A 48,314-nucleotide genomic window follows, 5' to 3' on the forward strand; every position below is an offset into this window, starting at 1 on the left:
ACTTTTAGTGCCCTAGTTTCGCAATTTTTCAGCAGAAAACTCGCGGTTTTGAGAACTACAAGACCGCGAGTTTTGTTCTTCAGAACTTAGGCTTTTGCCTGCTCCGTCACCTCTTCCTTCGCTTCTTCAGAAGGTTTGTCTGCCTGAACAGCTTCGGCGGGAGCACCGGTTTCTGGCTGACCTTCTTCTTTTTGTTCAATTGCCGGAACGTCGGAAGCTTTGTCTTCTTCGGCCTTCGGAGCCTTGCGTTTGGATTCGGGTTTTACTTTTTCGAGCACAGCACCGAAGAATCCGTCGGTACCGTTGAGCTGAGGCAGCATCGCGAAGAAGTCACCGAATCTCTGAGCTTGATAGGGAGAGATTTCGATTCCCTGCTTGCCTAAGATTTCGTAAGAATTCAACAGGCGGAAATCGGGATTTTCAGCCAGGAAATCATTGATAACGTCCTGGTTTTCTCTCTGCAGAATCGAGCATGTCGCGTAGACCAAACGGCCACCGGCTTTCAGCATCTTGGCCGCAGAGCGAATCACGGATTTCTGAATCTCATTAATTCGATCAAGCTCTTCTTCTCCGAATCTCCACTTCAGATCCGGATTGCGGCGATACGTTCCGGTGCCGGAACACGGAGCGTCGACCAAGACTCTGTCCATCTTGCCGTAGAGTCTCTTCACACGCAGGTCGTGTTCATTGCGAATCACGGCAGGATGAATATTGGACAAACCGGCACGACGCATACGCGGTGTCAGACCGGCCAGACGCTTTTCGTTGACGTCGAAAGCATAGATGCGGCCCGTGGATTTCATCAGAGCGCCTAAAGCCAAAGTCTTTCCGCCGGCGCCCGCGCAGAAGTCGCAAACCATTTCGCCGCGTTTGGGCTGAACCAGACGAGCAATCAGCTGGGAGCCTTCATCCTGAACGTCAACCTTGCCTTCTTTATAAATCGGCCACTGAGTCAGTGCCGGCTTAATGTTCAAACGAACGCATTCCGGAGAGTACTGACCCTTTTCTGCCTGAACACCGTGCTGAGTCAGCTCTTCGATGACTTCATCAGGCGTCGCTTTGAGCGTGTTGACTCTCAGATCCAGAGGCGCACTCTGCTGCATGGCTTCAAACAAAGCTTTGTGGTCGGTGTACTGAACCACGGCTTTGTCGTAGAGCCATTTCGGCACTTCGGCCTGAATTTCTTTCGGAGCCTCGGAATTCTTCGGTCGAAGCATATTCTTCAGAGGTTCCTTTTCGCGTCCGAGGGTGGAATCCGGAATGCTGTCGATGCCGTACTGCAGCGCGAGCGTGAGCAGCCCGGTGAGCTTCGGTGCTTTAGCCGGGCAAACGGGCGCCATACGCCAAGTGATCATCGAGAGATGACGCATCGTGTAGTAAATGGCTTCGGCAATAATGGTTCTTTCGCGCGGACCGAGATGACGAGCGTTTTTGAAATAAAGACTCATCAGGACGTCTGCCGGTCCGTCGAGCTTCAAAATTTTGCGAAGAGCCTTTGCGAGTTCGTCCACAATCAGCGAAGTAATACGAACTTCGCCGTTGTGCGTGCTCTTCATTCGAGGATTAGGCGCCTTCTTCGGATCATGCGTTCTTCTTTCTTCCGGCGACATACGAGCCAAACGTTCTTTGGCTGCACGCTGACGATCCGTCAAATGACGCTTGGGCGCTTCCCGGCGTCTGCCCGGGCGAGCGGCCCCGCTTCTATTCGTTTTAGATTCCAATTTATTACTCCGTGTGGCAGAGCGGTTCAGCCGAGAATCGCAAGTTCCTGACTTGCTCCTCTATCCATGATCGTTCTGCCGTTTTCTAATCTGACTCTTCCTTCGGCAACAAGGCGCACGGCGCGAGGATAGAGGATATGTTCCTGCTTCAAAACCCTCGCCGCCAATTCATCGGGTGTATCACCTGCGAGAACGGGCACTGCCGCCTGTCCTACGATTGCGCCTCCGTCTAATACTGCCGACACAAAGTGAACAGTAACACCATGAATTCGAATTCCGGCTTCTAACGCCCTTTCATGGGTATGAAGTCCGGGGAACATGGGAAGCAGTGCAGGATGAATGTTGAGAATTCTTCCTTCAAATGCATTAACGAACAACGATGTCAAAACTCTCATGAAGCCGGCCAGAACAATAAGGTCGGCATCAAAATCCTCGCAGGCCTTGATCAGCTCTTCTTCAAAAGCTTCACGAGTCGGATATTCCTTGTGATCGATCACTTTAAAAGGAATGTTGTTTTCCTTTGCAAAAGTGAGTCCGCCGGCTTCCGGGCGGTTAGAGATCACGCCGGAAATTCGGACGCCGTACTTCTCCGGCCAATTTTCCTGAACGGAACGCTCGTAAACCGCTTTGAAATTACTGCCTCTTCCTGAGATTAAGACAACGATATTTTTAGACATGATGGGATGTGTTCGTAACGAATACCGAGATTTTGCCACTGTTCTCCGTTGGTTTTGAAAGAAAGGGCTTTTCTAACAAGAATTTTCATATTCGTCCGTCCGAGCCTTCGCCGAGTGTCTTTTATAATCAGTGGTTCGGACCATTTTTACTCGTGTCCGAATTCTGTTTTTGAAACTGATTATTTTGTTCACGGAACATTAAGGATGAAAAAGGTTTTTAGAGGACTGCCGAGCCCTGAAGAACGACTTGACTGTGCGGTTGCCATCGGTAACTTCGACGGAGTTCACCGCGGCCACCAAGCTCTTCTTCATGAAGTTGTTGAAGCAGCGCACGCCAGACTGCTCTGCCCGGCTGTTTTAACTTTTGAACCTCATCCGCGCGAATTTTTTAATCCCGAAGACGCACCGCGCCGCATCTCGAGTCTGCACGATAAAGTGGAAGCCATCGAAGCCTGCGGTATCCAGCGTGTTTACATTCTTCGCTTTAACGAACATTTAGCTTCGCTCTCTCCCTGCGACTTTGTGAAGGAAATCCTTGTGGACGGACTTCATGCGCGCTGGGTGACGGTCGGAGAAAATTTCCGTTTCGGAGACAAACGCGCCGGCGACATCAAGCTTTTGGAACAGCTGGGAAAAGAGTTTCACTTCGAAGTTCATCCTATGCCGATGCTTTTCCACACGCATGCGCCGATCTCGAGCTCCCGCATCCGTCATGCTCTTGCCGAGGGAGATATTCCGACAGCCAACTACATGTTAGGGCGTCCCTACATGATCAGCGGTCGGGTTCTTCACGGCAAACAGCTCGGACGCACTCTCGGATTCCCGACGATCAATCAGCGTATTCTGCCGCCGCATTCCAAAGCCAAACCTGCCATTGAAGGCGTTTATGCCGTCAAAGCGCACGGTATCGGCCCTCGGCCGATTGAAGGCGTGGCCTGTGTCGGAAGAAGACCGACGGTTGACGATCACGGCGAGTACCTCCTGGAAACTCATCTCTTCAATTTCCACGGGGATCTTTACGACCAAGATGTTAAGGTCGAATTCTTCTCTAAGATTCGAGATGAGAAAAAATTCTGTTCTCTTGAAGAACTGCGTGCAGCAATTGCCGACGATCAGCTCAAAGCCAAACAGATCTTAGGACTTCGTATCTAATTTTCGATTAACCCTTGAAGAGCCCGAGGGGGCCAAGGACTAAAATGACTGATTCTTCTCAGAAAAAGCAGCCTCAGACTGAAGAAAAAAAATATCCTCTGAATTTACCCGACACACCCTTCCCGATGCGCGGCAACTTGCCGAAGCGCGAACCGGCCTGGATTAAAGAATGGCTAGAAAAGGACGTGTACGGCAAAGTTCGTGCCGCACGCAAAGGTGCAAAGCGCTTCCTTCTGCATGACGGCCCTCCCTATGCCAACGGAAACATTCACGTCGGCCACGCAGTCAACAAGATTTTGAAGGACATCATTCTTAAATCCAGAACATTGGAAGGCTTTGATGCTCCGTACGTACCGGGCTGGGACTGCCACGGTATGCCGATTGAAATTCAGATCGAAAAGAAATACGGTAAGAATCTTCCGAAGGAAGAAGTCATGGCCAAGTGCCGTGCCTACGCCAAAGAGCAGGTGAAGTCTCAGATGGCCGGCTTCCAGAGACTCGGCGTGTTGGGTGACTGGAATGATCCCTACCTCACCATGCGTCCGGAAACCGAAGCAGAAGAAATTCGCGCTTTAGGCGAAATTCTCGGTAAAGGATTTATCTACCGCGGCCTGAAACCCGTGAACTGGTGCTTTGACTGCCAAAGCGCTCTGGCCGAAGCGGAAGTTGAATATAAGGATCGTCAGTCTCCGACATTAGACGTTGCTTTCCCGATTTCCGATGAAGACAGGGGCAAGCTCGAAGACATCTTCGGCGTCAAGCTGGAAAAACCGACCGCCGTCGTTATTTGGACAACGACACCGTGGACCATTCCTGCCAACCAGGCTTTGAACATGCATCCGGATCTGGAGTACGTTCTCGTTGAAACTCCGAACCGCAGCTTCATTCTTGCCGAAGGCCTCTATGAAGAAGCCCTCAAGCGCTACGGCATGGAAGGAAAAGTTATCGCCAAAGCCAAAGGCGAAGCCTTCAAGGGCATCCGTTTCAAGCACCCGCTGGCAACCCTCGATCCTTTCTACGACCGTTTCTCTCCGGTTCTGCTGGCCGACTACGTCGAATCCACTTCCGGTACCGGCATCGTTCACTCCGCACCCGCCTACGGTGTGGATGACTACATCTCCTGCAAGAGCGCCGGCTTCACCAACGACGAGATCCTGAATCCGGTCCAGGGCAACGGCGAATACGCCGCCTCCCTGCCGCTCTTCGGCGGCCTAAACGTCTGGAAAGCCAAAAACAAGATTCTCGACACGATCGCCGTCACAGGCAATCTGCTGTCCCGCGGCGAAGTCATGCACAGCTACATGCACTGCTGGCGCCATAAGACACCTTTGATTTATCGCGCCACCAATCAGTGGTTTATCCGTATGGACGAGGCTAACGCTGATACCCAGGGCGTCATCAACAAAAACGACCCGAAGGATCCGCTACGCAAGACCGCTTTGGAAGCCGTTGAAGCAACTCAGTTCGTTCCTGAATGGGGCGAAGTCCGCCTGCACAACATGATCGCCAACCGTCCTGACTGGTGTATTTCCCGTCAGAGAAACTGGGGCGTTCCTCTGCCCTTCCTCATCCATAAGAAAACCGGCAAACTGCATCCGGAAACGATGAAGATTCTCAACAAAGTCGCTGACGTCGTCGAGAAAGAAGGCATTGAAGCCTGGACACGTCTGACACCGACTGAACTCACGGATCTGGAACCGGAAATGTACGAGAAGTCCAAAGACACGCTCGACGTGTGGTTTGACTCCGGTACAACCCACATGACCGTGATGAGAGGCTCTCACGCCGATAAGCTGACCTACCCTGCCGATCTGTATCTTGAAGGCAGCGACCAGCACCGAGGCTGGTTTCACTCTTCTCTGCTCACGGGCTGCGCCATCGACGGCCGTGCTCCCTATAAAGGACTTCTGACACACGGCTTCACCGTTGACGAACAAGGCCGCAAGATGAGCAAATCGCTCGGCAACGTGATTGCTCCGTCTGAAATCAACGATAAGTACGGCGCCGAAATTCTTCGTCTGTGGGTTGCCTCTTCTGACTACACCGGAGAAATTTCTCTGGGCGAAAAGATCCTTAAGGGAACTGTTGACGCTTATCGCCGCTTCAGAAACACGATCCGCTTCCTGCTTGCCAACACCAGCGACTTCGACATCAAGAAAGATGCCGTCCCTGTTGAAGAAATGGTTGAATTGGATCGCTGGGCCATTGCCCGCATGAAATCGCTTCAGGAAGAAATTCTGGACAAGTACGACCATTACCAGTTCCACACTGCTTATGCAGCTCTGCAGCTCTTTGCGAGCGGCGACTTGGGCGGCTTCTACTTGGATATCCTCAAGGATCGTCTCTATACCACTGCACCTGACAGCGCGGCTCGTCGCTCTGCTCAGACCGCTTTGTGGTACATCACGGATGCGCTCTTGAAACTGCTTGCTCCAGCGCTTTCGTTTACCGCTGAAGAGGCTTACGCCGTCTTCAATCCGGAAAACAAAGGCACGATCTTCGTTGAACGCTATGCCGAGCTGCCGAATGTTAAGGAAGGCGTTGAACTGCTCAACAAGTGGTCCATCATCCGAGATCTTCGTTCGAACGTTCAGATGGAAATCGAACGTCAGCGTGAAAAAGGTCTGATCGGTTCTTCTCTGCAGGCTGAAGTTTCTCTGAAGCTGCCGCAGGAAGAATACGACCTGATCAAGGGTTTGGGAGACGAAGCTGCTTTCGTTATGATTACCAGCAAAGTCACACTTGACGGCGTCAGCCCTGAGCGCGTCATTACGGTAAAACCCAGCGAAGCCAAGAAGTGCGAACGCTGCTGGCAGTACAAGGAAAGCGTCGGTGAGGATAAAAACTATCCGACACTGTGCTGCCGCTGCGTCGGCAACCTCTTCGGCACGCCTGAAACCAGACGCTTTGCCTAATGAGAAAAACTGTCTCTTCCGTTAGACAGTGGAACTGGCCGGCCCTCTTGGGCTGGCTGGTTTTTGCACTGGCATTAACCGGTTTCGATCAGTGGACCAAAAACTGGATTCAGCATCGCCTCATTACCGGTGATGTCGATCGAATCACGGATTTCTTCAATTTAGTCGTCGCGTACAACAGCGGGGCAGCTTTTTCCTTCTTAGCCGATGCCGGCGGCTGGCAGCGTCCGCTTTTTGCCGGACTTGCCATCGTTGTGAGCTTGGTGATCTGCGTGATCATTGCCCGCAACAGCTCCCGCAAATTTCTTTGTCTGGGTCTTGCTCTGGTTCTTTCCGGCGCGCTCGGCAACGCCTGGGACCGATTCACTATCGGTGTAGTCGTAGACTTTTTAGACTTCCATGTAGGCTCCTACCATTGGCCGGCTTTCAATGTCGCCGATATCTGCATTTGCTGCGGCGCCGGCATTGTCGTCCTGGCTGAGTTCTTCGGAAAGAAGAATTAATCGGAGATTGAAAATGTCTCTTCAGGGAAAACATATCCTTTTAGGCGTCACAGGCGGTATCGCCGCATACAAAGCCTGTGAACTTCTCCGTCTGCTCGTGAAAGCCGGCGCCGATGTTGAGGTCATGATGACCAAAGCGGCTGCGCAGTTTGTTGGGCCGCTGACGTTTGAGACACTCAGCGGGAAGCCGGTCGCCGAGGATATGTGGGATCCTAAAATGCGGCTTCCGCATATTTCTCTTCGCAAGAATAAGGATCTTATCGTCGTCGCTCCGGCAACGGCCAATATCATCGCGAAAGCAGCTAACGGTATTGCCGACGACTTGGTTTCCAGCACCTTGCTTGCACGGGAGTGTCCGCTGATGCTTTGCCCGGCTATGAACGTGCAGATGTGGAGAAATCCGGCGACGGTTCGAAACGTTCGAACCCTAAAAGGGGATGGCGTTCTGTTTTCCGGTCCGGAAGCCGGCAACCAGGCCTGCGGAGATGTCGGTGAGGGACGTCTGCGGGAACCGGCACAAATTCTGGAAGATGTTGAAGCCTTTTTTACACCTTCGATCCTTTCCGGAAAGAAAGTCCTAATGACTGCGGGCCCGACATTTGAGCCTTTTGATCCGGTTCGAGGGATCACCAACGGATCTTCCGGGCGACAGGCAGCTGCTATTGCTGCCGCTGCAATTCGCGCCGGCGCCGAGGTCACGATTGTCAGCGGTCCGGTTTGCGTGTCCTACCCGGACAAAGCAGCGGTTATCCCCGTTCGGCAGGCTCAAGAGATGTTTGAGGCAGTCAAAAAAGAACTGGCTGAACACACGCCCGATACCTTTATCGGCGTCGCTGCGGTAGGCGACTGGCGTCCGGTCGAATACTCGGAAAGCAAACTCAAGAAGGAAAAAGGTCAGGATACATTAACGATCAAGCTTATTAAAAATCCCGACATTCTTTCCTATGTCGGCCATTCCGGCCTGTGCTCGGCGGTTATCGGTTTTGCTGCCGAGACAGACAATCTTGCTGAAAACGCACGCAAGAAGCTCGACTCTAAAGCGGCGGATATGATTGTCGTCAATCCGGCGTCTGCGATCGGAAGTACCCAAAATCAGGCTTCTTTTGTCACCAAAAACGGAATCGAGGCCAAAGAGCTCAGTTCTAAAGCCGAACTTGCCGAAGAGATTATTGAAGCCCTTGCCGACCTTCTTAAAAAGAGAGTGATTTAATCCTATGAAACTTCAAATTAAGATTTTGGATCCGAAGATCCGCGAAAAAATGCCAAGCTACGCTTCGCTCGGCTCTGCCGGATTAGATCTTCGTGCCGTGATGGATGAACCGCTGGTCCTCCAGCCCGGTGAAACCAAGCTCATCAAAACCGGTCTTGCGATCTACATCGGCGATCCCGGTTATGCAGCTTTAATCCTCCCTCGTTCGGGTCTCGGTCATAAACACGGCATAGTGCTCGGCAACTTAGTCGGACTTATTGACTCGGACTACCAGGGCGAATTAATGGTCTCCTGCTGGAACCGTTCTCAGACACCCTTCACCATCGAGCCAATGGAACGAATTGCCCAGCTAGTTATTGTCCCAGTCGTTCAGCCGACTTTTGAAGTGGTCGACGAATTTGTCGCCACGGAACGCGGAACCGACGGTTTCGGTTCTTCAGGTCGTCATTAAGACCAAAAACAAACTTATCCAGCCGGCTGAAATGTCGGCTTTTTTGTCTCCTTAGCGAGCATCGTCAACGTGTCAATTTCAGTTAATGCACGGGTAAAATTTTTACAACTCTTACAGATTCGGCTATTACTTGTGGTGTAACTGCAACGTTTTTTACGAAAGAGGAAAAATTTCAATCTTGATAATATAAGCACTCTGCCCCGAGAAAACCGCCTTTATAAGAGAAAATACAATAAGTTACCCTCCTTTGCTGTAATTTGTATTTCTTTTATATGCGAAATTTACTAATTGACATTTATTTACAATCCCATAAGAATGTAACAGTCACTCGTCTTGCTCACAGAGTTCGACAATCGTTTTTAGTATTAGGCGCGTGAGAGTAATGGACATCGCCGTCAGTTTTTGGGAGAAGTTTAAATATGGCAACAGGAACCGTGAAATGGTTTAACGACGCTAAGGGATATGGATTTATCACTCCCGATGACGGCGGCGAAGATCTTTTCGCCCATTTCTCTGCAATTAAAATGGATGGTTTCAAGACGTTGAAACAAGGCCAGCGTGTCACATTCGACCTGAAAGAAGGCGAAAAAGGCAAACAGGCTGACAACATCAAACCCGCCTAATAAGATTCGTTTTTGATTAAACGAAGGGAGCTCTCGGAGCTCCTTTATTTTTCCGCTTTTATCATGACACCGAATATCAGAATTGCCCTCTTCTCCGCTGCTTTTGTACTTCTCTCGAGCGTGCAATATGCTTGCGCAGCCGATACGCTCAAACTCATGGTGAAAGGCATCACGGTTCCTGTCGAAGTTGCCGCCGACAACGCCAGCCGGGAAAAAGGTCTGATGTTCCGCAAACATCTGCCGGAAAATTCCGGAATGCTCTTCGTCATGGACCGCAGCGACGCTGTCTGCATGTGGATGAAAAACACCCTCATCCCGCTTTCCGTTGCCTTCATCGATAAAGACGGCTTCATTATTAATATTGAGGAAATGAAGCCGCTGACACTTGATATCCACTGCAGCAAAGCGAAAGCGTTTTACGCACTGGAAATGAACGAATCTTGGTTTGAGAAAAATCATGTCAAACCCGGAGACAAGATCTCTCGCCTTCCCCAGCTGCGCCAAACAAATTAAAAAGCCGGAACAAACCTATTGTCTGCTCCGGCCGTGGTTCGGCTTATTCACCGAACCTCCCTCCTGAGAAATTACTGCATCTTGGCGAAGTTTTCGCCGGCAATCATACCGAATGTCAAAGCATCGATAACTGCCACGGTTCCCAAACGAGATGCGCCGTGCACACCGCCTGCTACTTCACCGCCGGCATAGAGGCCAGGGATCGGTTTGTGGGTGTTGGCAGAAATGACTTCTGCGTTTTCATTGATCATCACGCCGCCCATGGTGTGGTGAATCTTCGGGCTGACTTCAATGCCGTAGAACGGAGCCTTGGAAACATCGAGCCCCTTGTTGAACGTAAGGATGCGGTGGAAGTCTTTGTCATCGTTGGCTTTAACGTAGCCGTTGAATTTAGCGACTTCGTCCAGAAGGGCCTGTTTGGGGATACCGAAGGCATCAGCCAGCTGTTCGAGTGTGTCAAACTTCTTAACCGTACCCATTTCCAAAGGAAGCTTAACGAAGGACGGGTTGATCGCTTTAACAATGGCGTCGTCGCAGATCGCAATCGGATAGTTTTCGTCGGTGCCGATGACTTTGAACAGAGCGTCGGATTTGATCTTACGGCCGGCGTGTTCGTCCATGAAGCGTTTGCCAGTCTTTCTGTCAACGACCAGGCCTAAGTCCATGCAGGCGTGGTTGGTGAAGTTAACAGAGACACCGAAACCTTTTTCACGCGGGTTGCAGTACGGAAGGAACTGCAGCCAACAAAGCTGAACAGGCTGAGCGCCGATGCCCAAAGCTTTGATCAGCACGCCGGCAGTAGCACCCGGCTGGTTCGTGGAGTCTGTGGTCGGAACAACGCGGGGATCCTGAGCCTGACGGAAGAAGATGTCGCGGGAGAAACCGCCGGCAGCCAGCATCACGCCGTTCTTTGCTTTAACAGTAGCGGGACGGCCGCTCTTGTTTTCAATATCGTCGCTCTGCAGTTTAGAGTCGAAGCGATAGCCTTTACGATAGGTCACACCGACGACTCGGCCGTTTTCGTCCAGGATGAAATCATCGAACTTGGCACGCGTCATGATCTTGACGTTGGGGAGCTTCTTGAGTTCATTATGCATCGGAATGATGTATCCGGATCCGGTGCCGGCCTTGATTTCATAAGAACGAGGAACGGAGTGACCGGCTTCGAAGAGCATCTTGTTGGGGACGAATTCGCAGCCGCAGTCCACAACCATCTTGATGGTGTCATTGCAGCGGTCGGCGATCGTGCCGAGCAGGTTCGGGTAGTTAATACCCAGACCGTCTTTCAAGCAGTCGGCAATGAAGAGTTCCTTGCTGTCTTTGATGCCTTGGGCAGCCTGGACGGGGTTGACCGGGCAAGCGACGTTGCCGCCGCAGATTGCGGAGTTGCCGCCGACAGTCGGCATTTTTTCGAGGATCAGAACTTTCTTGCCTGCCTGGCCGGCTTTCAGTGCGCAGGCCATGCCGGCAAAACCGGAACCGATAATGACGACGTCATATTCGTCATCAAATTTAGCAACGGAAGAAGCAGGGACTCCGGCGTGTGCGGCAGCGGTGGAAGTAATGGCAGCAGCGGCTGCACCTGCAAGTTTAAGGAAGTCACGGCGATTGGTACTCATCTTATTTTCTCCGAAAGGATTTAAAGGAATTTTGTTTTGAAACCGTGGATCATTTGATCCGATGAGCACAGTCTAGGAAAGTTCAAAAAAGTCGAATATGTACTTTGGTACATGTACCTTGGTACAGATTGAAAAGCGAAGAGCGACCTTCAATAATAGAAAAAACGAAATCGCAAAACATCGGAAATTTAAAAATCCCTATCGGAGAAGATTATGAAAAAAACAGCATCTCTACTGGTTGTTCTTGCTGCCCTCTTCACGATGTCCTCGACCTTTTCTGCCGAGGCTCCGAAGTTCGGCGCCGATCGCCACGTTGCTCACGGCATGGCCTGCGCTTCCTGTCACGGTCCGGACGGAAAAAGTCCTGAATATCCTGATCAGGAAACCTGTCTGAAGTGCCATCAAAAAGACGCTCTGATCGAAAAGACCAAAGCTATCGGCCCGGTAAATCCGCATAAAGCTCCGCATAACGGCGAATGCACCTTATGCCATCTGCAGCATGAAGCACCCGTGAACTACTGCGCCGAATGTCATCCGCAGTTCAAGTTCAATCCTAATTAACGGAACCTATTTGATTTCTCCTTGGTTTGTAGAAGCGAAGGCCGGACATTAAGTCCGGCCCCGCTTTCTTTTTTTGTCTTCATCCCGTGTGTTTACGGGACGAAATCGTCAAACGATTATTTGTAGTTCTTTGCAGCGAAATCCCAGTTCACAAGATGCTGCAGGAACGTCTGAACAAAGGTGACGCGCATATTGTAGTAATCAAGATAATATGCATGTTCCCAAACGTCGCAGGTGATCAGAGGAGAGTCTGTTCCGGTGATCGGTGTGCCGGCGTTGCTTGTATTGACGATATCAAGTGTGCCGTCTTCTTTTTCAACCAGCCAGGTCCAGCCGGAACCGAAGTTACCGACGGCGCTCTTTGTGAAGGCATCTGCAAAGGCGTCGTAGCTGCCCCATTTGGCGTTAATCTGCGATGCGATCACGTCTGTGGGCTGACCGCCGCCGTTCGGCTTTAAGCTATTCCAGAAGAATGTGTGGTTGTAGCACTGAGCCGCATTGTTAAAAATCGGGCCGCTCTGTGTCGTACGAATAATTTCTTCCAAAGGCATCGTTTCATAGTCCGTGCCTTTGATGAGGTTATTCAGTGTGTCGTTGTAAGCTGTGTTGTGCTTGCCGTAGTGATAGGAAAGTGTCTTGGAGCTCATATACGGTTCAAGAGCGTCCATTGCAAAAGGAAGCGGGGGTACTGTAAATGCCATAGCTTTAATCTCCTTAATTCTTGTGCAGACCATTATGGTATGCAGACACCCTTAGTCCTTCTTTATCTCCCCAACTCGAGCAACAAAAGCTCCGTCCTTCATCATAACCTCAATATCCGTACCTTCCTTCAGCTCACTGACGGACATCACAGGCTTGCCGCCGCGATAGATAAAGGCGCTGTTGCCGCGGATTTGCTTCGAAGGATCCAGCAGCTCCCAGACCTGCTCCAGACTGCGCAGACGAATTGTGTCCCTTTCAAACTTTTGGATCAGGCTGCTGCGCACGGTATTGCATGCCGCATTCAAAGGCCTACGGTCCAATTTCGGACGAGATCTCTTCAACCAGGAAGACTCTTTCAGAAGTACCTTTCGGTTGGCAGCGATCGTTGACTGTACAACCCCGGAGATCATTGCAAAGAGTTCATTGCACCTTGAACCCTGAGATGCAAAGGCATATGTCATCTGAGGTGCTGCTAACCGGAGTGCGTCACCTGCCGAACGGATTTTTACGTCCATCTCAGCCTGGAGATTTTCTTCTGCGACTCCTAGTTCTGCCCTATTCATTCTCAGACATGCACTTTGCGCCGTGTTTATGGAGCTGAAAATCAAATCGATTCGGCTTCTCATCGCAGCAGTATCCAGCCTTAGGATCGGAGAGGCCGCTTGGAGTCTTTTTTCATAAGGTTCGATGAATCGGCTCGGAGAAATAAAGTAGCGAGCGGCAAATTTTTCTCTTTCAAGCGAGGAAGAGAGAAAGTTCTGCATATCCAGCTGAAGTCTGGATTTCAAAGAGTTCAGATTTTGGCGATAGTAGCTGAGCACAGGACGCTGAAGATGAGAGACTGCAGAGAGGCGATGGCGGAACGTTTCTAAAAAAGCTTGAGGATTTTCAAAAGGACGCGATTCATTTTCCACATCTTGAAGCGCCCGATTGAATTGGTTCTCGAATGAGCGATGCAGAAGAACCCAGGCCGAATCTATTTCCCAAAACAAAACAGATTGTTTTTCCGCGGCTGCCTCGGCCGCTCCGGTCGGAGTCGGCGCACGAAAATCCGCGGCAAAATCCGCAATAGTTGTATCGGTCTCATGACCGATGCCGGAAATAATCGGAATATGACTATTGACGATCGCCTCAGCGACGATCTTCTCATTAAAACACCATAAGTCCTCGAGAGATCCGCCCCCCCGCACCAGAAGCAAAACATCTGCTTTGTTGTCCTGGTTCGCTTTATTGATTCTCTGAGCGATCTCGGCTTCGGCACCCTTTCCCTGGACGGCCGTGTGATAAAGGAGGACTCTAACGTAAGGTGCACGCGCCCTCAGACGATTCATAACGTCCTGCAGTGCGGCGCCCGTTCTGCTGGTGATAATTCCGATCGTACGAGGCACCCGAGGGATCGCTTTCTTTCGGCTTTGATCGAACCAGCCTAAGGCTGTCAACTCATTTTTTAAACGAAGGAAAAGTTCATAGAGTTTTCCCTCCCCGGCAGCTTCAATCTTCGAACAAATAAATGTTAATTTCCCGCTTCCGGGATAAAGATTCGGTTTTCCTGTGACTCGAACTTTGTCGCCAACCTTGAAGACACCGCGCACGGAGTAAAGTTTCCCCCGAAACATCGCGCAGGAAAGAACCGCTTCTTCGTCTTTAATTGAAAAATACCAGTGTCCGCTCGAGGCTTTTGTTGAAGTTGAGATCTCCCCTTCAACAGCCACTGATTCAAACTGCTCAAATGACAAATTAACGATGTCAACAAACTGCGTGACAGAGAAGGCTTTATCGGTCATTTTATTGTTCACGTGCTAAATACAAGGAGCGAGTGAGATTGCAAAATTTCCTTTTGCTTCACAAGTTACTCACAATTTTATTCACATTTTCAACAATCCGAATTTGAAGAACAAAAATTTTTCTTTTTAATGAGAGAAATTATTAATTTATTGATTTAAAAGAAATTTATTTTGTTAAATTACCTCCCTGGCAATTCTTTTTTGCTTTTTCGTCATGAAATTAAGTCACTTCTCACCGAGTTATTCACAAAGTTATTAACAATGAAAGGACCTCTAAATTTCATAACTTCTTGAGTACTCGGCAAATAATTATTTTGTGTTTTGCCCAAAATACTATTGACTTTTGAAGTAAAGGTTTTACCTAGGTTTTGTAACTTTCAGATGCAGATCGACACGTTAGGAAGCCTACGCTGAATTAATGAGTTATCGGCAGTTTTTACCGCTATCACGTTAAAATAATCTTTTATTTTTTGCTTCACGGCAATGCAAGTACAACTAGAAACGTTTCTGCATAAACAGTGGGATCGCAAAGGACTGATATCCTGGCTGCTTCTGCCCGCTTCTGCGGTTTTTCTCTCCATGGCAGCCTCGCGGCGTCGCAAAACCGTGCCTGTTAAAGTCGGAGTGCCTGTCGTAGTCGTCGGCAATATTTATGTCGGAGGAACCGGAAAAACTCCGGTCACCATCGCTTTAGTCAAAGATCTGAAAGAACGCGGCTGGAATCCCGGTGTTATCTCCCGCGGCTACCGCGGCAAAGCAGAGTCTCCGGTTGAAGTTCGCCTCGACAGCAATCCTGATATCGTCGGCGATGAACCTTTGCTGATTAAAAAGGCTACGGATGCCCCGACGTTTGTTTGTCCGAAACGTGTTGAAGCCGCTGAAGCTTTACTGAAAGCCTACCCGACTGTCAATGTCATCATCAGCGACGACGGACTTCAGCATTATTCACTCCATCGAGATGTCGAATTAGCCGTCGTCGGAGCCCGCGGTTTAGGAAACGGCTGGGTTCTTCCGGCCGGTCCACTGCGTGAACCGCCGTCCCGTCTCGATGAAGTCGACGCGATTGTATTGAACGCCACAGAAGATATCGTGACGTCTTCTACTCCGCGCTACGTTGCGACAAGCGGATTCACAAACGCAGTCAATTACGCCACCGGCGAAATCGTTTCTTTGGATACGCTTTCGAGAATGCAGTTTAAAAAGGGTTTGAAGGCCGTCGCGATGGCGGGTATTGCCGTCCCGGAAAGATTCTTCTCCATGCTGAAGGCTCATGGATTGGAAGTGCGCCCGATTGCTCTTCCGGACCATTACGACTATTCCAAGAATCCTTTTAAAGACTGCGAAGCCGACCTCATCTTTATCACGGAAAAAGATGCCGTCAAATGTCGTAAACACGCCGATTTGAAAAACGACGAGCGCATTTTTGTGGTTCCGCTGGAAACCAAGCTCGATAAATTCTTGGTTGATTTTGTCGAGAAGAAAATCACCGCTGCAGCTAAAAAGAGCAAAGAAGCTGCTCAGCAACTCTAAACGGAATGCTTATGGACGCAAAAATCACTGAAATCTTAGTTTGCCCTCTCTGTAAGGGTCCGCTACTTTGGAACGAAAAGAAAAAAGAATTTTACTGCCGTTCCGACATGAAGGCCTTCCCCGTCATTGACGGCATCCCCTGCATGGTCCCGACTGAAGCTCGAGAAATGAAGGAAGAAGAAATCGAGGAACTGGACAAAAAATGAGCTTTACCGTCATTATTCCTGCTCGCTTAGCCAGCACCCGTCTGCCCAATAAACCCATTGCCGACATCTGCGGAAAGCCGATGATCGTGCGCGTTGCCGAACAGGCTTTAAAAAGCGGCGCCTCCCGTGTGATCTGCGCGGTTGACGATGAACTGATTCTCAAAGCCTGTGAAGCCAACGGCATCGAAGCCTGTTTAACGCGTAAAGATCATGCCTGCGGCACCGACCGCCTCTGCGAAGCGGCCGAAGTCTGCAAAATCCCCGATGATGAAATCATCGTGAACGTCCAAGGGGACGAACCCCTAATTCCTCCGAAAGTCATCAAGAATGTTGCAGAACTTCTGATGAACCGCTCGGACTGCAGCATGGGAACGGCTGCCATTCGTATTCATTCGGCGGAAGAATTCTTTAATCCCAACGTTGTGAAAGTCGTTGCCGACAAAAACGGCTCGGCGCTGTATTTCAGCCGCGCACCGATTCCCTGGGATCGCGACGGCTTCGCAAAAGACCGCAACGCGCTCCCGAGGGATCTCGGCCTGCGCCATGTCGGTATTTATAGTTACCGCTGCGCCTTCCTGAAAGCTTATCCTCAGCTTCCGAAATCGGATCTGGAAAGCTGGGAAAGTCTGGAGCAGCTTCGCGCACTTTACAACGGCTACAAGATCGCTGTAGACATTTTCGAGGAAGAAATTCCTCCCGGCGTGGACACGCTCGCAGATCTGGAAGCCGTACGCGCTTACTTACAGAAAAAATAACTCGAGTTTTATTTTCGAAGATCAAGCGGTTGCTGGGTTTTCATCCATTCGGACAGCTTGAAATTACGGGCAATAAGGCACAAAATTTAAATTTACATTCTTAATTATTAAAGGAGCCATTCATGCGCTTAATTCTTCTCGGAGCTCCCGGTGCCGGTAAAGGTACGCAAGCAGCCCGTATTTGTGAACATTACGGGATCCCTCAGATTTCTACGGGTGACATGCTCAGAGCTGCAGTGAAGGCCGGGACTCCCCTCGGTTTAGCTGCCAAGAAGATTATGGATGCAGGTGAACTGGTCAGCGATGACATCATCATCGGCCTGGTCAAAGAAAGATTGGAAAAACCGGACTGCAAGAACGGTTTCCTCTTTGACGGCTTCCCTCGCACAATTCCTCAAGCCGAAGCTTTGGTTAAAGCCGGTATTCCCATCGATGACGTTGTTGAAATCGCCGTTCCCGACGAGGTCATTCTTGAACGTATGAGCGGCCGCAGAGTGCACGTTGCTTCGGGCCGTACTTACCATGTTAAATTCAATCCTCCTAAGGTTGAAGGTGTTGACGACGTGACCGGCGAACCTCTGATTCAGCGTCCGGACGACAAGGAAGAGACCGTTAAGAAGCGTCTTGAGGTCTATCACACTCAGACTGAAGCACTGGTCGGTTTCTACCAGAGCCTGGTTGCTAAGGGCGACAGCAAGACAAAATACATCAAGATCGACGGCGTCGGCGACGTCAATGAAGTCAGCCGCCGTATTTTCGATGCGCTTGATAGATAATTTTTAGCTCTATTTAATGATTATTTGGCATCCGCCTTCGGGCGGAGCGCCAATTTTTGTTTCTTGCGGACGATGAAAAAACACATTCTTGTTACCGGCGGCACCGGCTACATCGGCTCCCACATGGTTGTGCGCCTGATCGAAGCCGGCATGGAGCCGATCATTTTCGATAACTTCAGCAATTCCAAGCCTGCCGTCGTAGACCGCATTGAGATGATCACCGGAAAACGTCCGACACTGGTACGCGGTGACATCCGTGACGAAAAGGCTTTAGAGAAGCTGTTCGCGGATTTCCCGATCGATGCCGTCATTAACTTTGCCGGCCGTAAGGCCGTCGGCGAGTCAGAAACCGATCCTTTGCTTTACTTTTCTTATAACGTCGAAGGAACTATTGTTCTGCTTCGCGTCATGAAGAAGTTCGGTGTTAAAGAGTTTGTTTTTTCCTCTTCCGCCACCGTTTACGGCGATCCTGGCTACGATGAATTTGATGAGAACACTCCGCTTGCTCCGATCAACAACTACGGTCTGAGCAAATGGATGATTGAAGAAGTTCTTCGCAAGACTTTCAAAGCCGAGCCTGATTGGTCAATCGCCATCCTTCGTTATTTCAATCCGGTCGGCGCACACGAATCCGGCTTAATCGGTGAAGATCCGAACGGCATTCCGAACAATCTGATGCCTTTCATTTCCCAAGTTGCCGTCGGCAGACGCGCTTCTTTGAAAGTTTTCGGAAATGACTACCCGACTCGCGACGGCACCGGCGCCCGCGACTATATCCACGTACAGGATCTTGTTGAAGGACATTTAGACGCTCTGAGAGTTTTAGACGGCAAACCGCAGCTGCTGACTGTTAACCTCGGCACCGGCGGCAACACAACTGTGCTCGAGCTCGTTAAAGCGTTTGAGAAAGCCAGCGGAAAACATATTCCTTACGAGATCTGCCCTCGTCGTGCCGGCGACAAGGCTGCCTATTGGACCAACCCCGAGCTTGCCAAGAAGCTTCTCGGCTGGACGGCTAAGCGCGGCATCGAGAAGATGTGTGAAGATACCTGGCGCTGGCAGCAGATGAATCCGGAAGGGTATCCGGACTAATCCGGTTAAGACTTGATGAGGCTCGCATTTGCGGGCCTTTTCTTTTCACTCCTAAAAAGAAACCTCCGGACTTTCATCCGGAGGTTTCGCAACGGTTTAGTTCCGTTCAGAAAAGCTGATTAGGCAAGCTTTTCTGTGATGAACGTTCTGGTCTTACCGAGCAGAGCGTTCATGTCGGCAGGCGCTGCGCCGCCGCCCTGAGCAAAGTCAGGACGTCCGCCGCCTTTACCGCCGAGCTGCTCGGCAACAAACTTCATCACATCGCCGGCTTTGATCTTGCCGACGAGATCTTTCGTCACACCGACCGCAGCACTGGCTTTACCGTCTTCAGACTTGATCAGAACGATCACGCCGCTCTTGAGCTGATCTTTAAGACCGTCAACGGAATTGCGAAGTTCCTTGGTTTCGATGCCTTTCATCTCGGTTACAAGAACCGCGACGCCATTGACATCCTGAGCCTGAGAAGCCATGTGAGCGGCGCCGGCCTGGGCAAACTTGACCTTCAAAGCGTTCAAGTCTTTTTCCGTGCGTTTCAGATGTTCGACGGTGTCCACAACCTTGGAGACAACTTCGAGAGCCGGAGCTTTGAGTTCTTCAGCCACTTCTCGGATGATCTCTTCCTGGTTCTGAGCGTAGTGAAGAGCGGCCATACCCGTCACGGCCTCAACACGACGCACGCCGGCGGAAATACCGGATTCGGAAATGATTTTGAACATACCGATGTCACCGGTTCTCTGGACGTGTGTACCGCCGCAGAGTTCGCAGCTGGAGCCGATGTTCAGAACGCGAACGTTTTCACCGTATTTTTCTCCGAAGAGCATGACCGCGTTGGTCTTCTTAGCTTCGTCGATCGGCATGACTCTGGTCTGAGTCGGTGCATTACGGAGAATTTCTTTGTTCACGATGTCTTCGACTTCGTTGATCTGTTCACGAGTCATCGGAGAGGTGTGGACAAAGTCGAAGCGGGTTCTGTCGCCGTTAACCATGGAGCCGCGCTGCTGAACATGAGCACCGAGCACTTCTCTCAGTGCTTTGTGCATCAAGTGCGTCACGGAGTGGTTGCGGGCAGTTGCTTCGCGGTTTTCTTCGTCGACCTGAGCGCTGAAGAGGTCGCCCACCTTGACTTCGCCTTCGGCGACATAGCACATATGACCGAAGACATTCGCCTTGATCTTGAATGTATCGTCAACCTTAAGGATCGTTGTCTTGTTCTTGAACGTACCTTTGTCGCCCATCTGACCGCCGCTTTCGGCATAGAACGGAGTGCGGTCAAAAACGACAACGACTTCGTCGCCGGCTTCGGCGTCTTTCACGGGTTCGCCGTCTTTATAGATGGCTTCGACGCGGCAGGCCTGAACCGTCAGCGTGTCGTAACCTAAGAATTCAGTCGGTTTGCCTTCGTATTCGAGGCCCTGAGCCATCTTGAATTTGCCCTTGGCGCGAGCCTGTTCACGCTGCTTTTCCATCAAGGCATCAAAGCCTTCAAAGTCAACGGAAACATTCTTTTCGCGGCAGACGTCGGCAGTCAGGTCAACCGGGAAGCCGTAGGTGTCATGCAGTTTGAATGCAACGTCACCGCCCAGGATCTTGGTTCCGGAAGCCAGAGCTTCATTAAGGATATCCAAGCCTTTGGACAGGGTCTGAGAAAAGCGAACTTCTTCCTGACGCAAAACTTCCTGAATATGCGGATTACGAATTTCAGGGTACTGATCGCCCATTTCTTTGGCAACGGCTTTAACCAAGTTGCTGAAGAAAAGCTTGCGGGCGCCGAGCTTAAAGCCGTGACGCATACCGCGGCGAGCAATACGACGCAGAACGTAGCTGCGGCCTTCATTGCCCGGAACAACACCGTCGGCAATGATGAACGTGCAGGCACGAATGTGGTCGGCAATGACCTTAACGGAAGGACTGTTCGGATCAACGTCCTCTGCGCCGGCAGCCTTAACTTCATCAATGACGGCCTTCATGAGGTTCTGGAACAGGTCGATTTCGTAGTTCGAATGAACACCCTGAAGAACGGCGGAAATACGTTCCAAGCCCATGCCGGTATCCACGCTGGGACGGGGCAGCTTGTGCATCACGCCTTTTTCATCACGGTTGAACTGCATGAACACGAGATTCCAAATTTCCATGTAGCGGTCGCCGTCTTCGTCAGGGCTTCCGGGAGGGCCTCCGGCAACGGAGGGACCATGGTCATAGAAAATTTCAGAGCAAGGACCGCAGGGGCCAGTGTCGCCCATCATCCAGAAGTTGTCGGAAGCGAAACGAGCGCCCTTGTTGTCGCCGATACGAACGATTCTATCGGCAGGGATACCGACTTCCTTATTCCAGATGTTGTAAGCCTCGTCGTCCTCGGCGTACACGGTCACCCAGAGTTTTTCAGGAGGGAGTTTGAAGTGTTCGGTAAGTAGCTCCCAGGCATTCTTGATGGCATCACGCTTGAAGTAATCTCCGAAGCTGAAGTTGCCAAGCATTTCAAAGAATGTGTGATGGCGAGCGGTATAGCCTACGTTTTCCAAGTCATTGTGCTTGCCGCCGGCACGAACACATTTCTGACTGGTCGTCGCACGTGTGTAGGGACGCTTGTCAAAGCCAAGGTAAACATCCTTGAACTGGTTCATACCTGCGTTGGTAAACAGCAATGTGGGGTCGTCACCGGGGACTACCGGGCTGGAAGCGACGATAGTGTGTCCTTTAGACTCCATGAACTTCAGAAACGTAGATCGTATTTCTGATGCAGTGAACATTTATATTTTCTCAAAGTAAGCTGTCGAAACAGCAATGTGTAACCGCGGTATTTTAGCAGATGGCTCTCTGCATCCGCCTTTTTAGACCGCGGATTTCCACGGTAAAACAAGAAAGCCTGAGCACCTTTTTATCAGTGTCCAGGCTCGCTTTTTGTCTTCAATTTCTAAAAGAAACTGTGTCGTAATTCGACATTAAACGATACGGGAGTAACGGCGAACTCTTTCGTCCTCACGCAGATAACGGTCGAAGTTCATCGCTACGGCTCTCACCAGCAGTTTGCCCTTCGGAGTGACTTCGATAAAGTCAGGCTCCAGACGAACCAGACCTTCGGCCTCGAAGTGCTTGAGATTGTTCAGTTCAAAGTCAAAGTATTCATTGAAGTTAACGCCGAATTTCTTCTCGATGTCGGCCTTAACGACTTTGAACTGGCACATCAGTTCCATGATGACTTTGGCACGCAGGCGGTCGTCGTCATTTAAGAGATAACCGCGGTTGGTGGCCAAGTTGCCGCTGCGGATCGCTGCATAGTAGCTTTCCAGATCACGCGGGTTGGCGGCATAACAGCCGTTGACCTTACTGATGGAAGAAACGCCGAGCGCAACCATGTCGCATTCCGGCTTAGTGGAATAGCCCTGGAAGTTTCTCTGCAGGGTACCGTTTTCCTGAGCCTTGGCAAGTTCGTCGGTAACCTTGGCGAAGTGATCCATACCGATGAAGTGATAGCCGTTGGCGCTCAAACGTTTGATAGCGTCCATCATGATGCCGACTTTTTCCGGTGTGCTCGGAAGGTCTTCGGCATTGATACGCCTCTGCGGTTTGAAGTGCTCGGGCAGATGAGCAAAGTGATAGAGCGCGATACGATCCGGAGAAAGTTCGATCACTTTGTCCAGAGTCATTTCAAAGGTCTTGCGGGACTGGAACGGAAGACCGTAGATCAAGTCCATGTTGATGGACTTAAAGCCGTTGGCACGAGCGGCGTCAAGGACGGCTTTGGTCATTTCGAAAGGCTGAACACGGTTGACTGCAATCTGAACTCGGTTATCGAAGTCCTGAACGCCGATACTCATACGGTTGAAACCGGCTTTGGCCAAAACTTCAACCTTGTCGACAGGGGTCGAACGAGGATCGACTTCAATGGAAATTTCTGCATCCGGCGCCAGCGTGAAGTGAGAACGAATAATGTCCATCACCTGGAAAATTTCTTCATTGTTCAGGAAAGTCGGAGAGCCGCCGCCGAAATGAAGCTGAACGACTTCTTTGTTGCCGCCGATCTGAGCCGAAACCAGTTCGCACTCCTTGCTCAAAACTTCCAGATATTCTTTGGAGCGACAATGGTCTTTGGTCACTTCCTTATTGCAGCCGCAGAAGAAACAGACATTCGCGCAGAAAGGAATATGGACGTACAAAGATAAATCAGCCGTATTGTCGCCGGTACCGCGGGCATTAAGCACTTTTTTAAAGTCCTCGGCGCCGAATTCTTTGGTAAATCTATCCGCGGTGGGATAAGAGGTATATCTTGGGCCCGGAACATCGAATCTCTGGAGCAGTTCAAGATCCGGGAACTCAACGTTCAGTTTTCCTTGTGTTTCCATCAGGGTTCCTTTTAAAAAATTTTTGATTTTTCTAGGTTCTGTTATTATTTTTGCAACAGGCGAAATTATCTCAAATCATCAAAGGCCGCAAAGCTTTTTTGCCTCTTATAACAGTATTTAGAGAAAATGGCTTCTAATTTCACGCAATCTTTATCGGCAAATCGCGCCGGCTGTGCCGGCTGCTATCTCAGGCACTTCTGCCTGTCTGCCGATCTGAATGACGCAGAAACAGAAATTTTTTCCTCTCATATCGTCTCCCAAAGAAGAGTTCCTAAAGGCGAAATACTGTTCAGAGCCGGCGACCCCCTTGATACGCTTTTCATCACCAGGCTCGGTTCATTTAAAAGCTCCGTTCTAAACGAGAACGGCAGCGAACAAGTCACCGACTTCCACATGACCGGAGAAGTGCTCGGCGCAGAAGCGATCCCCACCGGATACCATATCTGCACCGTCACGGCCCTTGAGGACAGTGAAATCTGTTCTTTGCGCTATCGTGAACTCGAAGCTTTTTGCGACCGAGATCTAAAAATCGCGCGCCAATTTCGTCTTCTGCTCGGAAGAAAAATCGTCGCTGCGCATCAAAACCTGCTCATTCTCGGCTGCACCAACTCAACCCAGCTGCTTGCTTCCTTCCTGCTGAATCTTGCGAGAAAGTTCGAAGCCCGAGGATTCTCAAAAAGCGAATTCGTCCTGAGAATGACTCGAGGAGAACTCGGCAGTTTCTTAGGTCTCAAACTCGAAACCGTCAGCAGAACGCTCACCCATTTCGATGAACTGAACCTGATTGAAATTAATCAAAGACACGTTCGCATCATCAACTTGGAAGGACTGAAAGCCGTCGCGAAGGAATCGGGGCGCGCCAAGAGAAAAACATCTCAGGAATGATGCTAAGACTCCGTGCTTAACGCTTCATGAAACTTGAATCTTGAAGACCAGGAAAAACGAGTAAGCTGCTTTCATCGCTCCTCTTTGAATTTATTTTGCACAATGCCGTCCAAGCATGACTTAATTTTCTCGTTTATTTAGAAATAATCGAGAAATTATGCTCCATTACCCTGATGAAAATGAGAATTCGTGGTCAACTTTCTGTTTTTGCCCCGATTTTTTCATAGAATGCTAGAAAGGTAGTTAACTCTACCCGATAACCACAAATGAGAAAGGTAAAAAATGACAATCAAATTTACTAGACGTTCCGTCTGTGCCCTTGGAGCTGCAGCATTAGGCTGCGCAGCATTCCCTCCTTTCGCTGCTGAAGATCCTATTCGTATTATTGTTCCTTATCCTCCCGGAGGCCCTTTGGACGTCACAGCCCGTGCCGTCGCTGAAGAAGCTCGTCATGACCTGGGCAACATCATTGTTGAAAACAAACCCGGCGCCGGCGGCAACATCGGCGTGGACTACGTTGCAAAACAAGCTCCGGACGGCAAGACCATCGTCATGGGCGCTCTGGCAACACATGCCGTAAACCCCAACCTTTTCAGCAAACTGCCGTATGACCCCATCAAGGACTTCACTCCGATTACGCTGATTGCTCAGACACCGAACGTTCTGGTCATTACACCGGAATTCTCTCAAAAGACAGGCATCAAGAGCGTTAAAGATTTAATCGAGTATGCCAAGAAGAACCCGGACGCTATTAATTATGCTTCCGGCGGCAACGGTTCTGCTGGCCATATGTCCGGCGAACTCTTAAAGAACGCAACCGGCATCAAGATCGTTCACATTCCGTTTAAGGGCGCCGCAGCTGCTCAGATGAGCGTCTTGAGCGGCGACACTCAGATGATCTTTGACAACCTGGCTTCTGCCAGCGCCAACATCAAAGCCGGCAAATTGATTCCTCTTGCCGTGACGACAACGTTCCGTGCACCTTCTCTGCCGAACGTTCCGACGATGGCCGAAGCCGGTGTCCCCGGATTCGATATTTCCACTTGGTACGCCTTCTTCGGACCGGCCAAGATGGATCCGAAAGTTGTTGAAAAACTCAACCAGGCTTTTGTCAAAGCCATTAAGTCCAAACCCATGGCTGAACGCTTCGACAAGATGGGCGCCGTTGAAAAAGCCGGTACACCTGCTCAGCTGAACGACTTTGTAAAAGCCGAGCTCGTCAAATACAAAGAAATTGTGAAGACCAGCGGAGCGAAAGTAGACTAATACTTTGCTCAGTTTGTACAACCTAGAAGGCCGGCCTCCGGCCTTCCTTAATTTCGTTTTACCTATGATCAAGGATCAAAGAGATTTTTGGGCCGGTTTGATGTTCATGGCCTTCGGAGGTTTTTTCTGCCTCTACTCTGTTTACAACTACAACATCGGGACGGCCTTCCGCATGGGTCCGGGCTATTTCCCGATGCTGCTCGGCGGTTTTCTCTTTTTCCTTGGTTTTTTGATCACTGCGAAATCCGTTCTTTTTAAAAGCTCTGAGGAAGACGGCGGCAAGTTCGGAAAGTTTGACTGGTACAACTTTTTTGTGATTCTAGGATCCGTTACGATTTTTGCCGTACTGCTCAGACCGGCAGGTCTCATCCCTGCGACTGCCGTGATGGTTTTCTTATCTTCTTTCGGCAACCGTCCTTTCCGCTGGATTCGGACCTTTTTGCTCTGCGTCTTTTTAAGCGTTGCCGTTTGGCTGATCTTTGTCCTCGGCCTGGATCTAACCGTGCCCATCTGGCCGGCTTTTCTCACGAATTAAGGGGCTGAATTATGGATTTACTAAATAATTTAGCCGTCGGTTTTGCCACTGCTTTATCACTGCAGAACCTGCTCTACTGTTTCTTAGGTGTCACGCTCGGCACCTTGATCGGCGTTCTTCCGGGACTCGGGCCGGTGGCAACGCTCGCCATGCTCCTGCCGATCACTTACACGCTCGATCCGACTTCAGCATTGATTATGCTTGCCGGTATTTATTACGGCTCTCAGTACGGCGGATCCACAACCGCGATTTTGGTTAACCTTCCGGGCGAGTCGGCTTCGGTGGTCACATGCTTAGACGGATACCAGATGGCGCGTCACGGCAAAGCCGGCACCGCACTCGGCATTGCGGCTATCGGCTCTTTTATTGCAGGCTGCTTTGCAACGATCTTGGTCGCTGCTTTCGCACCTCCTCTGATTGAACTTGCCTTTAAATTCGGTCCGGCCGAATATTTCAGCCTGATGGTTCTGGGTCTTGTCGGCGCCGTTGTGCTTGCCAACGGTTCTGTACTGAAGGCCTTTGCCATGATCATCTTAGGCCTGCTTCTCGGCATCATCGGAGCAGACGTCAATTCCGGAACTTTCCGTTTTGATTTCGGCATTGCCGAACTTCAGGACGGCATCGATTTCGTCGCCATTTCTATGGGCCTGTTCGGATTCACTGAAATTATCGTGAATTTGTCCAAAGGCGAAACGCGCGATTCCATTACAGAAAAGGTCGGCTCCATTTGGCCGAGCCGAAAAGAATTATGCAAAGCCGCGCCTGCCATCACGCGCGGCACTTTGCTGGGTTCCTTCCTCGGCATTCTTCCCGGCGGCGGAGCTCTGCTCGCTTCCTTTGCTTCTTATACGCTTGAGAAGAAAGTCGGCGGCAAAAACGCCAATCCTCCGTTTGGTAAAGGCAACATTGCCGGTGTTGCCGGTCCGGAATCTGCCAACAACGCAGGCGCCCAGACGAGCTTCATTCCGATGCTCACGCTCGGCATTCCCTGCAACGCTACGATGGCTTTGATGATCGGCGCGCTGATGATTCACAACATCACGCCGGGACCTCAGGTCATGAGCTCTAATCCGACACTTTTCTGGGGCTTAGTTGTCTCAATGTGGATCGGCAACCTGATGCTTGTGATTTTGAATCTGCCTTTAATCGGCGTTTGGGTTCAGTTGCTGCGCGTTCCTTACGGCTTGCTCTATCCGATGATTCTGACTTTCTGCTGTATCGGCGTGTATTCCATTAATAACAATCCGTTTGATGTCTACATCACGATAATCTGCGGTGCACTTGGCTACCTATTTGCAAAACTGAAATGTGAACCAGCACCATTGATCCTGGGCTTCATTCTCGGACCAATGATGGAAGAAAACCTCAGAAGAGCAATGCTTCTTTCTCGCGGTGACCCATCGACCTTCTTTACGCGTCCCATCTCTCTCGTCCTATTGATGATGGCCATCTTCCTGCTGCTGCTCATCCTCTTACCGAGTATTAAGAAAGGCCGCGAGGTAGCGTTCAAGGAAGACTAAACATTGCGCTCGGACTAGGATTTTGTTAATCTGAAACCCTTGTCTAGAGTGGAAAATTTGTCGCCTGTCGCCGGGTGTCCATGATTGGATACGACAGCATCGTGAGGGTTCTTCGATTTTTCGGAGAGGGTGTCCACGGACAAGGAGTTCCCGCTTCTCGATTGAAAATCGGGGCGGGAATTTTATTTTCTGTAGTTCCAATAGCAATCACATTTCTCTCAGAATCATAAGACTTAAACATGTCTTCTGTTCCGGCTCGGGAAGCTTGTGATGGTTAAAATCCAATGTTTTGGATACCTTTTCAGAAAGCCTCTTTCTCTCACAGATCTTCTCCAAACAACCGACACAGGGACATCTAATCGATTTTGGAAGGAGAACGATTTCAGGCCGTTTCTTCGGACATGTATTCGGGCTCTCTAATTCTTCTAGAACTCATTTGCGAAGAGAACAGCCAAGCCAGTAAGGCGAAGGGCTGCCCGAAGACAGCCCTTCGAAGATGCCGCTTGGCATCAAGGAGCAACTAAGTAATTACCGCCTCCAGACCTGAGAGGCGGCGCCAAGTCTTAGAACATGATCGGATCGTAGTATCCGGAGAAGAGGATGGAAGCTCTCAGCAGGAGCGCACCGATGATGCCGAGGATCGCACTGCAGGCCAAAATCTTATGGCTGCGTGTCAGCAGATTCAGGAGCAGAGGCACGACAGAACCGAGAATAATCACGCCGACCCAGAACATCACGGCATGAGGACCGCTGATCAGAGCTTCTGCACCGGCTCTGGCACCGGCAAGCGCGGAACCCAAAGCAACGTGGACAAAGGCAAAAATGGTGAACAGTTCTGCAACTTCAACCCAGAAGGAAGTTCTTCTGCTCCAGCGAACGGTATCCGGATCGATCCATTTCATGATCATGAAAAGTTCAATACAGCCGATGGAACTGGCCATGCCGGACATGATCCAAAGCAGCGGAATCAAAGCGGTATTCCACAGAGAGATGCCGACGGCCTGAGTCAAGAGGAAGCCGGAATAAATCGTGCAGCAAACGCCCAGCGCAGCAAAAATTCCGTTGAACCAATTGGACTTAGTCATGTTCTGCCAGTATTCACTCTTGAAAATGATCTTGGCGCAGATCATGGAATAGAACACGGAACCGATGCACAGCAGCGAAAGCAGACAAATGCCGATGAACATCCAAGACTGGAAATTAAAGGAAAAGTCCGCTAAAGCGCTGAAAACGGCAAACGGAAGATTAAGCATCCTAGCCAAGTGGCTGACCACTAAGAGCGTTCCGAGAATGCCTGAAACCGTCAGAAGATAAACAAAGTTCTTCTGTCTGATCCAGTAGTTCAGAAAAAATCCCATACCGGCGAGACCGACGAGCCAAAGGAAAATGGCAATCGTCCACCCCCAATGAGCGGCTTGGAGCTGAGGAGTAAAAGAAGTTAATTCGATCATTTGGACACCACCACAAAGAAGTTAGGTTTCGTGCCTTTGTTCGGCATGAGAAGCTCGGTTCTGCTGGAAGCAATCTTTTTAGAGATTTCAGACTGTGGATCCAAAATATCTCCGAAGAGACGGGCTTCCGCGGGGCACGCCTGAACACAAGCCGGCTGCTTGCCTTCGTTAATCATCTCCATGCAGCCCGGACTGATACATTTCATCGGCAGGCCCGTGATCGGATGACTCCAGCGAGCGTCGTACGGGCAGCTGGCAATACAGTAGTTGCAGCCGACGCACTTATCCGGATCATTTCTGACAAGACCGTTTTCATCGTAATAGTTCGCGCCAAAGGGACAAGTCTTAACGCAAGGTGCGTTTTCGCACTGCTGGCACTGAACCAGCAGATTGACCGGACGACGTTCTTCAGAACGGAAAATACGAATATTGGATGCGGGCCAGTTTCTCCCCGGAATGCTCTGGTTGTGCATTTCAGGGAAATTGGTCTGAGAACAGGCCAAAATGCAGGCACCGCAGCTGATGCATTGTGTGGCATCAAAAAGATGCGCTAATTGTTTTTTCTTTTGAACCATGATTTAGCCTCTTACCTTCTTAATGCGCACGGAACTGTTATTCGCAACATTGCCGAAGACCGGCTGCGCATAACCTGTCGCATACCAATGAGAGTTAATACCTTCTTTCACAAATTGGTATTCGGGGTCGTTTACAAGGTGCTTAGTTCTGTTGCCTCCGGAGAAACCGAAGGCAAAAACTGCACCCGGTACAACCTTATTGGTGACGGTAATTCTTGCTTGGCCGACATAGTTAGTATCGATACCTTCAATTTCGGCCATATCCCCGTTTTTAATACCCAGTCTCTGTGCATCAACCGGATTCATCCAAACGGTTCTGTCGCCCAAATAGCGAGTGGGCTGCGTAAACATATTCAGGCCGGAACAGGTGACGCAGTTCTTTCCGGAAGCCAGGATGAACTCATTGCTGTTCTGCTTCGGTGCGGTGAACGCTGGCGAAGGAATGTAACCGGAAATCGGAGCAATGGCCTTTTCGTAGGCTTCGTTCTTGAAGCTCTGGAAGGCATAGATTTCAACCTTGCCGCTCGGTGTTCCAAAAGGTTTGTGATACGGGTACTGGTTGTATTTCTTTGTCTTGATCGTTGACCAGCCCTGTGTTTCGATATCCTTCTTGATCTTGGCAGCCCAGCCCGGTTTCTGGCTTTCGCACTGTGCCAGGAACTTATTAAAACCTTTGTTCGTAAAGGCATCAAAGTATTTATTGAACTCCTCGGCCGTCTTGCATTCCTTGTATCCGACGCGCGCTGCTTTTTCCGGGAAAGCTCTTCTCAGAATTTCCAAAAGGATCCACACGTCGTGACGAGCTTCACAACCTTTCGGCGGCGTAAGGCCCGGGTCGGAAAGATAAATGGAGCCGTCAAGCGCCCACTTAACACCAGCCATCTCTTTTCTTTCCATGAAATATGTGGCAGGGAGCACGTAGTCAGCATAGTCAACCAGTTCCTGCGGAAGAACATCCTGAACGACACAAAGCTCAAGCTTCTTAAGCTGTTCTGCAAGTTCTTGAGAATTGGCCTCACGATGGAACATCGTAGTTCCCACGAAGAAAACACCTTTGATCGGATAAGGTTTGCCGGTAACGGCAGCCTGGAGCGCAACCTTAAAAGTTGCGGATGCTTCCGGATAAACGATCTTGTCGATGCGCTTTTCTTTAGCCATCTGCCAAGTTTCGCCGTTGGGACCTTTGCCTGCAGAAACACTGGGGATCTTGAGGCCGGCCCCGACTGTTACAACCAAACCCCCAGGAATATCTATATTGCCGTTCATCGCGTTGGCAATGCAGATCAATTGATACAGCTGAACGTCGGTTCCGTTCTTAGAGGTGTACCAGCCGTCATCGATCACACCTTTTAGGTTCGTGAAGTCCTTAGCGATACGGAGCAGGATGCCAGGCTCAACGCCGGTGATTTCAAATACTTTCTCCGGTGTGTAAGGAGCCGCTGTCTCTTTGACGACTTCAAAAGCGGTTTTAACGGGAATCGTGATCCCGTCGACAAGTTTGACCGGAGCGACGTCTTCAAGGATAGCCTTGAAAGAAGGATCTTCGTCAAAAACCATCTCTCCGGTTTCATTTTTCTTCAGTCCTCGGAAGGAAATTTCTCCGGCAGCATTGGCAACGGCGTATTTTGTTTTATCCCCGCCTGCGACGAAATCAGCTTGAGTCAAGGGATGACCGTTTTCTCTGACAAGATAAGCGCCGTTGGTATGCTTCTGAATGAAATCAAAATCGGCTGTACCGTCCTGAATCATGCGGTTAATCAGACCCATCACGAAAGCAGCGTCCGTCGAGGGACGAATACCAACCCAGTCCACATCACCGTAAGAGATGTCCGGCATTCTCGGGTCGATGGAAACCACACGGGCCCCGTTTGCACGAGCAACATTCAAAGTATGGAGCGCTCCCATAGCAGCTCCCATAGAACGGCCGATAAGAAGCAAATAACGCAAGTTGGCGTAATCGGGCTCCATTTTGCCGGCACCGTCAAAGCCTTTTCCGAAGACCCACTGGCGACCGCTGATACCACCCGCATTGCAGGAAGAAGCATGGCCAATACTATTCGGAGAGCCCAGCGGTAGCGTAATCCACTTGCTGAAGCCCGAGAAAGTATGGGAAGTTGAAGCAATGCTGCTTTCTCCATATTTTTCAACGATCGTTTTAAGCTGACCGGCGATGCCGTCCAACGCTTCATCCCATGTAATTTCTTTGAATTTTCCTTCGCCCTTTTCCCCGACACGTTTCAGAGGTTTTTTCAAACGAAGCGGGTGATTCCAAACCCACATAGTTGCAGCGGATCGGCCGCAGTAGCCCTGTTGAGGATGTCCTGGATTTGGGAAAATACGAACAGTTTTTTCGGAAACGGGCTCACCTTCTTTACGCATCTCAATCAGACCGCAGAACGCACCGCACATCGTGCAGGCAACGGGACGTTTTGTCCAACCTTCCTGTTCGAGTTTTTTAATTTGTTCGGCAAACGCCAAGTTCGGAAGACATGGAGAAGCGGCAGCGGCTGCAGCCAAAGCTCCTCCTTTCATAAGTGTCCGTCGAGAGACGGACAGATTTACGATTTTGTCAGACATCTTAATTTCTTGTCCTTAGGTTATTGGGGATTGTTAAGAGTTGTAATCTCTTTAACTGCCCTCGATCGTAATCCCTAAGAAAGATTAATCCTATAAGACAAATGTCTTAGATTCTCAGACCTCCTCTGTAGACTCTATCTTCTTGAATTTCCGAAATTATTTACGTGCAAATTTTCATCTTTTTATAAATAACCCAAATGCGATTAAGAGTTCGGTTTTTAGTTAGTTAAAAACATATTTTTGCCTAATTCTTTTATTAAATTAAGAAAATATATAAAAATGTAAACTAAGTTATGAGAATTAAAGATGAAGAATCAAGTCTTTTTATATGGAAAGTTAACTGAGGGTAATTTTCTCTCGATTTTGATTTTTTCCATACTTGAAACTTCTTTATTGACTAATGCTCGTTATCCCTAATACTTCGCGAATTTGTATTTTTTCACGTCCTGAACTTTTCTTCCTTCGATGTTTCTTCTCTTCTTCTTGATCTAACGCATGCTGAGAACCTCGTATTTTCGGCGCAAATAAACACAGAAAGGTAGAATAGAAAAATTAGTTCTCTTTTTTACTACAGCGATGACCGAAAACAAAGAAAAGGCTCAGAGCAGCCACATCACTAATTTTCTTCGCAACATTATTAACGAAGACTTGAAACAAGGGGTAAACGATCCCAGACATTGGTGTGGACATCCCGGCACTTACACGGAGCAGATGGAAGGACCGATCGATGAGGCAAAAGTTCGGCTTCGTTTTCCTCCTGAGCCTAACGGTTACCTCCACATCGGTCACGCTAAAAGTATCTGCCTGAATTTCGGTCTAGCCAAAGACTATGCCGGACGGTGCCACATGCGTTTCGACGATACTAACCCGGTTAAAGAGGACCAGGAATACGTAGACTCCATTCTTGGCTCTGTTAACTGGCTCGGCTTCGACTGGAAGGATGCCAAAGAAACCAATTTCTACTTCGCCAGCGACTACTTCGACTATATGTACGAGATTGCCGAGCATATGATTAAAAACGGCTTGGCATACGTCGATGAACAAACGGCTGAACAGATTAAAGAAAACCGGGGCACACTTCACACACCCGGCGTCGACTCTCCGTTTCGGGATCGTCCGGCGGAAGAAAGTCTGCGCCTCTTCCGTGAAATGCGGGAAGGCAAGCATCCGGAAGGAAGCATGGTTCTCCGCTCTAAAGTTGACATGAGCTCCCGCAACATCAATCTTCGTGATCCGGCTATTTACCGTATTCGTTTTGCCGAACATCATCGTACAGGCGACAAATGGTGTATTTACCCGATGTACACGTTCGCTCACCCGCTCGAAGACGTTCTGGAAAACATTACTCATTCAATCTGCACGTTGGAATTTGAAGATCAGCGCGCTTTCTATAACTGGGCAACCGAAAGATCCGTACCCATTACCCGCGCTCCGCTCTTTGAAAAAGCAAAAGCCGTCCTGGCAGACCTCCAGAAAAAGAGCTTCGAAGAAATCAAGCCTTTTGCCGAAGCTGCTGTCAAATTCAAATGGAAACTCGGCCAGACCGAAACAGAAAGAGAACTCGCTTCTCTCTTAGCTGATATCAAGGCCAATCCCGAAAATTTGAACGATGCTTCTGCGCACGCCATCGTGAACGCCGTTGCTGCCAAACCGGAAGTTTTCACTCCGCTGCTGCAGGACGTTTTAAGCGCAACCGTTAAACCGAACTTCTTCCTGCTTCCACATCAGTACGAGTTCAATCGTCTGAATCTGACTTATGTGGTCATGAGCAAACGCAAACTGATCGCCTTGGTCAAAGAAGGCCTCGTCGATGGTTGGGACGACCCCCGCATGCCGACTCTCGTCGGTCTGCGCCGCCGCGGCTATTCTCCCGAAGCCATGCGTTTGTTCTGCGATCGCGTCGGGGTTTCTAAACAGACCGGCAGCTGGATCGACTACTCTGTTCTCGAAGGTTCTCTGAGAGATGTGCTTGATGCTGAAGCCGATCGTCGTATCGCCGTTCAGGATCCGATCAAACTCATCATTGATAACTATCCGGAAGATCAGATCGAAGAATTCGAGTCTCCCAATCACCCTCAGCATCTGGAACGCGGCTCTCGCAAGCTTTCTTTCGGAAAAGAACTTTGGATTGAAAGAAGCGACTTCGCGGAAGAACCGCCCAAAGGCTATCGCCGCCTGACACTGGCAACTGCTGACAAACCGGCAATGCCCGTTCGTCTGCGTCACGCCTACGTCGTTCAGGCCACCTCTGTAGAAAAAGATTCGGACGGCAAGATCACAGCCGTCCACGCTGAATACTTCCCGGAAACCAAGAGCGGTACCGACGGCGCCAACTCTATTAAGACCAAGGCTGCCATTCACTGGCTGAGTGTTAAAGATGCTCTTCCCGCAACGATCAGACTTTATGACCGTCTGTTCACCGTTCCGAAACCCGATGCCGGTGAAGTGGACTTCCGTGAGCTCATTAATAAGAACAGTAAGACTGTGATGCAGTCCTACGTTGAGCCTTCTCTGAAAGACGCCAAACCCGAAGACCGCTTCCAGTTCGAAAGAAACGGTTATTACGTGGCTGATCAGAAGGACTTCACTCCGGACAACCTGGTATTCAACCTTGCAGTTGCTCTGAAGGACACCTTTGGAAAATAATTAAGCACTGAATCGCCAGAGGGACGGCTGAAGCCGTCCCTTCTTTTTTAGGAAAGCTTTTGAATCGTTTCGGCCAAAAGCTTCGGCGCAATGTTCAAAGAGTAATCAAGCTCTAAACGTTCGGTGCTTCGGTGCGCATCTCGGCCTGCCGGCCCCATGTTGGCAATCGGAATGTCCAAGGCGCCCGGGAGATCGGTCGGCAAATAAAAGAGTTTCTTCCAGCCGGCCATGTTCTCGCCGACTTGTTTGGCCCCTTCTCTCATTTCTTCAAAGCCTAGGAAGGACAAATCCGTAATGCCCCCGAAAACCTCGTGCAGACGGACTGCTTCGTCTTTGCTCAAGACTTTTGCCTGCTCCGTCATCTCTTCCATCACTTTTCTAAGTTTTTGCTCATCAGGCGACTGTCGACGATTCAGCCGAGCCGGGTAGTACGGCGGCAGGAACCCGACTACAATTGTCGGCCGTGGCATCTGAGCCTGTAAAAACAGCCAGGAGCATTCTTTCAGGGCCGCCTCCCGAATGTCCAGATCTTTAGGGAGCGAGCGATAAAAATGATCTCTTTTTTCTTCGAAGGATTCGCCCGTCTTCTGGCGAGCCATCCGCTGAAGCATCCCGAAGGTAACAACATTGACCTCATCAATGTCAGGAAAGTCTGCGCCTTTATCTTGTGCAAACAGCAGTGCACGCATCAGTTTGCTTCTGGCCTGCGCGGCAGCCCGCGCCGCTGTCATTTGAGCCCAACGAAGGACATCCGCCGGTTTCTTTGCGGCGGTCAGAACATTAAAGTAAGCGGAAGCCTCTTCAGGCACAGTGACCGAATAACCGTTGCGGTGCACCTCCATACTTAAGCAGGCGGGAGGTGCTAAAAGATCCAATCCGGAACCCTCGTATAAAGCGGTGTCGGCTTCTGCCAGACAAACGATTTCACTAATTAAGAGCGCTGCGCTGAAGCCGTGAAGATAATTGCCGATGTGTGCGGATTTACCGAAGGCGTAGAAGAACGGCATAAGTTTGCCGGTGGTTCCTGTGTAATAAGGTCGCACAGCCGGTACCGTCTTGGTTTCCGCCGTCCAGAAACAAGGCTCACCGGTAAGAGCAGCGACGACTTTCAAATGTTCTTCTTCACAGATATGCAGGAATGTTCTTAACGAACCGATCATGCCGGCACTGTTGGCTTCTTCATCCGGAACCGCCCAAAAAAGAATATTGACGGCAAGAGTCGGGTCATCTGCCCACTCCTCCATGGAAGCCAAAAACAGCGCAAGGCCCGCCTTCATATCCATACTGCCGCGCCCGAACAGCCAATTGCCGCTCTCAAGATCCTTCCGAGCAGTTTCATCTAGAGGCTGTTCACGTAGTGCTTCCGTGTAACGTTCTAAATCGAAAGCCGTCTGTACTTTATCACCGCAGTTCTGCGTATCGACGACATCGAAGTGACCTGTCAGTACAACAGTTTTATCGGTAGGAACGGCGGCTCGGAGCAGTCCGAAAACCGCCTTACGCTCGAGGGGGTCCCGCTCACAGACCGGTTCAAAGACTCGCACGCGTCCGGGATGTTTTTGTGCAAGGCAAAACAGACAATGCGTAATGAAGTCCGCACAGCGGTTTTCCTCCGCGGCGCTACCGCTAACGGAAGGAATGGCACAAAGTTTTTTAGTGAGCTGAAGAATTCGGGACGACTGGGCAGTTTTCATGACAAGCACAAGGAAGTTAGTGAAGTCTTGTCATTTTAGGGCTTCAAAATACCTCTTTTCGGTCCAAAAAGTTAAAGTCAGCTTTAAGTTTACTAACCTAAAATTGACTAATTTTGAAAACAGATCCAACGGAACCGACAGGGGCAGAGGCCGGCTTTTTAGCCGCAGAAGGACCGGACGCGTATTTCTTGCCGATTTCTTTCAGGAAAGAAATAATCTGAGGATTTTCCCATGGCAGGTAACCTTCAGCGTAAGCCACTAAATTTCCGTTGCCGTCAATTATGAAATTGGTGGGGACCACAGAAACGCCCATCTTCCCGGGAATCGCCTGATTGCCGTCAATGAAGGTTTCAAAACCCGAAGCACGGATCTTGTCGAGGAATTTTTTAAGATCCACATTTTCTCCGTCAACAGCAACTCCAATAACACGGACATCAGAGTTCTTAAGGGCCTTCTGTGCTGTAATCAGTTCCGGTATCTCCGCGACGCAGGGGCGGCACCAGGTAGCCCAAACGTTTAAAACGATCACCTTTCCTTTGTAATCCGACAAATTTACGTCTGTTCCGTAAATAGTTTTGAGATCAAACTGCGGCATCTTTAGAGCGTGCTTGAGCTCTCGGAAATTCGGCATCATGCGCGGCGCCTTCAGAGGTGTTCCTGTTTCGTAAACGCGATCAAAGTCTGCGGCCTTCGGGACCGAGGAGAACAAGACGGTGCCCGCCAAGCAGGAAAGTACTAATAATTTTTTCATCTTTCGATACTTTTTCTTTATGCTGTCGAAATTTTAGAACGACCGATTCAGCGCAGATGTAACGAGTTTTTCAGGTGCGCTCATGATGGTGGCTCTCCAAACCCATCCTTTCGCAATTGAATTACAGTTTGATGATGAAAGTCTTACCGGCGCCGTTCATCCTGCGGAGAAATCGGCGCGAAAAGATTTGCCAACACCATTGATAAAGGAGTGAATTATGGGACTTTTCAATACAATTCTTCAGAAACTTGGTTTTGTGAAAGACAAGGCCGTTGAAGCTGTTGCAGGGGAAAACGCTGCTGCAGCGGAAGCACCGGTCTCTCCCGTGGAAGCCGCTGCCGTTGAAACTGTAGCTGCTGCCCCAGCTGCAGCCGAAACGCCTGCAGGATCGCCCGAAATCGTAGACGTCGCTGCTGTCTGCGAAGCTTTGGCTGCCAAGAACCCACAGAAACTCAACTGGAAAACTTCTATTGTTGACCTTATGAAGCTTCTTGGAATGGACCCATCTTTAGCTAATCGTAAAGAGCTGGCAAAAGAACTCGGCTGCCCTGAAAACCTTATCGGCGGTGACTATTCTCAGATGAACGTTTGGCTGATTAAGGCCGTTATGCAGAAGCTTGCCGAAAACGGCGGCAAAGTTCCCGAAGACTTGAAGTAACGTTTCTCATTTCTAATAAAAACGCCGCAGACAATGCGGCGTTTTTTCTTCTGTCGAGATTTGGTAAAGTGAACCTTTCGGAGTAAAAATAATATGTTCGCTTATCCCATTATCATCGCCGCCATGATCGCTTCCGGGCTGTTCATCGGCTGGATCAACTTTAGCTATCTTTGGGGCATGATCCCGGCAGTTATCGGAGGCTTCTGCGGAAGCTATTACAGCAAGTTCGGCCGAATGCTGCTTAAGCCCGGCATCGACGACTACCAGCGAGAAAAAATCCTCTCTGTGACCCGTGTTCTGACAATCATGTGGACCGTGATCTCTGCCATTTTCTTTGCGCTCGGATACGGATTAACCAAGGTTGCTTACTGATTTGTTGTTTTGATTTTTCGTTATGCAGATTCATGCTTTCGGTCTTTCCCGAGTACCGACTTTCCTCGGTCAATGGGATCTCGATTTTGACGGACGCACCGACGTTTTTTCCATTCCCCTGACGGGAGAGAAAAGTATTGCGTTATTCCTTGACGCTCTAAAGTTCGCTCTATTCGATATCTCATCCGAGAAACTTGGAAAAAATCCCGAAGTCCGCCTGGTCTTCTCCACAGAAGAGGGACGATTTGAACTTCTTCGGTCCCACGAAAACACTGAAATCCGCAAAAACGGCATGCCGTTTGACCTGCAGGCAGCGCCCTTTCCTGTCGCCATGGCTAGAATCACGCATCTTGATGCCGATAAATTAGAAGACACCCTTTTCTATGACATTCTCTCGACTTCTGAATCTTTGACCGAGAATGCGGATACTTTAGCCTCATCTTTGATCGGAAATGTCTCCGAGTCCCTCGGAAATGCAATCCTGACTCAGGGCATTGAAGTTTCTCAGCAGAAGGCCGCCTTGCTCGCCGCTTCTAAGTCTGTCATAGACGGAATTTCGGTTGTTTCTGATGAGGAAGAAGAACGCCTCAATCAGCAGCTCATTAAGGCCGGCGTCTCTCACGCCGCTCTGCAAAACGAAATTGCCCAGCTCAAAGATTCGATGGACTGGCTCATTCGCATCAATATGCTCAAGGATGAAGCCGCCCGCTTGTCTAAGCAGCTCACGGCAGTCAACGGCGACCTTTCTCGCTTTGACGTGAAAAAGAACGTTCTGGAAAAAGCGCTGAAAACAGACGCCTTAGCTCCCGACTACGATGTCCTCTCTAAGCTTCGAGTCGATGAGAAAGAAGAAGGTAAGCTGATTACGGAACTTAAAAAATCCGTCCCGATGCTTTCTGAACGCGTCCGCTCCGCCTCTCTGGCTCATGCTGAGGCAGACAAAAATTTCAAGAGCGTCCTGGAAAACTACAACGAGAAGTGTGTGACGCTGGAACGCGTTCGAGAATTAGATGAAAAAATCGAAGATTCTCAGATTCAAAGCAAGCACCTTAAAGAGGAGTTGTTCAACGAGCAAACCGCGGCTCGTCTCCTCTCTGAAGAAAACACACGATTAAAAAACGTCCTCTCCCAGCTGACCATTCGCTCACAACTTCTGAACAAGAAGATGGATGACCTTTCTATGGATAAGCTCTTGGTCGATGAGCTCGAAGAGTACAAACGTCTTCTTGATGAGATTGACGCTGAAGTCATTCGCAGCGCAGAGGCAGAAGAAACGCAGCGGGAACTGCAGAAACGGATTGAGTCCTCTCGCTCTGCTTTATTAGACGTTCAAAACGTCATTGCCGCTCTTAAAAACGAGGAGCTTGCCGTCACGGGCGAACTTTCCATGAAGGAGCGCATGCTTTCCAAGTCTTTAGGAATAGAAGGCGTCGAGACGCTGGCTGCGGAACTGGACAATCAGAATGAACGCTTAAATGCCCTAGACGCGCTTCAAGGAAGAATTGTTCTCTTGGCAGAAGGACACGACCGATTCAATCAGGTAAAAGCAGGGCTCGAGAGCACCAAGCACGCCTTGAGACTCGCGACGGTTGCTTTGAATGCGGCTCGCCAGGCCTATATCGACAAGACAGCCGTCGTCAATTCAGCTCAGCAGGCTTATTCCTTCTATCTCGAAGTACTGTCGCTGAATGAACCGCGCGAAAAGTTAGCCAACGGCAAGCCGTGTCCCTTGTGTGGCGCGATTCACCATCCCTACTCCGTCAAACTGCCGTTTGACCGTTCGTTGGAAGACAAACTCGCTAAAGCAAAAGAAGACGCTCAGCTCGCGCTCGTCGAATCGGAAAAATGCAAAGCTGAATTTGCGCAGCTTCAGCTGCAGCAGACAGAAGCCGAAAACATTCTGAATACGCTTACGACAGAACTCAATGAAGCCAAGGGCGAGATTTTGTATATCGCGAGCGAGCTCAATATTGTCGGCTTGAGAGAGAAGAAACCGATCACTTGGGCGGCTGTACTCAAGCAAAAACAAACTTCTTTAGCCAATCGTCGAGATGACCTTGAAGCACGATTAGAGAAAATTCAAGGGCTCACGGAAGCGATTGAATCGCTGAAAGAAAAGCGCGAAGATGCAGCGCTTAAAACCGCTCGTAAAAAAGAAGAACAGGCGTCTTTGGAAGAGGCTTTGAAGAACTTCGCCAACATGTCTGCCGAGCTAGAAAAGAATCAAAAAGACTCTGAACTTAATCGCGTCTCCCTGACGCGTTTGCTCGAGCGAGCCTTTGCCCGCTTCGGCCTGAAGGCCTCTAACCCGGCCATCATGAAGCAGAACCTTCCAACGCTCGAAAAACGCCGCGAACAGTGGATCAACTGGAGCGTCGAGAAAAAACAGATCGAAGAAGAAACAGCGGAGAGCGAAGAAGCCCTCCGAAATACTGTCGCGTCTCTGACTGCTCAGAAGAAGAGCGCAGAAACCTTAGAAAAGGACATCGAGGCTCTCACTGAACAGATCAAACGGTTCCAAAAAGAACGGCATGAAGCAATTGCCAGCCAGACACCGGAAGAAGTAATTGCCGCGATTGAAACAGAAAAGGCCAATGCCACACGTCTTGCCGAAGAAGCTAAATTAAGTCTTGCTTCCAAAGAGGAAGCCTTGCTTTCTACGCAGAACAAAATTAATACTCTCGAAGCACATCGCAGCGAAACCATTAAATCCATTGAATCGCTTTCGGACGCTTTCAACCAAAAACTTCAAAAGGCCGGTTTCCCGAACGAGTCCAGCTTCCTTTCTTCTCAGATCTCGACTGCACAGAAAGATGACCTCATGCGTCAAAACGATGAACTGCTCGAAAGGTATCGTGTCGTAAATTCGCAGTACGAAGAAAAACAGCAGGCATTAAACAGTCTTCAGGAGAAGAACCTGACGACGCGCACTCGTGAACAGCTCGAAGAAGAACTCTTAGAAAAATCCGATCTCTTCCACACAGCCACTGCTCAGCTCACAGGCCTACGTGAGAAGATGGCAAAAAATGCGAATAACAAAAATCGCCGAAAACGGGAAGAAGCAGAATTCCAAAAGCTGCAGACCTCGCTTGAGCGATGGGAATCTCTCTGCGCCAATGCTGAGGAACCGGGGGGAATTGCGCGTTTAGGTTTGTCGCTTGCAGTCGCCTACGGCTCTTCAGACATTGATGCCTTCATCCCCGGCGCCAAGATCAAACTCCGTGATGAAGGTGTGAAATTATTTGCACCCGAGCTCTCGGACGCTTCAGGTCTTGCGGGCATGAAGACAATTTCTGCCGATCAGCGTTTCTTCGTGGCACTTTCTCTGCTCTTGGGAAGAAGCGAATTGTTTGCCCGTCGAAGCAAACCTGAGTTTGTCATTCTTAAGCAAAATCAGAATGAAGCTTTCCCAAGCCAGACGTTTACAGGTTTAGAGAGCTTAAATTTAACAATCGGCGTAGCGAGATAAGCCGTTACTCTTCGACGAATTCAATGAGAAGAGCTCCGCGCGTGAGCTCTTCCAATTCTTTAGCAAAAGTCTCAGCGAGATCCTCGGGGATTTCGACATCAAAATCCGCACCCATATCAAAATTCTTTTCTAGAATTCGACCGTTTACGGCTTCGATCTTGCGCAGAACCTGATTCACAAATCGATGTTCAACGCTGAATTTGATGCGTTTCGTTTTGGTACGAACTCGCGTGGGCACTCCCTCTAACGCCATTTTGACGGAAGACTGATAGGCTTTAACTAGTCCTCCCGTACCGAGCAAAATTCCGCCGAAGTAACGAGTCACAACAACGGTCACTTCTCCAATGCCGCTGTGCGTAACAGCCGTCAGCATGGGGCGTCCGGCGGTTCCGTGAGGCTCGCCGTCATCGCTTGCGCCGATACGATCGGTAGATCCGGCGGCTCCGGCACAATAAGCCCAGCAATTGTGCCGGGCATCTTCAAATTCGGCTTTAATTTGTTCGATGAAAGCTTTTGCTTCTTCGACACCGGGAGTGTGTCCGACAGAAGCGATAAAGCGGCTGCGCTTTATCGTCTGTTCGACACGAAAAACCTCTCCCGGACGCAGGTCCGGAATGTTGTAGCTGACATCTGCCATCCGGGGACTCTCTTTATGTGTTACTTGTGAAGCTTGTTCACTATTTTAAAGAGAGTTTCGTTTTCCATGACAAGGGGAGAATCTTTGGCAAAAAACACAATGCCGTCTTCGGGTGCTTCGGTCTGGGCGACGGTCACGCCGGTAAGCGGATCAATGATGTCCGCAAGAACTTGTCCGCGTTCAACGGAATCAAAGGATTTCACGTGCGGAATGTAAAGACCGGAAGCAGTTGAACGCAGCGACACCAGCTCTTCTTCTATAAGAACGGTCGATTCATAGCCGCCGTAAACGTTGTAATTTAAAACGTTCATTCGGCTTAAGAAGCGGCAAACCGCCGCAATCGCCATGTCCGCACCCTTCTTATCGATCTTCTCGGTAGAACGGCTGTAAAGAGAAAAGGCTTTTGTATCCCACACCTGCCAGTTGAAGTTTAAGGTTGTGGTATCAAAGGGAACGGGTTTGCGAAGAACGACAAAAGGCATTCCGAAAAGCTGAGCCAAGCCAGTGTCCTCATAATCCGTCTTCATCATGCGCACATGAGAGACGAAGTCTCCGGGCATATAAAAAGAGGAAAACTGCACGCCGAAGCGGTAGCCCTGAATCTTTTCAAAAATACCGGCAGCTATTCGCTGAGTAGTCTCACCTTTGTTGTATCCGGGATACATTCGATTGATATCGGAGTTATCCATCGCCCAGAAGCGCTTACCGACATTAACGGAGTACGGATTGGCACACGGAATCACCGTCACACCGTGACGGCGGATAAACCGCCCTTCTTCCTCAAAGCGCTTTAATGTTCGAACCATTTGGCCGGCAATATAGAGCTGCTGAATTTCATTGCCGCGCATATTGCCGATAATGCACATGGTCTTTTCAGGGCCGCCGAAGTGATAACTTTTTACTTCAAAGTCTTCGCGGTAGGCCGACTCCATTCTGAAAATAACTTCTTCTTTCATCGACGTTCTTCCTGAAGAATTCGGGCAATCAGAGACCCCTTATTTACGATAGGATATTCACGAAGCGTGAAGAGCAAACCATCGACTTCGGAGACGCATTCCTGACGAACCTCACCTGAAAGCGCATCTACAATTCGGCCAAAAATCTCGCCTCGTCTAACGTTATCGCTGTGGCGAACCGTCGGGACAAACACACCCGGCTCTTCAGCATTCACAAAACTCACGGAGCGATCTAAGGAAACGATCGGCTGTTTAACAGGCTGGACGGGGCCGTCCCACATACCGAGATTCTGCATAAGATTCAGAATTCCGTTCACAAGCCGTTGACAATAATCCTGAGTAATTCTCATGCCGACGCCCGCCTCTACGACAAGAGTTTTAACGCCGATGGAATTTAAGCTGTAAGCCAACGTTGATTCGAGCACAGTAGAAGCTTGATGCACCCAAACAAAATCGACATCGAGCATGCTCGCGTATTTAACGAGTTTATCTGCCGTATTGATATTGACGCGAACCTGGGGAATCTCGCGCAGGAAGATATTGCTGGCGTGAATATCAATCGCCATTTCTGCGCCTTTGAATTCCTGAATCAATTTGCTTGCAACCCACTCCGTCGCCGCTCCGTCGGTACGTCCCGGGAAAATCCGGTTCATATCCAAATCAAAACCGGGAAATCCTCGCTGGATCGTATCGATGCCCATCGGGTTCAATGCCGGATAGACATCCAACACCCCTTTAAGGTGCTCACTCTTTTCACGAACGACTTTATTAAGCAAATAACAAATGTACTGTCCTTCAAGCTCATCGCCGTGAATTCCGGAAACGACGCAAAGTCTTTTAAGGCCTTCTGCTGACGCAACGTTATCAGGCAAGTGGCGGTTCTTGCGAATCACCAAAGACTCGCCGACCGGCATCTTTACTTTTATGACGTCTTCAATCATTCTCAAATTTCAACCAACTTACACTTTGCCGACATACTTTGATCCGCTGCGCCCATAAAGACGCCTCTTTCTAAAGCGCAAAAACTAAAGTCTGGTCCTTGTGAAATCTTGACGTAATTATCGTCACAGAATCTCTGATGCGTAGGATCCACTCCGATCCATGTTTCACCGTCAAAAACTTCTACCCAAGCATGAGAAGCACCTTCACCGGTGGTCAGTCCAGCAACGTAGCGACAAATAACGTTCTGAGCTCGTAAGAAAGCAAGAAGAATGTGCGCAAAATCCTGACAAACTCCGGCGCCGAGCTCCCACGCTTCATGGGCCGCAGTTACTGTTGTCGTAACGCCTTTTTGATAGCGGAAGTCTGTACCAATTTTTGTTAGCCAGTATTCAGCAAGGGCGATGGGTGCGCCTTCAACTTTATTGGCTTCAAAATAATCTTTGAGCGTGCCGGTCAGCGTCGTAAGCTGAGTCGGATATCGATAGTAGGCAGCCGCACCGAAACTGCTGCGCTGCGAGGAATCGACCAATACTTCTCCTGTCGAGCAAAAAGAAAAGAAGGTATGTTTATTCTCGATGCTGCCCAGGAAAACTTTATTGCCTTGTCCGTCAAAGGTTTCTGACAGCCGGCAGCCCGGCTGACAGGTTAAAGAGATGCGCATCGGCTCCTGTCCCGGCTCCGAGAGCGGGACAGAGCGAAGCACAAATGTGTGATTCGAAACGGGTTCGGAAAACAACAGATCCGCCCTAAGCGAATACAAAAATTTTTTCATTGTATCGAGTTTTTAATTATTCAAGAGCTTCTGAACTGTTTCCAAAGCCACCAGCCGGGTCTCCGGATCATCATCAGCTAACTGGGCAAAATTTTTCAGAACACGCATTTTTTGACCGCTGTAGGCAATCTTTGCGCCCTGTAATCTGCGATCCAGTTTACCGATCGTCACGCCGATTGTTTCCCAGCTTTCTCCCAATCTCAGCTGCATGTCCAGGCGCTCAAGGTAACGGCCGGCTTTAACGAGACAGCGTTCTTGACCTGAAGAGAGATATTCGTCAATACTGCCCCAGAAAGCCAACAAGCGATCGATGACTTCAAAAGAACACAGAGCTCCGGAACCTTCTGCCTTCGCATCTTCCATCGCATCAAGTGCCAGCTGAATATAAGCCAAAGAGCGAGTCGAGATGGTATTCCGCAGCAAAATTCCGTCGTCGTAGGCTCGAGAAAGATTGCTGTACACCGAATCAGGGTTGAGCTCGTCGAAGAAGTAACTCGTCATAAAGTCAGACGCATCTTCGTAAACATCAGGAATGTTTAAAGCGGCACAAAATTCTTTATAAGCCGTCTCATCTGTATCAATCAGAACATCATAGAGGCCTTCGAGATAATTCAGCGTACGGTAGACACGTTCAACGTAGCGGCCGAGCCAAAATAAGTTTTCGCCTTTTTCTATCGAGATAAAATCCATGTGTCTTTAAAGCCTCCGCCTTGAGAAGAGTTAACGACGAACGAATCCGGCTTGCGGGAAAAACGAGTAAGACCGCTGTGCCAAACTTTCGTTCCGTTGGTTGAACTAATGACAAATGCACGAAGATCGCATTTGCGCTCTACGACCGTTCCGTCTTCGAGAACCGGCAGGTCAATAAAGTCGATCACTTCCTGAAGAATAAAGCGACGTGATTCAGTCTGAATTCTTACTTTCCAGGCTTCAAGCTCTTCTTGGTTTAAATCTTTACCAAAGAGAACTCCGTAACCGCCTGCTTCGGCAACATCTTTAATAACTAAGCGTTCGATGTTCGCCAGACAGTACTCTCTGTCTTCTTCGTAGAAAGGCAGATAAGTCGGTGCGTTTTTGAGGATCGGTTCTTCGCCCAGATAGTAACGAATCATCTTGGGAACGAAGTAATAAATACCCTTGTCGTCGGCAACGCCATTTCCGGGAGCATTGATAATCGCGAGGTTCCCTGCCCGATAGGCATTCATAATGCCCGGAACGCCGATGAGTGATTCAGGTTTAAAGGTCAAAGGATCAAGATAGTCGTCGGAGATTCGGCGATAGAGAGCGCCGACCGACTGTGGAGAACCCGATCTGCTCTTGAAATAGAGCTTATTGTCTTGTACGAACAAGTCATTGTGCATAACCAGAGGACATCCGGTCATCTCAGCCAAATAAGCATGCTCGAAGAAAGCAGCGTTGTACCTTCCCGGTGTCATGATGACGCAGCGGCCGCCGGGATTCACGCTTTCCATTGCTTCTCTTAAAAGGAGTCCGTAATCATCGTTGCGATCGACCGAGTTATTTTTAAATGTCTCCGGCGAAGCACGGCGAGCGAGTTTTCTGGCAATTAAAGGATAGGAAGCGCCTGAAGGAATGCGTAGGTTGTCTTCAAGAACGTACCAAGTTCCGTCTTTAGCTTGGACGAGGTCAATGCCTGAAATATGAGAGTAAATTCCGTTCGGCGGAACAAAGTTGTCACACGCCGGCAGGAAGCCGCTTGACGAAAAAGCGAAGTCTTCCGGAATCACGCCGTCAGCGACAATTCGCTTTTCCGTGTAGATGTCTCTCAAGAAGGCGTTGAGCGCATCGACACGCTGAATCAAGCCGGCTTCAATTTCAGCGAACTCATCCGCAGGAATAATTCGAGGAAGCGAATCGTAGGGAAACAGCTGCTCATGAAACTCGCCGTTTTTATAGATACCGAACTTCACGCCAAAGCGCGCAAGAAGCCCGTTTATAGCGGCGGTATTGGATATCAGAGAATCCATTATTTCTCCGTAAATTTCTGAGGTTGTTAGATATTCTTCAAAAATTATATGAGAGAGGAGAAGGCCGACACCCTTTAATTTGCAGAAATTTCAGTTGGAAGGAAATGAGGAAGGGTAATTACCAAGGAGGATTGTATTAATCCACATCTAACTTGAGGACAGATCTAATCTAAAAACGCCAAACCGGCTGTTGAAGTGTTCACATCAATGCAACCGGCTTTTTAAACAAAAATGATTTCAAGTTGCTTTGTGTAGAAAGTGTTAGGCGGCTTCTTTATCTTTAGCTTTTTTCAGATTGTTTATTGCATAGGCAGCGCTGTTAACGATTTTTACTTCGCCGTTTTCTACGATAAACGTCACATTAGAGCGATGACCGTTTTCGATGCCTAAAATTTTCAAAATATGCTTCGGCAGAGTGACCTGTCCGTCGACCCAAACGATCGAATCAGAAGAGAAATTCGCAGACATATTGATCCTCCTTTAATTTTCACCTGGCCGACAGAACATTTTGTTAATCCTTTGACCTAGGAAAATCACTAATTCCCTCAAATTTCTTACCTATGATTTTACCTGTTTTATGTGATTATTTAGATGTAAACCCTAATCTGAGTAAAAAAACGAACTCGTTTCTACGAAGAGAAGAAACAATTGATATCGAAGACTTGAAGAAAGAAAAAAGCAGCTTTTTGAAATTTATATTAGAATGCGACTTCTTGGCGGCCCGATGGTGAAATTGGTAGACACAAGGGACTTAAAATCCCTCGGCGCAAGCTGTACCGGTTCAAGTCCGGTTCGGGCCACCAAATCACCCTCTTCTCCTCATCATAATTTTCTTCCCTCACAATATTTGTTGGGGTCGCTCAACCGTTTGGTTCATCACAAGAATCATTGAACGTTGTTGGTCTATGCATTTTCCTGAAACTTTTGGGAAATGCGAACCATCTACAGCTCCCTGCACCATTTCAGAAAGACCACAGTCCAAACCTTTTTCCTAGCGAATTTAGGGGATTCTTCTCACTTTCCCAACAAAACCGTTACAACAGACAAAAATAAAACCTAATTTTCGAAACATTCGAAAATCTTCGGAAAGTAAGGCTAACGCGATAAAAAAGGAATTGCTTTGAAACCAAAGTAAATTCCTTCTAATGGCTTAACTGAATCTATGTCGGTTCGGTCAACACAAAAAGCCTCGAATAGAGGCTCCTTGTTAATCCGGATAAGGCCAAGAGGCCTCAGTAGCCGGATCTAATATTTAATCAAATTGATTTCAGCTCGCCCTAAGGCGATTTCGTTGTTGAAAGAATGTAACTAGATATTGCCACAACTATCAAAAACAGTCAAGCAATCACCCCAAATTTTCGAAAATAATGGCACTTTTTGTGCAGATCGACCATTTTCGAAAAACAGACCAGAAACCAACTGTCAAAAATCGTTTATTTTCAATCAGTTGGTTTCGGAGCTTCAATCGTACATTCTTTCAATAACAACTG

General features: G+C 49.3%; 40 protein-coding genes and 1 tRNA gene. 22 read left to right on the plus strand and 19 right to left on the minus strand.

Annotation, left to right across the window (positions count from 1 at the left end):
* Positions 1-86: 86 nt before the first annotated feature.
* Together HMPREF9439_RS10365 and purN are read right to left on the minus strand one after the other, a co-directional pair.
* Positions 87-1,721 (minus strand): RsmB/NOP family class I SAM-dependent RNA methyltransferase, encoded by a 1,635-nt coding sequence (locus HMPREF9439_RS10365; protein ID WP_306573367.1) that lies wholly within the window; start codon positions 1,719-1,721, stop codon positions 87-89.
* Positions 1,722-1,747: 26 nt separating this feature from the next.
* Positions 1,748-2,398 carry a phosphoribosylglycinamide formyltransferase gene (purN, locus tag HMPREF9439_RS10370; protein WP_008811695.1) on the minus strand — a complete coding sequence of 217 codons (651 nt, stop codon included), beginning with the start codon at positions 2,396-2,398 and terminating at the stop codon, positions 1,748-1,750.
* A gap of 204 nt (positions 2,399-2,602) precedes the next feature.
* Here purN and HMPREF9439_RS10375 point away from each other — a divergent pair, with 204 nt between their 5' ends.
* The 7 genes from HMPREF9439_RS10375 (at position 2,603) to HMPREF9439_RS13140 (ending at position 9,765) form a co-directional block, all read left to right on the plus strand.
* Entirely contained in the window at positions 2,603-3,550 is a 948-nt protein-coding gene (locus HMPREF9439_RS10375; RefSeq protein ID WP_008864822.1) for a bifunctional riboflavin kinase/FAD synthetase, read from the plus strand.
* Positions 3,551-3,594: 44 nt separating this feature from the next.
* The gene (gene ileS / locus HMPREF9439_RS10380; RefSeq protein WP_008864823.1) at positions 3,595-6,465 is read left to right on the plus strand and encodes an isoleucine--tRNA ligase; all 2,871 of its coding nucleotides are present in this window, start codon (positions 3,595-3,597) and stop codon (positions 6,463-6,465) included.
* Positions 6,465-6,968, plus strand: coding sequence for a signal peptidase II (gene lspA / locus HMPREF9439_RS10385; RefSeq protein WP_008811692.1), 504 nt, complete (start codon positions 6,465-6,467; stop codon positions 6,966-6,968). Before ileS ends, lspA begins: the two co-directional genes overlap by 1 nt.
* A gap of 13 nt (positions 6,969-6,981) precedes the next feature.
* A complete protein-coding gene (coaBC, locus tag HMPREF9439_RS10390) occupies positions 6,982-8,178 on the plus strand; it encodes a bifunctional phosphopantothenoylcysteine decarboxylase/phosphopantothenate--cysteine ligase CoaBC (protein ID WP_008811691.1) in 1,197 nt (398 codons plus the stop codon).
* Positions 8,179-8,182: 4 nt separating this feature from the next.
* Positions 8,183-8,629, plus strand: a complete 447-nt coding sequence (gene dut, locus HMPREF9439_RS10395) for a dUTP diphosphatase (protein WP_008864824.1) — start codon at positions 8,183-8,185, stop codon at positions 8,627-8,629.
* Positions 8,630-9,048: 419 nt separating this feature from the next.
* The gene (locus HMPREF9439_RS10400) at positions 9,049-9,252 is read left to right on the plus strand and encodes a cold-shock protein (RefSeq protein WP_008811689.1); all 204 of its coding nucleotides are present in this window, start codon (positions 9,049-9,051) and stop codon (positions 9,250-9,252) included.
* Between the two features lie 63 nt (positions 9,253-9,315).
* Complete coding sequence (locus HMPREF9439_RS13140) at positions 9,316-9,765, plus strand: DUF192 domain-containing protein (protein ID WP_008864825.1); 450 nt, start codon at positions 9,316-9,318, stop codon at positions 9,763-9,765.
* Between the two features lie 71 nt (positions 9,766-9,836).
* Here the strand turns inward: HMPREF9439_RS13140 and HMPREF9439_RS10410 are convergent, their stop codons facing one another.
* A complete protein-coding gene (locus HMPREF9439_RS10410) occupies positions 9,837-11,384 on the minus strand; it encodes a flavocytochrome c (RefSeq protein WP_008811687.1) in 1,548 nt (515 codons plus the stop codon).
* A 213-nt stretch (positions 11,385-11,597) separates the two neighbouring features.
* Here HMPREF9439_RS10410 and HMPREF9439_RS10415 point away from each other — a divergent pair, with 213 nt between their 5' ends.
* Entirely contained in the window at positions 11,598-11,945 is a 348-nt protein-coding gene (locus HMPREF9439_RS10415) for a cytochrome c3 family protein (RefSeq protein ID WP_008811686.1), read from the plus strand.
* Between the two features lie 116 nt (positions 11,946-12,061).
* Here the strand turns inward: HMPREF9439_RS10415 and HMPREF9439_RS10420 are convergent, their stop codons facing one another.
* Together HMPREF9439_RS10420 and xseA are read right to left on the minus strand one after the other, a co-directional pair.
* Positions 12,062-12,646, minus strand: a complete 585-nt coding sequence (locus HMPREF9439_RS10420; protein WP_040603615.1) for a superoxide dismutase — start codon at positions 12,644-12,646, stop codon at positions 12,062-12,064.
* 51 nt (positions 12,647-12,697) lie between these two features.
* On the minus strand, positions 12,698-14,431 hold the full coding sequence (gene xseA, locus HMPREF9439_RS10425; RefSeq protein WP_008864829.1) for an exodeoxyribonuclease VII large subunit: 1,734 nt from the start codon (positions 14,429-14,431) through the stop codon (positions 12,698-12,700).
* Positions 14,432-14,914: 483 nt separating this feature from the next.
* Between xseA and lpxK the strand changes: the two genes are divergently transcribed.
* The 5 genes from lpxK to galE all read left to right on the plus strand — a co-directional run bounded on the left by lpxK (position 14,915) and on the right by galE (position 18,790).
* On the plus strand, positions 14,915-15,961 hold the full coding sequence (lpxK, locus tag HMPREF9439_RS10430) for a tetraacyldisaccharide 4'-kinase (RefSeq protein ID WP_008811683.1): 1,047 nt from the start codon (positions 14,915-14,917) through the stop codon (positions 15,959-15,961).
* Between the two features lie 11 nt (positions 15,962-15,972).
* On the plus strand, positions 15,973-16,167 hold the full coding sequence (locus tag HMPREF9439_RS10435; RefSeq protein ID WP_021867813.1) for a Trm112 family protein: 195 nt from the start codon (positions 15,973-15,975) through the stop codon (positions 16,165-16,167).
* Positions 16,164-16,922: a 3-deoxy-manno-octulosonate cytidylyltransferase gene (kdsB, locus tag HMPREF9439_RS10440; protein WP_008864830.1), complete on the plus strand. Its 759-nt coding sequence runs from the start codon at positions 16,164-16,166 to the stop codon at positions 16,920-16,922. Before HMPREF9439_RS10435 ends, kdsB begins: the two co-directional genes overlap by 4 nt.
* 122 nt (positions 16,923-17,044) lie before the next feature.
* On the plus strand, positions 17,045-17,698 hold the full coding sequence (gene adk / locus HMPREF9439_RS10445) for an adenylate kinase (RefSeq protein ID WP_008864831.1): 654 nt from the start codon (positions 17,045-17,047) through the stop codon (positions 17,696-17,698).
* 72 nt (positions 17,699-17,770) lie between these two features.
* A complete protein-coding gene (gene galE / locus HMPREF9439_RS10450; RefSeq protein ID WP_008811679.1) occupies positions 17,771-18,790 on the plus strand; it encodes a UDP-glucose 4-epimerase GalE in 1,020 nt (339 codons plus the stop codon).
* 119 nt (positions 18,791-18,909) lie between these two features.
* Here the strand turns inward: galE and alaS are convergent, their stop codons facing one another.
* Positions 18,910-21,537 (minus strand): alanine--tRNA ligase, encoded by a 2,628-nt coding sequence (gene alaS / locus HMPREF9439_RS10455; RefSeq protein ID WP_008811678.1) that lies wholly within the window; start codon positions 21,535-21,537, stop codon positions 18,910-18,912.
* A 192-nt stretch (positions 21,538-21,729) separates the two neighbouring features.
* Entirely contained in the window at positions 21,730-23,130 is a 1,401-nt protein-coding gene (gene hemN, locus HMPREF9439_RS10460) for an oxygen-independent coproporphyrinogen III oxidase (protein WP_008864832.1), read from the minus strand.
* 126 nt (positions 23,131-23,256) lie between these two features.
* Here hemN and HMPREF9439_RS10465 point away from each other — a divergent pair, with 126 nt between their 5' ends.
* From HMPREF9439_RS10465 to HMPREF9439_RS10480, 4 genes are all read left to right on the plus strand, one after another.
* On the plus strand, positions 23,257-24,015 hold the full coding sequence (locus HMPREF9439_RS10465; protein WP_008811676.1) for a cyclic nucleotide-binding domain-containing protein: 759 nt from the start codon (positions 23,257-23,259) through the stop codon (positions 24,013-24,015).
* Positions 24,016-24,297: 282 nt separating this feature from the next.
* Entirely contained in the window at positions 24,298-25,281 is a 984-nt protein-coding gene (locus HMPREF9439_RS10470; protein ID WP_008864833.1) for a Bug family tripartite tricarboxylate transporter substrate binding protein, read from the plus strand.
* Between the two features lie 64 nt (positions 25,282-25,345).
* The gene (locus HMPREF9439_RS10475) at positions 25,346-25,816 is read left to right on the plus strand and encodes a tripartite tricarboxylate transporter TctB family protein (protein WP_008811674.1); all 471 of its coding nucleotides are present in this window, start codon (positions 25,346-25,348) and stop codon (positions 25,814-25,816) included.
* Between the two features lie 11 nt (positions 25,817-25,827).
* Positions 25,828-27,336: a tripartite tricarboxylate transporter permease gene (locus HMPREF9439_RS10480; RefSeq protein WP_008811673.1), complete on the plus strand. Its 1,509-nt coding sequence runs from the start codon at positions 25,828-25,830 to the stop codon at positions 27,334-27,336.
* Between the two features lie 563 nt (positions 27,337-27,899).
* Here HMPREF9439_RS10480 and nrfD read toward each other — a convergent pair.
* The 3 genes from nrfD to HMPREF9439_RS10495 are packed head-to-tail and all read right to left on the minus strand — an operon-like array spanning position 27,900 to position 31,939.
* Positions 27,900-28,787 carry an NrfD/PsrC family molybdoenzyme membrane anchor subunit gene (gene nrfD, locus HMPREF9439_RS10485; RefSeq protein ID WP_008811672.1) on the minus strand — a complete coding sequence of 296 codons (888 nt, stop codon included), beginning with the start codon at positions 28,785-28,787 and terminating at the stop codon, positions 27,900-27,902.
* On the minus strand, positions 28,784-29,362 hold the full coding sequence (locus HMPREF9439_RS10490) for a 4Fe-4S dicluster domain-containing protein (protein WP_008811671.1): 579 nt from the start codon (positions 29,360-29,362) through the stop codon (positions 28,784-28,786). The genes nrfD and HMPREF9439_RS10490 overlap by 4 nt, the downstream gene beginning before the upstream one ends.
* Positions 29,363-29,365: 3 nt before the next feature.
* The gene (locus tag HMPREF9439_RS10495; RefSeq protein WP_021867821.1) at positions 29,366-31,939 is read right to left on the minus strand and encodes a molybdopterin-containing oxidoreductase family protein; all 2,574 of its coding nucleotides are present in this window, start codon (positions 31,937-31,939) and stop codon (positions 29,366-29,368) included.
* Between the two features lie 576 nt (positions 31,940-32,515).
* Between HMPREF9439_RS10495 and HMPREF9439_RS10500 the strand changes: the two genes are divergently transcribed.
* The gene (locus HMPREF9439_RS10500; RefSeq protein WP_008811669.1) at positions 32,516-34,585 is read left to right on the plus strand and encodes a glutamine--tRNA ligase; all 2,070 of its coding nucleotides are present in this window, start codon (positions 32,516-32,518) and stop codon (positions 34,583-34,585) included.
* Between the two features lie 47 nt (positions 34,586-34,632).
* On the opposite strand, the gene HMPREF9439_RS10505 is transcribed toward HMPREF9439_RS10500, so the two are convergent.
* Together HMPREF9439_RS10505 and HMPREF9439_RS10510 are read right to left on the minus strand one after the other, a co-directional pair.
* Complete coding sequence (locus tag HMPREF9439_RS10505; RefSeq protein WP_008864838.1) at positions 34,633-36,279, minus strand: M20/M25/M40 family metallo-hydrolase; 1,647 nt, start codon at positions 36,277-36,279, stop codon at positions 34,633-34,635.
* Positions 36,280-36,376: 97 nt separating this feature from the next.
* Positions 36,377-37,030 carry a TlpA family protein disulfide reductase gene (locus tag HMPREF9439_RS10510; protein WP_008811667.1) on the minus strand — a complete coding sequence of 218 codons (654 nt, stop codon included), beginning with the start codon at positions 37,028-37,030 and terminating at the stop codon, positions 36,377-36,379.
* 217 nt (positions 37,031-37,247) lie between these two features.
* On the opposite strand from HMPREF9439_RS10510, the gene HMPREF9439_RS10515 reads away from it, so the two are divergent.
* The 3 genes from HMPREF9439_RS10515 to HMPREF9439_RS10525 all read left to right on the plus strand — a co-directional run bounded on the left by HMPREF9439_RS10515 (position 37,248) and on the right by HMPREF9439_RS10525 (position 41,529).
* The gene (locus tag HMPREF9439_RS10515) at positions 37,248-37,688 is read left to right on the plus strand and encodes a DUF3597 domain-containing protein (protein ID WP_008811666.1); all 441 of its coding nucleotides are present in this window, start codon (positions 37,248-37,250) and stop codon (positions 37,686-37,688) included.
* A 93-nt stretch (positions 37,689-37,781) separates the two neighbouring features.
* Positions 37,782-38,060, plus strand: a complete 279-nt coding sequence (locus tag HMPREF9439_RS10520) for a hypothetical protein (protein ID WP_008811665.1) — start codon at positions 37,782-37,784, stop codon at positions 38,058-38,060.
* Between the two features lie 22 nt (positions 38,061-38,082).
* Complete coding sequence (locus HMPREF9439_RS10525) at positions 38,083-41,529, plus strand: coiled-coil domain-containing protein (RefSeq protein ID WP_008811664.1); 3,447 nt, start codon at positions 38,083-38,085, stop codon at positions 41,527-41,529.
* Between the two features lie 4 nt (positions 41,530-41,533).
* Here HMPREF9439_RS10525 and HMPREF9439_RS10530 read toward each other — a convergent pair whose 3' ends face one another.
* The 7 genes from HMPREF9439_RS10530 to HMPREF9439_RS10560 form a co-directional block, all read right to left on the minus strand.
* Positions 41,534-42,166: a YigZ family protein gene (locus HMPREF9439_RS10530; RefSeq protein ID WP_008811663.1), complete on the minus strand. Its 633-nt coding sequence runs from the start codon at positions 42,164-42,166 to the stop codon at positions 41,534-41,536.
* A gap of 20 nt (positions 42,167-42,186) precedes the next feature.
* Positions 42,187-43,122 (minus strand): M14 family metallopeptidase, encoded by a 936-nt coding sequence (locus tag HMPREF9439_RS10535; RefSeq protein WP_008811662.1) that lies wholly within the window; start codon positions 43,120-43,122, stop codon positions 42,187-42,189.
* On the minus strand, positions 43,119-44,063 hold the full coding sequence (locus tag HMPREF9439_RS10540) for a M14 family metallopeptidase (RefSeq protein ID WP_008811661.1): 945 nt from the start codon (positions 44,061-44,063) through the stop codon (positions 43,119-43,121). Before HMPREF9439_RS10540 ends, HMPREF9439_RS10535 begins: the two co-directional genes overlap by 4 nt.
* A 2-nt stretch (positions 44,064-44,065) precedes the next feature.
* Positions 44,066-44,836 (minus strand): transglutaminase family protein, encoded by a 771-nt coding sequence (locus tag HMPREF9439_RS10545; protein ID WP_008811660.1) that lies wholly within the window; start codon positions 44,834-44,836, stop codon positions 44,066-44,068.
* A gap of 12 nt (positions 44,837-44,848) precedes the next feature.
* Complete coding sequence (locus tag HMPREF9439_RS10550) at positions 44,849-45,526, minus strand: alpha-E domain-containing protein (RefSeq protein ID WP_008811659.1); 678 nt, start codon at positions 45,524-45,526, stop codon at positions 44,849-44,851.
* Complete coding sequence (locus HMPREF9439_RS10555; RefSeq protein ID WP_008811658.1) at positions 45,508-46,824, minus strand: circularly permuted type 2 ATP-grasp protein; 1,317 nt, start codon at positions 46,822-46,824, stop codon at positions 45,508-45,510. The genes HMPREF9439_RS10550 and HMPREF9439_RS10555 overlap by 19 nt, the downstream gene beginning before the upstream one ends.
* A gap of 261 nt (positions 46,825-47,085) precedes the next feature.
* Positions 47,086-47,292 (minus strand): AbrB/MazE/SpoVT family DNA-binding domain-containing protein, encoded by a 207-nt coding sequence (locus tag HMPREF9439_RS10560; protein ID WP_008864840.1) that lies wholly within the window; start codon positions 47,290-47,292, stop codon positions 47,086-47,088.
* Positions 47,293-47,542: 250 nt separating this feature from the next.
* Between HMPREF9439_RS10560 and HMPREF9439_RS10565 the strand changes: the two genes are divergently transcribed.
* Positions 47,543-47,627 (plus strand) — tRNA-Leu (locus tag HMPREF9439_RS10565).
* Positions 47,628-48,314 lie beyond the last annotated feature (687 nt).

Origin of the sequence: Parasutterella excrementihominis YIT 11859, assembly GCF_000205025.1 — a bacterium.
GTDB classification, from domain to species: domain Bacteria; phylum Pseudomonadota; class Gammaproteobacteria; order Burkholderiales; family Burkholderiaceae_F; genus Parasutterella; species Parasutterella excrementihominis.

Bases quoted from the DNA above. Each gene is read 5' to 3' on its own strand.
- purN (WP_008811695.1), bottom strand. From the start codon at position 2,398: ATGTCTAAAAATATCGTTGTCTTAATCTCAGGAAGAGGCAGTAATTTC.
- HMPREF9439_RS10375 (WP_008864822.1), top strand. From the start codon at position 2,603: ATGAAAAAGGTTTTTAGAGGACTGCCGAGCCCTGAAGAACGACTTGAC.
- ileS (WP_008864823.1), top strand. From the start codon at position 3,595: ATGACTGATTCTTCTCAGAAAAAGCAGCCTCAGACTGAAGAAAAAAAA.
- lspA (WP_008811692.1), top strand. From the start codon at position 6,465: ATGAGAAAAACTGTCTCTTCCGTTAGACAGTGGAACTGGCCGGCCCTC.
- coaBC (WP_008811691.1), top strand. From the start codon at position 6,982: ATGTCTCTTCAGGGAAAACATATCCTTTTAGGCGTCACAGGCGGTATC.
- dut (WP_008864824.1), top strand. From the start codon at position 8,183: ATGAAACTTCAAATTAAGATTTTGGATCCGAAGATCCGCGAAAAAATG.
- HMPREF9439_RS10400 (WP_008811689.1), top strand. From the start codon at position 9,049: ATGGCAACAGGAACCGTGAAATGGTTTAACGACGCTAAGGGATATGGA.
- HMPREF9439_RS13140 (WP_008864825.1), top strand. From the start codon at position 9,316: ATGACACCGAATATCAGAATTGCCCTCTTCTCCGCTGCTTTTGTACTT.
- HMPREF9439_RS10410 (WP_008811687.1), bottom strand. From the start codon at position 11,384: ATGAGTACCAATCGCCGTGACTTCCTTAAACTTGCAGGTGCAGCCGCT.
- HMPREF9439_RS10415 (WP_008811686.1), top strand. From the start codon at position 11,598: ATGAAAAAAACAGCATCTCTACTGGTTGTTCTTGCTGCCCTCTTCACG.
- HMPREF9439_RS10420 (WP_040603615.1), bottom strand. From the start codon at position 12,646: ATGGCATTTACAGTACCCCCGCTTCCTTTTGCAATGGACGCTCTTGAA.
- xseA (WP_008864829.1), bottom strand. From the start codon at position 14,431: ATGACCGATAAAGCCTTCTCTGTCACGCAGTTTGTTGACATCGTTAAT.
- lpxK (WP_008811683.1), top strand. From the start codon at position 14,915: ATGCAAGTACAACTAGAAACGTTTCTGCATAAACAGTGGGATCGCAAA.
- HMPREF9439_RS10435 (WP_021867813.1), top strand. From the start codon at position 15,973: ATGGACGCAAAAATCACTGAAATCTTAGTTTGCCCTCTCTGTAAGGGT.
- kdsB (WP_008864830.1), top strand. From the start codon at position 16,164: ATGAGCTTTACCGTCATTATTCCTGCTCGCTTAGCCAGCACCCGTCTG.
- adk (WP_008864831.1), top strand. From the start codon at position 17,045: ATGCGCTTAATTCTTCTCGGAGCTCCCGGTGCCGGTAAAGGTACGCAA.
- galE (WP_008811679.1), top strand. From the start codon at position 17,771: ATGAAAAAACACATTCTTGTTACCGGCGGCACCGGCTACATCGGCTCC.
- alaS (WP_008811678.1), bottom strand. From the start codon at position 21,537: ATGTTCACTGCATCAGAAATACGATCTACGTTTCTGAAGTTCATGGAG.
- hemN (WP_008864832.1), bottom strand. From the start codon at position 23,130: ATGGAAACACAAGGAAAACTGAACGTTGAGTTCCCGGATCTTGAACTG.
- HMPREF9439_RS10465 (WP_008811676.1), top strand. From the start codon at position 23,257: ATGGCTTCTAATTTCACGCAATCTTTATCGGCAAATCGCGCCGGCTGT.
- HMPREF9439_RS10470 (WP_008864833.1), top strand. From the start codon at position 24,298: ATGACAATCAAATTTACTAGACGTTCCGTCTGTGCCCTTGGAGCTGCA.
- HMPREF9439_RS10475 (WP_008811674.1), top strand. From the start codon at position 25,346: ATGATCAAGGATCAAAGAGATTTTTGGGCCGGTTTGATGTTCATGGCC.
- HMPREF9439_RS10480 (WP_008811673.1), top strand. From the start codon at position 25,828: ATGGATTTACTAAATAATTTAGCCGTCGGTTTTGCCACTGCTTTATCA.
- nrfD (WP_008811672.1), bottom strand. From the start codon at position 28,787: ATGATCGAATTAACTTCTTTTACTCCTCAGCTCCAAGCCGCTCATTGG.
- HMPREF9439_RS10490 (WP_008811671.1), bottom strand. From the start codon at position 29,362: ATGGTTCAAAAGAAAAAACAATTAGCGCATCTTTTTGATGCCACACAA.
- HMPREF9439_RS10495 (WP_021867821.1), bottom strand. From the start codon at position 31,939: ATGTCTGACAAAATCGTAAATCTGTCCGTCTCTCGACGGACACTTATG.
- HMPREF9439_RS10500 (WP_008811669.1), top strand. From the start codon at position 32,516: ATGACCGAAAACAAAGAAAAGGCTCAGAGCAGCCACATCACTAATTTT.
- HMPREF9439_RS10505 (WP_008864838.1), bottom strand. From the start codon at position 36,279: ATGAAAACTGCCCAGTCGTCCCGAATTCTTCAGCTCACTAAAAAACTT.
- HMPREF9439_RS10510 (WP_008811667.1), bottom strand. From the start codon at position 37,030: ATGAAAAAATTATTAGTACTTTCCTGCTTGGCGGGCACCGTCTTGTTC.
- HMPREF9439_RS10515 (WP_008811666.1), top strand. From the start codon at position 37,248: ATGGGACTTTTCAATACAATTCTTCAGAAACTTGGTTTTGTGAAAGAC.
- HMPREF9439_RS10520 (WP_008811665.1), top strand. From the start codon at position 37,782: ATGTTCGCTTATCCCATTATCATCGCCGCCATGATCGCTTCCGGGCTG.
- HMPREF9439_RS10525 (WP_008811664.1), top strand. From the start codon at position 38,083: ATGCAGATTCATGCTTTCGGTCTTTCCCGAGTACCGACTTTCCTCGGT.
- HMPREF9439_RS10530 (WP_008811663.1), bottom strand. From the start codon at position 42,166: ATGGCAGATGTCAGCTACAACATTCCGGACCTGCGTCCGGGAGAGGTT.
- HMPREF9439_RS10535 (WP_008811662.1), bottom strand. From the start codon at position 43,122: ATGAAAGAAGAAGTTATTTTCAGAATGGAGTCGGCCTACCGCGAAGAC.
- HMPREF9439_RS10540 (WP_008811661.1), bottom strand. From the start codon at position 44,063: ATGATTGAAGACGTCATAAAAGTAAAGATGCCGGTCGGCGAGTCTTTG.
- HMPREF9439_RS10545 (WP_008811660.1), bottom strand. From the start codon at position 44,836: ATGAAAAAATTTTTGTATTCGCTTAGGGCGGATCTGTTGTTTTCCGAA.
- HMPREF9439_RS10550 (WP_008811659.1), bottom strand. From the start codon at position 45,526: ATGGATTTTATCTCGATAGAAAAAGGCGAAAACTTATTTTGGCTCGGC.
- HMPREF9439_RS10555 (WP_008811658.1), bottom strand. From the start codon at position 46,824: ATGGATTCTCTGATATCCAATACCGCCGCTATAAACGGGCTTCTTGCG.
- HMPREF9439_RS10560 (WP_008864840.1), bottom strand. From the start codon at position 47,292: ATGTCTGCGAATTTCTCTTCTGATTCGATCGTTTGGGTCGACGGACAG.